The 48,584-nt window shown below is 61.4% G+C and carries 40 protein-coding genes and 1 pseudogene (1 of these 41 running past the window's edge); 26 read left to right on the top strand and 15 right to left on the bottom strand.

What is annotated here, in order from left to right; all coding sequences use genetic code 11:
• Window positions 1-241 precede the first annotated feature (241 nt).
• Window positions 242-628, bottom strand: coding sequence for a TIGR03067 domain-containing protein (locus ACP7CJ_RS06660; RefSeq protein WP_276193198.1), 387 nt, complete (start codon window positions 626-628; stop codon window positions 242-244).
• Window positions 629-1,009: 381 nt separating this feature from the next.
• Between ACP7CJ_RS06660 and ACP7CJ_RS06655 the strand changes: the two genes are divergently transcribed.
• Entirely contained in the window at window positions 1,010-2,353 is a 1,344-nt protein-coding gene (locus ACP7CJ_RS06655; RefSeq protein WP_426099894.1) for an LPS O-antigen chain length determinant protein WzzB, read from the top strand.
• A gap of 260 nt (window positions 2,354-2,613) precedes the next feature.
• Window positions 2,614-3,513, top strand: a complete 900-nt coding sequence (gene lpxO, locus ACP7CJ_RS06650; protein ID WP_276193196.1) for a lipid A hydroxylase LpxO — start codon at window positions 2,614-2,616, stop codon at window positions 3,511-3,513.
• 18 nt (window positions 3,514-3,531) lie between these two features.
• On the opposite strand, the gene ACP7CJ_RS06645 is transcribed toward lpxO, so the two are convergent.
• Window positions 3,532-3,705, bottom strand: a complete 174-nt coding sequence (locus ACP7CJ_RS06645) for a hypothetical protein (RefSeq protein WP_426099893.1) — start codon at window positions 3,703-3,705, stop codon at window positions 3,532-3,534.
• 25 nt (window positions 3,706-3,730) lie between these two features.
• Window positions 3,731-4,216, bottom strand: a pseudogene (locus ACP7CJ_RS06640) (DNA polymerase ligase N-terminal domain-containing protein); the annotation flags it as partial.
• A 252-nt stretch (window positions 4,217-4,468) separates the two neighbouring features.
• Between ACP7CJ_RS06640 and ACP7CJ_RS06635 the strand changes: the two are divergent.
• Together ACP7CJ_RS06635 and ACP7CJ_RS06630 are read left to right on the top strand one after the other, a co-directional pair.
• Window positions 4,469-4,786 carry a hypothetical protein gene (locus tag ACP7CJ_RS06635; protein WP_426099892.1) on the top strand — a complete coding sequence of 106 codons (318 nt, stop codon included), beginning with the start codon at window positions 4,469-4,471 and terminating at the stop codon, window positions 4,784-4,786.
• Window positions 4,787-4,808: 22 nt separating this feature from the next.
• The gene (locus tag ACP7CJ_RS06630; RefSeq protein ID WP_426099891.1) at window positions 4,809-5,966 is read left to right on the top strand and encodes a PQQ-dependent sugar dehydrogenase; all 1,158 of its coding nucleotides are present in this window, start codon (window positions 4,809-4,811) and stop codon (window positions 5,964-5,966) included.
• Between the two features lie 36 nt (window positions 5,967-6,002).
• Here ACP7CJ_RS06630 and ACP7CJ_RS06625 read toward each other — a convergent pair whose 3' ends face one another.
• Complete coding sequence (locus ACP7CJ_RS06625) at window positions 6,003-6,482, bottom strand: DUF1348 family protein (RefSeq protein WP_426099890.1); 480 nt, start codon at window positions 6,480-6,482, stop codon at window positions 6,003-6,005.
• A 53-nt stretch (window positions 6,483-6,535) separates the two neighbouring features.
• On the bottom strand, window positions 6,536-7,099 hold the full coding sequence (locus ACP7CJ_RS06620; RefSeq protein WP_426099889.1) for a TetR/AcrR family transcriptional regulator: 564 nt from the start codon (window positions 7,097-7,099) through the stop codon (window positions 6,536-6,538).
• Between the two features lie 124 nt (window positions 7,100-7,223).
• Here ACP7CJ_RS06620 and pssA point away from each other — a divergent pair, with 124 nt between their 5' ends.
• Window positions 7,224-8,567 (top strand): CDP-diacylglycerol--serine O-phosphatidyltransferase, encoded by a 1,344-nt coding sequence (gene pssA / locus ACP7CJ_RS06615; protein WP_426099888.1) that lies wholly within the window; start codon window positions 7,224-7,226, stop codon window positions 8,565-8,567.
• 246 nt (window positions 8,568-8,813) lie between these two features.
• On the top strand, window positions 8,814-12,164 hold the full coding sequence (locus ACP7CJ_RS06610) for a hypothetical protein (RefSeq protein WP_426099887.1): 3,351 nt from the start codon (window positions 8,814-8,816) through the stop codon (window positions 12,162-12,164).
• Here ACP7CJ_RS06610 and efeO (ACP7CJ_RS06605) read toward each other — a convergent pair.
• Genes efeO (ACP7CJ_RS06605) through efeU form a run of 4 tightly spaced genes read right to left on the bottom strand, consistent with a single transcriptional unit; the run spans window position 12,161 to window position 16,372 of the window.
• Entirely contained in the window at window positions 12,161-12,979 is an 819-nt protein-coding gene (gene efeO / locus ACP7CJ_RS06605) for an iron uptake system protein EfeO (RefSeq protein WP_426099886.1), read from the bottom strand. The genes ACP7CJ_RS06610 and efeO (ACP7CJ_RS06605) overlap by 4 nt on opposite strands.
• A 15-nt stretch (window positions 12,980-12,994) precedes the next feature.
• Window positions 12,995-14,299 (bottom strand): iron uptake transporter deferrochelatase/peroxidase subunit, encoded by a 1,305-nt coding sequence (gene efeB / locus ACP7CJ_RS06600; RefSeq protein WP_426099885.1) that lies wholly within the window; start codon window positions 14,297-14,299, stop codon window positions 12,995-12,997.
• 14 nt (window positions 14,300-14,313) lie between these two features.
• Window positions 14,314-15,516: an iron uptake system protein EfeO gene (gene efeO / locus ACP7CJ_RS06595; RefSeq protein ID WP_426099884.1), complete on the bottom strand. Its 1,203-nt coding sequence runs from the start codon at window positions 15,514-15,516 to the stop codon at window positions 14,314-14,316.
• A gap of 10 nt (window positions 15,517-15,526) precedes the next feature.
• Complete coding sequence (gene efeU / locus ACP7CJ_RS06590) at window positions 15,527-16,372, bottom strand: iron uptake transporter permease EfeU (protein ID WP_426099883.1); 846 nt, start codon at window positions 16,370-16,372, stop codon at window positions 15,527-15,529.
• A 167-nt stretch (window positions 16,373-16,539) separates the two neighbouring features.
• Between efeU and ACP7CJ_RS06585 the strand changes: the two genes are divergently transcribed.
• From ACP7CJ_RS06585 to ACP7CJ_RS06575, 3 genes are all read left to right on the top strand, one after another.
• Entirely contained in the window at window positions 16,540-17,583 is a 1,044-nt protein-coding gene (locus tag ACP7CJ_RS06585; protein ID WP_426099882.1) for an AraC family transcriptional regulator, read from the top strand.
• 533 nt (window positions 17,584-18,116) lie between these two features.
• Window positions 18,117-19,859, top strand: coding sequence for an ABC transporter permease (locus ACP7CJ_RS06580; protein WP_426099881.1), 1,743 nt, complete (start codon window positions 18,117-18,119; stop codon window positions 19,857-19,859).
• 15 nt (window positions 19,860-19,874) lie between these two features.
• Window positions 19,875-21,197: an AAA-associated domain-containing protein gene (locus ACP7CJ_RS06575; RefSeq protein ID WP_426099880.1), complete on the top strand. Its 1,323-nt coding sequence runs from the start codon at window positions 19,875-19,877 to the stop codon at window positions 21,195-21,197.
• Between the two features lie 24 nt (window positions 21,198-21,221).
• On the opposite strand, the gene ACP7CJ_RS06570 is transcribed toward ACP7CJ_RS06575, so the two are convergent.
• Window positions 21,222-21,509 (bottom strand): hypothetical protein, encoded by a 288-nt coding sequence (locus ACP7CJ_RS06570; RefSeq protein WP_426099879.1) that lies wholly within the window; start codon window positions 21,507-21,509, stop codon window positions 21,222-21,224.
• A 283-nt stretch (window positions 21,510-21,792) separates the two neighbouring features.
• Here ACP7CJ_RS06570 and ACP7CJ_RS06565 point away from each other — a divergent pair, with 283 nt between their 5' ends.
• The 3 genes from ACP7CJ_RS06565 (at window position 21,793) to ACP7CJ_RS06555 (ending at window position 23,679) form a co-directional block, all read left to right on the top strand.
• On the top strand, window positions 21,793-22,740 hold the full coding sequence (locus ACP7CJ_RS06565) for a hypothetical protein (RefSeq protein ID WP_426099878.1): 948 nt from the start codon (window positions 21,793-21,795) through the stop codon (window positions 22,738-22,740).
• Window positions 22,730-23,119 carry a hypothetical protein gene (locus tag ACP7CJ_RS06560; protein WP_426099877.1) on the top strand — a complete coding sequence of 130 codons (390 nt, stop codon included), beginning with the start codon at window positions 22,730-22,732 and terminating at the stop codon, window positions 23,117-23,119. Before ACP7CJ_RS06565 ends, ACP7CJ_RS06560 begins: the two co-directional genes overlap by 11 nt.
• A gap of 170 nt (window positions 23,120-23,289) precedes the next feature.
• Entirely contained in the window at window positions 23,290-23,679 is a 390-nt protein-coding gene (locus ACP7CJ_RS06555) for a hypothetical protein (protein ID WP_426099876.1), read from the top strand.
• Window positions 23,680-23,765: 86 nt separating this feature from the next.
• Here the strand turns inward: ACP7CJ_RS06555 and ACP7CJ_RS06550 are convergent, their stop codons facing one another.
• The 3 genes from ACP7CJ_RS06550 to mexE are packed head-to-tail and all read right to left on the bottom strand — an operon-like array spanning window position 23,766 to window position 29,614.
• Window positions 23,766-25,181, bottom strand: coding sequence for an efflux transporter outer membrane subunit (locus tag ACP7CJ_RS06550; protein WP_426099875.1), 1,416 nt, complete (start codon window positions 25,179-25,181; stop codon window positions 23,766-23,768).
• Window positions 25,178-28,357, bottom strand: a complete 3,180-nt coding sequence (locus ACP7CJ_RS06545; RefSeq protein WP_426099874.1) for an efflux RND transporter permease subunit — start codon at window positions 28,355-28,357, stop codon at window positions 25,178-25,180. The genes ACP7CJ_RS06550 and ACP7CJ_RS06545 overlap by 4 nt, the downstream gene beginning before the upstream one ends.
• A 15-nt stretch (window positions 28,358-28,372) precedes the next feature.
• The gene (mexE, locus tag ACP7CJ_RS06540) at window positions 28,373-29,614 is read right to left on the bottom strand and encodes a multidrug efflux RND transporter periplasmic adaptor subunit MexE (RefSeq protein WP_276193172.1); all 1,242 of its coding nucleotides are present in this window, start codon (window positions 29,612-29,614) and stop codon (window positions 28,373-28,375) included.
• A gap of 362 nt (window positions 29,615-29,976) precedes the next feature.
• Between mexE and ACP7CJ_RS06535 the strand changes: the two genes are divergently transcribed.
• The 3 genes from ACP7CJ_RS06535 to ACP7CJ_RS06525 are packed head-to-tail and all read left to right on the top strand — an operon-like array spanning window position 29,977 to window position 32,539.
• Complete coding sequence (locus tag ACP7CJ_RS06535; RefSeq protein WP_247408599.1) at window positions 29,977-30,411, top strand: nuclear transport factor 2 family protein; 435 nt, start codon at window positions 29,977-29,979, stop codon at window positions 30,409-30,411.
• Window positions 30,408-31,877, top strand: coding sequence for an FAD/NAD(P)-binding protein (locus tag ACP7CJ_RS06530; protein ID WP_426099873.1), 1,470 nt, complete (start codon window positions 30,408-30,410; stop codon window positions 31,875-31,877). Before ACP7CJ_RS06535 ends, ACP7CJ_RS06530 begins: the two co-directional genes overlap by 4 nt.
• Window positions 31,874-32,539 (top strand): glutathione S-transferase family protein, encoded by a 666-nt coding sequence (locus ACP7CJ_RS06525; RefSeq protein WP_426099872.1) that lies wholly within the window; start codon window positions 31,874-31,876, stop codon window positions 32,537-32,539. The genes ACP7CJ_RS06530 and ACP7CJ_RS06525 overlap by 4 nt, the downstream gene beginning before the upstream one ends.
• On the opposite strand, the gene ACP7CJ_RS06520 is transcribed toward ACP7CJ_RS06525, so the two are convergent.
• Entirely contained in the window at window positions 32,514-33,275 is a 762-nt protein-coding gene (locus ACP7CJ_RS06520) for an ArsR/SmtB family transcription factor (RefSeq protein WP_426099871.1), read from the bottom strand. The two genes, ACP7CJ_RS06525 and ACP7CJ_RS06520, sit on opposite strands and share 26 nt — an antisense overlap.
• 139 nt (window positions 33,276-33,414) lie before the next feature.
• On the opposite strand from ACP7CJ_RS06520, the gene ACP7CJ_RS06515 reads away from it, so the two are divergent.
• The 10 genes from ACP7CJ_RS06515 (at window position 33,415) to ACP7CJ_RS06470 (ending at window position 46,366) form a co-directional block, all read left to right on the top strand.
• Window positions 33,415-34,788 carry an MFS transporter gene (locus ACP7CJ_RS06515; protein WP_426099870.1) on the top strand — a complete coding sequence of 458 codons (1,374 nt, stop codon included), beginning with the start codon at window positions 33,415-33,417 and terminating at the stop codon, window positions 34,786-34,788.
• A gap of 96 nt (window positions 34,789-34,884) precedes the next feature.
• Window positions 34,885-36,225, top strand: coding sequence for a lysine N(6)-hydroxylase/L-ornithine N(5)-oxygenase family protein (locus tag ACP7CJ_RS06510; RefSeq protein ID WP_426099869.1), 1,341 nt, complete (start codon window positions 34,885-34,887; stop codon window positions 36,223-36,225).
• A gap of 94 nt (window positions 36,226-36,319) precedes the next feature.
• Window positions 36,320-36,595, top strand: coding sequence for a cupin domain-containing protein (locus ACP7CJ_RS06505; protein ID WP_426099868.1), 276 nt, complete (start codon window positions 36,320-36,322; stop codon window positions 36,593-36,595).
• Window positions 36,592-37,716, top strand: coding sequence for an NAD(P)/FAD-dependent oxidoreductase (locus ACP7CJ_RS06500; RefSeq protein ID WP_426099867.1), 1,125 nt, complete (start codon window positions 36,592-36,594; stop codon window positions 37,714-37,716). The genes ACP7CJ_RS06505 and ACP7CJ_RS06500 overlap by 4 nt, the downstream gene beginning before the upstream one ends.
• Window positions 37,717-37,720: 4 nt before the next feature.
• Entirely contained in the window at window positions 37,721-39,343 is a 1,623-nt protein-coding gene (locus tag ACP7CJ_RS06495; RefSeq protein ID WP_426099866.1) for a methionine--tRNA ligase, read from the top strand.
• Window positions 39,336-40,460, top strand: a complete 1,125-nt coding sequence (locus ACP7CJ_RS06490; protein ID WP_426099865.1) for an NAD(P)/FAD-dependent oxidoreductase — start codon at window positions 39,336-39,338, stop codon at window positions 40,458-40,460. Before ACP7CJ_RS06495 ends, ACP7CJ_RS06490 begins: the two co-directional genes overlap by 8 nt.
• Window positions 40,461-40,647: 187 nt before the next feature.
• Complete coding sequence (locus ACP7CJ_RS06485; RefSeq protein ID WP_426099864.1) at window positions 40,648-41,988, top strand: ABC transporter substrate-binding protein; 1,341 nt, start codon at window positions 40,648-40,650, stop codon at window positions 41,986-41,988.
• Window positions 41,989-42,237: 249 nt separating this feature from the next.
• Entirely contained in the window at window positions 42,238-43,179 is a 942-nt protein-coding gene (feaR, locus tag ACP7CJ_RS06480; protein WP_426099863.1) for a transcriptional regulator FeaR, read from the top strand.
• A 130-nt stretch (window positions 43,180-43,309) separates the two neighbouring features.
• A complete protein-coding gene (locus ACP7CJ_RS06475; protein ID WP_426099862.1) occupies window positions 43,310-45,424 on the top strand; it encodes a PQQ-dependent dehydrogenase, methanol/ethanol family in 2,115 nt (704 codons plus the stop codon).
• Window positions 45,425-45,511: 87 nt separating this feature from the next.
• Entirely contained in the window at window positions 45,512-46,366 is an 855-nt protein-coding gene (locus ACP7CJ_RS06470) for a transporter (RefSeq protein ID WP_426099861.1), read from the top strand.
• 44 nt (window positions 46,367-46,410) lie between these two features.
• Here the strand turns inward: ACP7CJ_RS06470 and ACP7CJ_RS06465 are convergent, their stop codons facing one another.
• Window positions 46,411-47,898, bottom strand: coding sequence for an aldehyde dehydrogenase family protein (locus tag ACP7CJ_RS06465; RefSeq protein ID WP_276193156.1), 1,488 nt, complete (start codon window positions 47,896-47,898; stop codon window positions 46,411-46,413).
• Window positions 47,899-48,170: 272 nt separating this feature from the next.
• Between ACP7CJ_RS06465 and ACP7CJ_RS06460 the strand changes: the two genes are divergently transcribed.
• Window positions 48,171-48,584 carry the start of a p-hydroxyphenylacetate 3-hydroxylase oxygenase component gene (locus ACP7CJ_RS06460; protein WP_276193155.1) on the top strand. The gene runs 756 nt beyond the window's last position, so 414 of the gene's 1,170 nt are visible here — the first part of the coding sequence; its start codon is at window positions 48,171-48,173; its stop codon lies off the right edge, out of view.

The following is a 48,584-nucleotide window of genomic DNA, read 5'->3' as shown; positions in this document are numbered from 1 at the left end:
AGGAAAGTATTAATATCTCGCATAAGAACGCCGGTTTGTTAGATGTGTTTGCTCGCACGAACATCATCAACCAAATCGGCGTTCTTGTTTCTGTGTTTCCCGAGATTCCGTGAAGAACCAAAAAAAAGCCCACCGGGGGAGGCGGGCCAAGGGATTCACTGGAGTAGGTAGGCTTCACCCTATAGACCCGAAAGTGAAGGTCTTGTGAAAATCCCATGGCAAGTTCAGATGGGCGCGGGGCTCAGGATCGACGCACGAATGTACGCATTGTCTGCCCGGGGCCGGTGCTGAATACCCACGGTCGCGGCATGCCTTCATCTGCTGCAATGAACACAAATTCGTCTCCTTCCAGGCGGTAGCTGGCCGGCAGTGCCTTGCCCGCGTCGTCACCCATGGCATCGATCCACGTGATGCTTTTGGGGTGGGTGGCGCTGTCCAGGAAGAATCGGCCGGCCAATAGCCGCTCGCCATCAATGGTGAGCACTTCAAAGTGGTCGCCGGTAATGATGGTGACTGCACCGGGCGCGCTGTGGGCGTCGGGAGGGTTGAGCACGCCGCTGTCTTCGAGCGCGATCTGCTCCCATGTGCCCTGCAGGGCGTGGTAGTCCGGGTCGGAAATGGATGTCATACAAATTCCTTTTTGTTGAGGCTTAATAGGTGATAGCGCGACCGAATGGTCAGAAAAAGCCCGGTATGCACAGGTTTATCTGTCGGAATTGTCGTGTTATCAGGCTTTTATCTCGATTTTTTCGTGCGCCAGCAGCTATTTAACAAACTTTTGACTACTCTTGTGACAAGAAAATTCCTACTCGATGAACGCCGGTGGCAATGATCGCTTTTGAAGGGAAACAAACTTTAATTGCGTGGGATTTTTCGTCCGGCTGAGTGGTCAGATAGCGATTGGTAGGCCTGCTCTGTGGGCTTCAGGGCGTTGTCCCTGATCCTTTACTTGATTTTCAGGTTTTTGGCGGTGATGGCCGTTTAGTATCATTTTTAAGGTGCTTTCATTTTGAATCGAACGTCCCCGCATACTGCTTCTAGCTCTTCAGATGAAATCGACCTGCTTGAACTGTTTCACTCGATTTGGCAGCAAAAAAAACGGGTAGTGGGGTGTACGGTTCTGGCAGGCGTGCTTGGAGTCGGCTATGCCTTCCTGGCGCCGCGCACATATGAGGTCAGCAGTGTCTTGCGCCCGGCGGCGATCAACGAACTGGATGCATTGAACCGTTCCGAAGTCTACAAACTGCCACCGGCCGATGCGTTGTCGAAAGTGGGCGCGCAGTTGGACTCTTATGAGGCGAGGCTGGGCTTTTTCAAATCCCATGAGCAATTGTTCACCGCGTTCCAGAAACCTGGGCAAAGCCTGGAGCAGTCTTTTGAAGACTTCAACCGCAACTCGGTCAACTTGATTCTGCCGGACCCGAAGAAGGCCGACTCGTTGAGCAGTTATATCCGACTGGAGTTGCAGTATCCGGCCGATGTGGACGGTGTGGCGATTCTGAACGGCTTTGTCGACTACGCCATTGCGGCGGAGCGCGAACAGGTCGGTGCAGACCTCAAGGTGATCGTCAATAACCGCCTGAATGAACTCAAAGGCAAGATTGACGCCGCGCGCGCCAACTACGATACCGATAAGGAATCGAAGATCGCTAAGTTGTTGGAAGATGACCGCCTCAAGCGCGCCCAGTTGCAAGATGAGCTCAGTGCCCTGCGCCTGCAGATGAAAATGGAGCGTAACAACCGCCTGGCGGAATTGTCGGAAGCCATTGCCATCGCCAAGTCCATGGGGATCAAGACACCGACTACGCCGTCTTCCATGGCTGATGCTTCGCGAGGGGGCTCGAGCCAGGTGATGCGTACCGAAGTCAACAACCAGAAGATCCCGCTCTACTTCCTCGGCACCGAAGCCCTTGACGCCGAGCGCGTTGCGCTACAACAGCGGACCAGTGACGACTTCACCAACCCTCGCGTCGCCGAGATCGGCAAGGAGTTGCAACTGCTGGAGGTCAACCGTGAGGTTGAGGTGCTGCGCAAGCGTGGGAATGAAGACATATTCCTGCAGGATGTTGAACCGCTTCGTGCCGAAGTTGCGCGCTTGCGCAACCTCAACATCGACATGAGCAACCTCAAGCTGGTCACCGTCGACCGCCGCGCCCAAGAGCCGTTGGCGCCGATCAAACCGAAAAAAGCCTTGGTGATCGCCTTGAGCCTGGTCGCGGGGTTAATCCTCGGCTTGCTCGTCGCACTGGTCCGCCATATTGTGCTGGCCCGGCGCGAAACCTTGCCTTGTTCGACCTTGGAAGACGGGCGTTTTTCCCGTCGTGAGCGCAAGGATGACCAGCCGCTGCTGTAACGTTTAACGCGAGAGGGCTTGTCCCATGACAAGCCCGCATGTCCCCCTCCAAATACAATCAGTAGACAGCTTTTCACAATTCTTAGTTAACGTTTTGTTACAAACTGTGGCTAAATATTGGGTGATGGCTATGTGCCGGACGGTTATCCGTCGGTCGTGCCGCCTGTATTTGAATTGTGATTTCATGTGCTGCTATCCAACCTCGGCCGTTGTGGGCACGCAGGAGCAGCCGGTTTTCTTCTGACTTGTGACCAAATCCATTGAAACTTATCATTGTTGTCCTCTACGTTACCTCCATTGCGTATGTCCACCTGCGTGGCCGGGTGCGGCATAAACTGAGCCGCCAGCTTAGCGATCACTCCACGTTCCTGGCGCCCGTCAACTGTTTTCTCTACCTGTTCTCCAAGCTGCGCAGCCGACCGTATCTCTCACCCAGCGACTTCCCAGACCTGAGTCCACTGCAGGAGCATTGGGAAGAAATTCGCGAGGAAGCCCGGAATCTGATGCAGGCGGGCGCGATCAAGCGTTCGGACCGATACGACGACGTGGGTTTCAACTCGTTCTTCAAGTCTGGCTGGAAGCGCTTTTATCTGAAATGGTACGGCGACAGCCACCCCTCGGCGATGAAGCTGTGCCCGCGCACCACCGAGTTGCTGCAGAGCATTGGCTCGGTCAAGGCCGCGATGTTCGCGGAGCTGCCACCGGGCTCCAAGCTGGTGCGCCACCGTGACCCTTACGCCGGCTCCTATCGCTACCACCTGGGCCTGGACACCCCCAACGATCCGGGGTGCTACATCAATGTGGATGGCGAGAATTACTCCTGGCGTGATGGCGAGCCGGTGATGTTCGACGAGACCTATATCCACTACGCGGAAAACGCCACCCAGAAAAACCGCATCATTCTGTTCTGTGACGTCGAGCGGCCGATGAAGTACCGCTGGGCGGCCGCGTTCAATCGCTGGTTCAGCCGCACTGTCGTGGCGGCTGCAGGCTCGCCCAACGACGCAGGCGACAAGACCGGCGGCCTGAACCGAGCGTTTACCCGCTTGTACAAAATCCGCCTGCGCGGCAAGGAACTCAAGAAGCGCAATCGCACGCGCTACTACCTGGAAAAGTGGGCGATCTTCGCGGTGTTTGCGCTGATCTTCATCCTGATCTGAGGCTCGAAGCGGCGCGACTCACTGCGGTGGCGTCGCGCCCAACGTGTCCCACATCTTCTTGCTGAGCGTCTGCCGATTGGCATAACCCGCCCACGGGTTCTCCTTCAAACCCTGCAACCGCTGTTGCAGGTTGGCGACCGTCCACTGCTGGGCGCCACGCAATCCCTTCAACTCATCGCGACTGACCGGCACCGGCACCGACACCGGCAGGCCCGGGCGTGGGCCTGGCGTTCCCCACGCAGGTACCGCTGAGCACGCTCAGGGGCTGGGCTTCGGTGATGTCGTAGTCGCTGGCCGGGCGGGCGTGCCGGTCCTTTTCCTTGATCAGCAGCCACTGTTCCTTGTCGCCGTTGCCTTTGAGGTGGGTGCGTACCAGGGCCCAGTCGCCTGAGAGCTTTTCGCCGACGAGGGTGAATTCCAGTTTGCCGGCGGCGTAGGTGGTGTGTGGGTCGTCGTGGGGTTGCCAAATGCCGCGGTCCCAGACGATCACATCGCCGGCGCCGTATTGGCCGGCCGGAATGCGGCCTTCGAAACTGCCGTAGCTCAAGGGGTGGTCTTCGACCTGCACCGCGAGGCGTTTCTGGCTGGGGTCGAGGCTGGGACCCTTGGGCACGGCCCAGCTCTTGAGTACGCCATCGAGTTCCAGGCGAAAATCGTAGTGCAGATTGCGCGCGTCGTGCTTCTGGACCACGAACGTCAGCGCAGGCTTACGCGCTTCGCTGGATTCCACGTCTTCGATCTTGCCTGCTTTGGCCTTCTTCATAACCAGAACCATGATGTTGTCTTGAGTAAAGGCTGTGTTCCGTTGACTCGCAGGGCTCGGCGAAAGTTTCGGCGGGCGGATACCCAGACAGAACCAGTTACATCTGATGAGAAACTATTTAGTTACCAAAGCCGAACCCAAAGCGTAGCGTGGTATCGAAAGCACGTATTCCTCGTCCTAAGAGGCTTTGTCATGAACACCCGTGTGCGACATCTTGCAGCGTTGGCGCTAGGCCTGGTGCTTTGCGCCAGTGTCCAGGCGCAAAACCTGCCCGGCAGCAATGACGCCAACAATAGCCCGATCCACCGCGCCAATCCCAACAGTATGCAGGGCACCCAGCCCAATGCGCCGGCGGTTCGCGGCATCCAGACCGGGCCGGCCACGCGCACGCCGACCCTGGAAAACGGCGGCATCGGCAATCGCTATCCGCAACGCGAGGCCGCGCCCAGCCGCCCCGCGACCGAAACCAAAGCCCCCACGGTTGACGCCAACGGCAATCGCCGGCCTTGAGTGCCGGTAAGGACCCCGTCTTATGTTTCTACGCAAAACCATGCTCGCCGCGTGTTGCGCAAGCACCTTATTGCCGCTGACGACGGTGTATGCCGCCCAGGCCCAGCAATTTCCCAGTGAACAAGGCAGCATCAGCGCCACGCCGATCGCCATAGGCCTGGATCACCCATGGGCTGTGGCGTTTTTGCCGGACAAACAAGGCTTTCTCGTCACCGAGCGTCCCGGCCACCTGCGGGTCGTCAGCCCGGACGGCAAGTTGTCTGCACCGCTGACCGGTGTGCCACAGGTCTGGGCCAAGGGCCAGGGCGGATTGCTCGATGTGGCGCTGTCGCCGGACTTCAAGCAGGACCGCCTGGTGTACCTGTCGTATGCCGAAGGTGGCGGTGAGGGCGGCACGGCTGGCACCGCGGTTGGCCGCGGGCGGTTGGCGGATGACCTGAGCGGTTTGCACGACTTCAAGGTGATCCTGCGCCAGGAGCCCAAGCTCTCCACCGGCAATCACTTCGGCTCGCGCCTGGCCTTTGACCGTGACGGCTATCTGTTTGTCACCCTGGGTGAAAACAACGACCGGCCCACCGCCCAGGACCTGGACAAGCTGCAAGGCAAGGTGGTGCGGATCTACCCGGACGGCCGCGTGCCGGATGACAACCCCTTTGTCGGCCAACCGGGCGTGCGCCCCGAAATCTGGTCCTACGGCCAGCGCAACCCGCAGGGCCTGGCGCTGAATCCGTGGAGCGGTACGCTCTGGGAAAACGAGCACGGGCCGCGTGGCGGCGATGAAATCAACCTCATCGAGCGCGGCAAGAACTACGGCTGGCCCTTGGCGACCCACGGTATCAATTATTCACTGACGCCGATCCCCGAGGCCAAGGGCAAGGCGGTGGAAGGCACCGTGGCGCCACACCATGTGTGGGAGAAATCCCCGGCAATCAGTGGCATGGCGTTCTACGATGCAGACCGCTTCAAGGCGTGGCAGCACAATCTGTTCATTGGCGCACTGGCCAGCCAGGAGCTGATTCGCCTGCAGTTCGATGGTGACAAGGTGGTCCATGAGGAACGCTTGCTGGGAGGTTTGAACGCGCGGATTCGCGACGTGCGGCAGGGGCCGGATGGCTTTTTGTATGTGTTGACCGATGAGGATGATGGGGTGTTGTATCGAGTGGGCTTGAACCAGGATTGAGCAATAAGCCGCAAGCTTCACGCTTGCGGCTACAGGTTAGAGTCCCAACTCCGACAGCCCCGGATGATCATCCGGGCGCCGCCCCAGCGGCCAGTGGAACTTGCGCTCGCTGGCCTTGATCGGCATGTCGTTAATGCAGGCAAAGCGGTTGGCCATCAAGCCGTGCTCGTCGAACTCCCAGTTTTCATTGCCGTAGGAGCGGAACCAGTTGCCGGAGTCGTCGTGCCATTCGTAGGCATAGCGCACCGCGATGCGGTTATCGCTGAACGCCCACAACTCCTTGATCAACCGGTAATCCAACTCCTTGGCCCATTTGCGGCTGAGGAAGTCTTTGGCTTGTTCACGGCTGTAGGCAAATTCGGCGCGGTTACGCCACTTCGTGTCCAGCGTATAAGCCAGGGACACCCGTTGCGGGTCGCGGGAGTTCCAGCCATCTTCGGCCAGGCGGACTTTTTCGATGGCCGACTCGCGGGAAAACGGCGGCAGGGGCGGGCGTGTTTCTGCTTGGGATGGCATTAGGCAGCTCCTTAAAACAATAAAAGTTGATCGAAAGTGCGAGGCCTGTGGGTTTAAAGTCCCAATACCGTTCGTGCCATGCATTGCGCCGTATCCGCCGTGGTTGCATCGCCCGTCACCAGGGCCACGGTAATCGCGCCATCGATCAGGATCAGCAGTTGCGCGGCCTGCTGTTGCGGATCGGGCGTGCCATGGGCTTGACACAGTTCGAGCAGGTACTCGAAGAGTGTGTGTTTATGCGCCTTCGCCAGCAGGCGTACCGGGTGTTGCGGGTCGCCGGTTTCGCCGCTGGTATTGATGAACGCGCAGCCGCGAAAGTCCGCCGAACCGAACCAGGCCTTGAGTGCGCTGAACAGTGCGAGCAGGCGCTCGCCGCTGTCTTCACTGCGTTCCACCTCGGTGCGCAGCCAGTGCATCCAGCGCGCGTCGCGACGTTGCAAGGCGGCGATGACCAGTTCGTCTTTATTGGCGAAATAGCGGTAGATGCTTTTTCTCGAGACACCGGCGGTTTTCACCAGGAGGTCCATGCCGGTGGCGGCGATGCCATGGCGATAGATCAACTTCTCGGTAACGTCGAGAATGATGTCGCGGGTTTCGTTGTGATTTATATCGTTCATGCCGAGAACAGTAGAACGATCGTTCTTCTTGGTCAATCGGTATTTTCCATGCCGCGCAACGAGACCTGAGCACCCCCATGGTGTAAGCTCTGGACCTCTTCGGATTCGACCCATTGCGAGCCTTATGCCGTCGTTCTTCAAACGTTCCCTGTTGCCCAAACTGCGCGGTTTCCCACTCTCCACCGAGGCGATTGAGGTGCTTTCCGGCGCCGCTGCGTTTCGCCGTTGCCTGCTGGAGAAAATTCCCCAGGCCACCCGGCGTATCTACATCGTCTCGTTGTACTTGCAGCAGGACGAGGCGGGGCAGGAGATCTACGACGCCTTGCACGCGGCCAAGGCGGCACGCCCGGAGCTGGACATCGTGGTGGTGGTCGATTGGCTGCGCGCTCAGCGCGGGTTGATCGGCGCCGGTAAACAGCCGGGCAACAGCGCCTGGTACCAGGCCATGACCCAAAGCCATGCCACTGAGGTGCCGGTGTACGGCGTGCCGGTGCAGACCCGCGAACTGTTCGGCGTATTGCACCTCAAGGGCTTTGTGATCGATGACAGCGTGCTGTACAGCGGCGCCAGCCTGAACAACGTGTATTTGCACAAGTTCGACAAGTACCGCTTCGACCGTTACCACCTGATCCACAGCGCACCGCTGGCGGATTCGATGCAACACCTGGTCGAGCACGGGTTGATCGCGTCCAAGGCGGTACATCGCCTCGACTTGCCCAACCCGCCGACCACCCGCAGCCTGCGCAATGATATCGGCGACCTGCGCAGTCGCCTCAAGCACGCTGCCTACGACACCACGACCGGCCTGTTGCCCAACGGCCACCTGTCGGTCAGCCCCTTGCTCGGTGTCGGTAAGAACAACCCCTTGAGCCGGGTGATCCTCGAACTGATCGCCAGCGCCCAGCACCAACTGACCATTTGCACGCCGTACTTCAACCTGCCGCTGCCGGTGACCCGGGAAATCAACCGCGCCCTGGCGCGCGGGGTGAAGATCGACATCATCGTCGGCGACAAGACGGCCAACGACTTCTACATCCCGCCGAGCGAGCCGTTCAAGGTGATTGCGGCCCTGCCGTACCTTTACGAAATCAGCCTGCGCCGCTTCGCCAAGCGCCATCAGCCGATGATCGACAGCGGCCAGTTGAACCTGCATCTGTGGCATGACGGCGACAACACCTACCACCTCAAAGGCATGTGGGTCGACCAGCGTTATACGTTGCTGACCGGCAACAACCTCAACCCGCGCGCGTTCCGTCTTGATCTGGAAAACGCCTTGTTGATCGATGATCCCAAGAGCGAGTGGCTGGAGCCACGACGGACCGAGCTGGCGCAGATTTTCCAGCACACCACGCGCATCGACGGTTATCAGCAGTTACAGACCCTGGTGGATTACCCGCAAGCGGTCGGCAAATTCCTGCGTCGCGTCAGCCGGGTGCGGATTGAGCGGTTGCTGTATCGCATTCTGTAACACGGGGATCGCGCAACGAACTCTCTTGCTGCCTTCAAAGCCTTGAGAGTTCGCCTACACGCAACTGTGACCCAGGCGGGTATGTTTTCTCTCGACAGTTCTTAAGGACAAGAACTCTTGCCATTCACTGGTAGAGAGGAACTAGAAATGTCACCCGTCTCCCCAATTCTTCATGCCCATCCCTCAAATGTGCCGTCGCTGACTGTCGCGCCAGCGCCGATTAGCGGCCCTGTCCCCGAGACTATTGTGCGCACCCGACGCGCGGCGGCGCCCGATCTACCGGCCATTACGGGCCCACAATGGACCTTGCCGCCGGCGCCGGTAACGTCGGCGGATGCCGATCGTCAGTTACACACCGCGTTGATTTCCTCGGCCTTGCGTCAGTTGCCGGACTCGACCGTCCCGATTCCCCATGGCGCCACGATTTATGCAGGTTTCGATGCCCTGCGCAGTGCCTTCAATACTGCCCAAATGCGGGCCTGGATCACCAGCAAAGGGCTGAGCCTTGATACCGTCGTGGTGAAACCGGACTCGATCAGTGGTTGGGTCGTCGATAACGGCGTAGCGACACAAAAGACCTTCACGTTGAGCGACACGTCCGGCTGGTGGCAGGTCAGCGCCAGGTTGCGCGCTGCGGCAGCCGCCTTGGATGTGACCGGCAACGGGCTCGCGTATGTGCATCCAGAGAGCGAAGGCTTGTCGCGCAACACGGTCTTGCACGGGTACGACGTCACCCCGCCGAACACTGCCGATGAACTGGGGGCGGTGCGCCATTCGCTTTCGACAGCGGACTGGTCAGCCTTGTCGGCGCAGGTAAAAGGGCGTCTGGAACAACGCACCCTGACCGCCAGAAAAGCCATCGACGTCATGGACGAACGTGTGCATCTAGCGGGCAGCTTGAGTGACCTCGTGCGTCACCTATCCGATGAGGACGAGGTGCTGCTGTCCGGCGTGCAAACGCCGATCAGCTACACCTCGTCGCTGGCGATTGACGGCGCCGACAAGGCGGCGGTCAGCGAGGTGCTGGCGTCCCATGGGTTGCCGGTGCCGAAGACGGCGCGGGAGGTGCGCAACATCCTGCGCTGGCTCGACGCTGCGCTGCCGCCGGCGCCGGCCCTGGGCGATTACGCGCCATTGATCACGCGCCAGTGGGCTCCTGGGGTATTGTCCGACGCCGATAAACGTTTCGTGGCTGAGTTGAGCGATGACGACACTCCTGGCAATAAGCCTGCGCTGAACCTGTTGCGTGTCCTGGATATCCGCGGGGTGCTTGCGCTCAACACCGCCGGTACCTTGCGTGCTGACGCCGATCGCTTCCTTGACGAGGTCCTGAGCAGCCCCGTGGTGTTGAACTGGGGCAGGGCCGTGGCGCGTAACCGACATTTCCAGGGCGCGTCCGGCGCCGATCAACTCTCGACGCTCGAAGCCAAGCAGTGGGTGCTGGCGGCCATCATGCTGCAAATCGATCCCGACGCCCCGGGGCGCCCTGGGACGGTTGCTGGTTATGACATCTATCAACCTGCCAACAATGGCCGGACGCTGACCTCGGTGCGCACCGATATCGAAACGCACCTGTGGAAAAAAACCGCGCTGGACCCCAAGGTCGCGCCCCTGTTAGCGCACCTGTTTCTGGCCGCTGCCGCCCCCGAGTTTCTGCTTCGGGATGTTCCATCCACGCTGCGCATGGGCTCCGCGGAATGGGCGGACTTGCGCCTGGGGGTGACCTTTGCCGAGCGTCAAGGCGGCACCGGGAGCTCGCGCGCGATGAGTTACCAGGAGGTCATGGCGCTTGCCCGGTTGGATCCGCGCAATGCGCACGAGGCGGCAGTATTGGATAACCACGGTGTCGATGTATTGCTGGACTGGGGCCTGATGCAGGGGATCTACGCCAAGACGGCAGATGGTCGCTATACAGGGCAGCACTACCAGCAAGCCCGCGAAGCCTTTCAGGCCCAGCGCGAGCAACTGCTGCAAGCCCTGATGACGTTCAAGGCACCGCTGCCGACACGCCGGGATCAGGCGACTGCAAATTTGCAGAAGGTTTTCCCGGCGCTCAGCGGCCCACAGTTGCAAGCGTTGAAGGTCCACATTGCGGACCCGGACGAGCGCCGTAACATGAAGGTGTCGGAACCCAAAACCCGTTCGCTGATCGAGACTTATATGACCGGCGATCTGGTCAGAGACCGCTGGATGTTGCTGGACGCAGACATTCCTGGCGTCGTTGGCGGCGCAAGAACGCCCTTTTCAAACGCACGCCCCAGCCGCGCCGAACAAGCCGCCATCGTAAAAAACGTGCGCGCCTTGAATGCCAAGATCAACCGCTTGCCGAGTCTGCCGGGGCAAGTGGCGAGTGAAGTCGACACCTACCTGGGAAAGCTCAAGCAAGGGTTGGGCACCACCACCAAAAGGATGCTTGCGAACTTGCCCCTGGCTGATCGCCAGGCCCTGGAATATGGCACCGTCGAGCTGTTTGCCCTGCGCGAACACGTCGACGGGGTGCCCACGCTGGATCAGACATCTGCGCAAATCGAAGAGCGCCGAGGGCGCAAAGGCACGCTGATCCGCTGTGACTACAACGGGGTGATCAGCTACTTTGAAGTGTTCCCGGCCAAGATGCTGATCGTTAAGCGTGAGGATTTGCCCGACCAACTGACGCTGGGTGGCACCCTCCAGGAGACGCAGCGAACCTATGGGCGTTGGGCGCCCTCGACGGTTCGGTTGCAAAATGGCGCAGTGGAACCGTTCGATTTCACCGCCTACACCTGCGACGCCTTGCCCCGGTCGGGCGTGTCGTCCCCCGGCATCATTATCGACCGGTTGGGTGACACCTTGCCGGCCGCCCCTGCGTCCGCAGATGGCAGCGTCCAGGCGGCGGTCCCGAACAGCTTTGCGTCGCCGCGCAGCCAAGCGATTGTCGACCGGATCATGCAGGGCAATTTCATTCATCACCGCGACAGTGTGCTCAAGTATGCCCAGGGCCAATTGCCCCTTGAGCAACAGCGGGAAGTGTCGCAACGCAACGACAGCATTTTGCTGAGTATGATTCCGTTTGTCGGGGCCGTCGTGGACCTGGCCAAGGGCAATGTCATCGAGGGCACGCGGGGGTTGTTGATCGATACTGTCGGCGCGTTTCTAGGCGGCGCAGGGGCGTCGGTGCGCGCGTTGGTCAAATCCACAAAGGCGGTTGCGCCCTTTGGCGCCAAGGCTTTTCGCGTGGCGGAAAAGGGGGTGACCGTGGTCAGCGCGTTTTTGAATCCGATCGATGGCGCTGCCGATCTGCTGGTCAATGGTGCAAAAGGCGTGCTCGCCTTGCCCCATGTGTTGAGCCACGCGCCGAATGTCTCGGCGTTCGCGAACATGCTTGTGGCGCAGGAAAAGCTCCGCGCCTTCTTTGGCGTGCGAGCGGCGTTGGATCGTTCCACGGCGACCCCCAATGGCTCGCCGCAGGCCACAGCTCATCAAGGGCACAATCATGGCGTGCCGGTTCGAGCGGTGCAGGCGGGCGAGCATTGGTACGCGGTCAATCCGCAGAACGGCTTGGCGGTCGGTACACCGCTGGACGGGTACCGACGGTTGGGCGAGGCCTCAATGGCTTAATTCAGCCCGAGTTTGCCGCGCAGGGTCGACAGGTCTTCGGCCAGGGTATTGACCGGGCCCACCAGGGCTTTGCGGTCGTTTTCCTTGACCTTGTCATAGGTCTGGAAGCCGCCATCCGGGGTCTTGTACTTGGCCAGGATCTTGTCCACGCTGGCGAAGTTCTTATCGACCTTGGCCAGGAAGGCCTTGTCCTGTTTCTCGATCTGGCCGCGGAACAGATCGACGATTTTCTTCGCACCGTCGATGTTGCCCTGGAAGTCATACAGGTCAGTGTGGCTGTAGCGGTCTTCCTCGCCTGAGATCTTGGTGGCGGCGACTTCTTCGAGCAGGGCTGCGGCACCGCCCACGACTTTTTCTGGCGGGAAGGTCAGGCCGGCGACCCGGGCCTGCAGGTCTTTGACGTCTTTGTTCAGGCCGTCGGCCAGGGCGCCGAGGCCTTGGGTGGTGTTCTCGGCGAACAGGCTGTACTCGATACGGTGAAAACCGGTGAAATCATCGGCCTTCACGCCTTTTTCGTGGTCGTCGACACGCGAATCGATAGAGGCATCGAGGTCGCTGAACAGCTCGGCGATCGGCTCGATGGCCTCATAATGTACGCGGGTCGGCGCATACAGCTTCTTGGCGGTGGCCAGGTCGCCTTTTTTCACGGCGTCGGTGAACGCCTGGGTCTGGGTCGCCAGCTCAGCGATTTGTTCGGTGACGTAGATCTTGTAGTCCGACACCGGGCCTACCAGGTCCAGCGGCGCCGTGGCGGCGAAGGCAGCCAGGGGCGAGAGGGTGATTAACAACGACAGTGCGAGAGTCGACTTCTTCATGGGACGGTTTCCGCTTTAAGTGTTGGCAGGAGGTTGAACGTGCGTTGCAGCAAGTAGCGTGCGCCCGATGAAATCCTTCGGTCCCGTCGCACCCGGCAAGGTGAAGAAATACCCGCCGCCGACTGGCTTGAGGTACTCCTCCAGGGGCTCGCCGTTGAGCCGGGTTTGTACGCTGATAAAACCTTTCTCCAGGTCAGCCTGGTAGCAGATAAACAGCAGCCCCATGTCGAGCTGACCGTTTTTGTTGACGCCGTTGGAGTAGTTGAACGGCCGGCGCAGGATCAGGTTGGCCTGGGTCTGCGGGGTGCGCGGGTTGGCCAGGCGGATATGCGCATCGAGCTTGGTCAGCTTGCCTTGCGGGTCTGTGCTGTAATCGGGCACTTGGGCTTCGTGCTGGCCACCCATGGGCGCGCCGGTGGGCTTGATGCGGCCGATGATGCTTTCCTGTTCCTGCAGCGGCGTGCGGTCCCAACGCTCGACAAAATTGCGAATGATCCGCACCGCCTGGTAGCTGCCATTGGCGGCCCAGGCCGGCTCGTCGCTGCCGGGCTGCACCCAGACAATCTGGTCCATGGTCTTGGCGTCGTTGGAATTCGGGTTGGCCGAACCGTCACGAAAACCCAGGAAGTTGCGCGCACTCTGCGCGGGCTCGCCGGGGCGGGCGGGCGCCTGCGGCGGCACGCTGCCTTCCTGCTTCCAGCGCACCAGCAGCAGGTCGGGCAGGTTTTTCACGATGTCGCGCAGGGCGTGGATATTGGTGTCCGGGGTGTTGGAGCAAAATTGCAGGCTCAGGTCGCCGTGGCACTGCGCCGCTTCCAAGGCATCGTTGGGGAAGCCGAGCATGCGGATCAGGCGCTTGGGCTTGACGGCGCTGAGGCCGAAACGCTCATCGAACAGCGATTCGCCGACCGATACGGTGATGGTCAGGTTATCCGGCGTGACCACCGGGCCGAGGATGCCCGAATCGGTGGGCGGCAGTTTCGGGTCGACCTGCGGCACGCTGCCGCCCGTCATCAGGAAGCTGATCCGTTCGTTGAGGGTGCGGAACAACCGCTCCAAATCCTCGCGATCACTGGCCAGGACATCAAAGGCCACCAGCATGCCGCAGGCCGGACGCGGGGTGACGATGCCGCTCTGGTGCTTGCCGAAAAAATCGTGATGGTCCTGGGTCTTGTCGCTACGCGGTGCGGTGGTCACTTGCTCGGCGGCAGCGGCCATGGCCGGGCAGCTCAAGGTGCTGCCGGCAATCGCGGCGCCGGTGGCGGCCATGCCCAGCAGGACGCGGCGGCGTTGAAGGTCTAACGGTTGTGAATCACTCATGTGTGCGCTCGTCTTTACTGCAGGCCGGAGAGGCCAAGGGCGGGGTCGATTCCATCGAGTGCGGCGGCCAGTGCCTTGGCCTTGTCGGCGATCTGCTTGCGCTGATCGGCGGTAACACGGTCGTAGCGGCTGAACTGGCCGTCGACTTTCAAACCATTGAGCTGCGTCTCGAACGCTGCAAGGGCCGTGTCGATGGTCGGCAACAGGTCGGCGGCGGACTTGCTCAGCAGCGGACGCATCAGGTCCACGACCTTGCGCGCAGCGTCCAGGTTGGCGGCGAAACCGTTCAGGTCGATATGGCTGTAGCGTTCTTCCTCACCACTGGCGGCGCGCACGTCGGCCAGGCTGTTGAGGTTGCGCACCACAATGCTCACCAGTTGCTCCGGTGGCAGCGACTGCGCCAGCAACTGTTGCTTGAGGCTGCTGACGTCGTTCACCAGGCGCTGCGCCAGCGGGGCCAGGCCATCGAGGCTGCGTTGCTGGAACAGGCTGTATTCGAGGCGGTGGAAGCCGCTGAAGGACGGGTCCTGCTCACGCTTTTCGAAATAATCGGCACGGGCATTGATCGCGTTATCCAGTTCCGCCAGGCGTTGCGACGCTGCGGCGAGGCGCTGGTAAGCCTCGCGGGCCGGCACGTACAGCGCCTGAGCCTGGGCCAGATCACCCGCATCGATCGCTTGCTGCAAGGCGGTCACGGCCTTGACCAGTGCGTTGCCCTGGCTGCTCAGGTACACGCGAAATTCCGACAACGGACCGATAAACGCCACCATCGACGGCTTGGCCTGGGCTTGGGCGTCGGATTCCGCCGTGGGCGTCACATGCAGGGTGCCGCGCGGGTTGCTTAACAGGCCGCAGGTGATTGCATAGTCGCCCGGCAACAGCTTGGCATTGATCACCTGGCTCAGGCCCGGCGCGATGTTTTCGCGTTCTTCGAGCACCAGCACGCCGTCGAGGATTTCCCATTCCACCGCGCGGTCGGAGCGGTTGATGATGCGAAAGCTCGCGCGCCCGGCGGGAACGGTCAGCGCGTTGGGTTCGCAGGCGTGGCCATGAATGGTCACAACGATTTCATCGTGATGGGTCTGGCGCTTGGCTGCGGCCATTTGCGAGGCGTAGTAGAACAGGCCACCGGCGGCGATCATCACGACCACCGAGCCGGCCACCGCCCAACGTAAGGCGCGGGGCGGCGAGGCCGGTTGAGGAGTTGGGTTGGACAAGAGACAGTCCTTACTGGTGGGGAACGGAAGAGGGCGCGGCGACCGGCTTGGCGGGCGCTGCGGGCAGGAAGAACATCACCAGGGCCACCACCAGGTAGATCAGGTAGGCACCCAGGGCACTGACGGTCGGCGCGTCCTGATAGCCGAACATCCCGGCCAGCACCGAACCTACCGGGCCGTCCATCGGCAACGTGGCGCTGACATCGAACAGCACGGTTTGCAGGTGGTTCCACACGCCGGCTTCGTGCAGGGCCTGCACTGAATTGGCGAGGATGCCGGCGGCCACCACCAGGATGAACAGGCCGGTCCAGCGGAAAAACGCGCTGAGGTTCAGGCGCATGCTGCCGCTGTAGATCAGGAACCCGACGATGATCGCCAGCACCAGGCCGAGCAGGGCACCCAGCGGGGCGCCGGGGCCTTCACTCTGCTGGAACACCGCCAACAGGAAGAACACGGTTTCCAGGCCTTCGCGGGCCACGGCGAAAAACACCATCAGGATCAGTGCGGCGACCTGATGCCGCGAGCCGGCCAGGGCATGGTCGAGGGATTCGTGCAGTGAATGCTTGATTGACCGCGCGACCTTGCGCATCCAGAACACCATGGAACTGAGAATGCTCACGGCGACCAGGCCGACCACGCCTTCGAACAATTCCTGCTGTTTTTGCGGGAATTCGGCGCTCATCAGTTCCAGGCCGCCGCCGACCAGCAGGGCCAGGGCGGCGGCAAGGAAGACACCGATCCACACGGCGGGCATCCACTGGCCACGGCCGGTTTGTTGCAGGTAACTGGCAATGATGCCAACGATCAGTGCGGCTTCAATGCCTTCGCGCAACATGATGAGAAAGGGGACAAGCATTCGGCACCGAAGGGTCACTAGACAGGAAGCGAATTTGTAACATAATGATACGCATTGCTAAACAAGAAACATTAGCTTTTGCTGAACGGCGGCTGAACGGTGGTGGCAAAGCTCAAGCGCCCTTATGATGCACGCCACCTTTTGTACCGTTGGATTGCCCCACACCCATGTCGGAAAAAGACACCATCTCCATCCATCTGGTGCGCGAAGCGCTGTTGCAGAGCTGCGCGCCGGGGGCGGCGACCATTGAGGCGTTGAGCAAGGTGGGCATTGCTCCCGAGCTGCTGCTGCAGCCCGGCGCACGTGTCTCGGCCACGACCTACGCGCGGCTGTGGCGGTTGCTGGCGCGGCGGTTGGACGATGAGTTTTTTGGCATGGACCCGCGCCCGCTCAAGTCTGGCAGCCTGGCGTTTCTGTGTCGGGTGGCCATGGCCCAACCGACGGTGGCGGCCGGGCTGGAAACCTGCTTGGCGTTCCTGTCATTGATGTTCGAGCATTTGCCTGCCCAACTGGTGCGCCAGCAAAGCCTGGCGGAAATCGTGATGCTCGAAACCGAGCCCGATCCGCGCCGAGCGTTCAGCTATTTCACGTATTGGATGATCGTCCACGGCGTCGCCTGTTGGCTGGCGGGACGGCGTATACCGATCCTGGCCATCGAACTGCGCTGCCCACAGCCGGATTTTTGTGACGATTACCGGGTGATGTTCTCCGACAACCTGCGTTTTGACCGGCCGCGCACCCGCATGATTTTCTCCGCCGATTGCCTCGATCTGCCGATCAAGCGCAGTGCCGAAGAACTCAAGCGTTTCCTTGGCCACGCGCCGGCCAACATCCTGGTCAAATACCGCGACCCCGACAGCCTGGCCACCCGCATCAAGCACGACCTGCGCCAGATGCCGCCCGACACCTGGCCGGAAACCGACGGCCTGGCCGCCAGCCTGTGCATCTCCGCCTCGACCCTGCGCCGCCGCTTGGCGGAAGAGGGGCAAACGTATCAGGGGCTCAAGGACAGCGTGCGTAAGGAGTTGGCCATCGTCTGGCTGGCCGAGCCGCAGATCAGCTTTGCTGAAATCGCGACGCGACTGGGATTCGCCGATGCCAGTTCGTTCTACAAGGCATTTCGCAAATGGGCGGGGTCGAATCCGGGGCATTACCGTAGCCTGATTCTCAATGACGACAACCAAGAAGCGTCCTCATCGAAAAGCGTCTGACAGGGGTTGGAATTCGCAGCGGAGCTTTTTTTCCAAACATCAAGCATGCCCCGCACCTGTCCACGACAGCTCAATAATTCTCAATAAATTACATAATTTTTATGAATTTGTAACATTTTGATACGTATAATTGGCCCGCGAAAAAGCGCTGCATTGGCCTCTGAGTCGATTGCAACTTCAACACGCATGCTAATGGAATGATGGCGTTTTAACGCTGCCAGCCCGAATACGAATTTCCACCCGCCAAGGAGCATCCTGCCATGGATCCTGCCTATTCTCGGTGGGTCACGCATAGAAAAGCCAAACGTAATATAGCCGGTGCACGGTGTTTACTCCGTAATCTGCCTTACTGAGTAAGCGGGGCGCTTCTGCTTCTGCCTTTAGCATTTGTTTGTGTGACCTCACTCCGTCGTTTTGCCCATCCTCAAGAAGGTTGATTTGACTGCCTGCCTGGCAGCCTAGGCGCTGGCGCTCAAAAATGCGTTGGCCTGTGGTCATGAGTTCCCCTCAGAACGCTGTAGGAATCACTGAACATGAATAAGGTATTCCGTCACTACATCCCGGCTACGACGCTGCGGTTACTGCCCAACCGCTGGGATTTGGTTGCACTGCCGATGGTGATCGGCTTCTTGCTGTTTTTCTCGATAGGCGCACGGGAAACCTGGGCGCCTATCTCCTCTTTGCAGAGTGAAGTCATCTCACTCGACCCGGCCAACCTGCCCGAATATGCGATGCGCACCACGCTGCGCATGCTCGCCGCGATGGCGGCGTCCCTGGTGTTCACCCTACTTTATGGAACGCTGGCGGCCAAAAGCCGGCGAGCAGAGAAGCTGCTGGTGCCCGTACTGGACATCCTGCAATCGGTGCCCGTGCTGGGCTATATCTCGTTCACCGTGACGTTCTTCCTGCTGCTGTTTCCAGGGCGAGTGCTCGGCGCTGAATTCGCGGCCATTTTTGCGATCTTCACCAGTCAGGCCTGGAACATGACGTTTAGTTTCTACCAGTCACTGCGCATGTTGCCTCGTGACCTGGAAGAAGTGTCCAGCAACCTGCAACTGTCCGGCTGGCAAAAGTTCTGGAAGCTCGACGTGCCGTTCGCCATTCCGGGGCTGGTCTGGAACATGATGATGAGCATGTCCGGCGGTTGGTTCTTCGTTGTGGCGTCCGAAGCCATCACGGTTGGGGACAAGACCGTGATGCTGCCCGGCGTGGGTTCGTACCTGGCGATCGCCATCCAGCAGCAGGACCTGCATGCCGTGGGCTACGTGATTCTGGCGATGATCGCGGTCATCCTGATTTATGACCAGTTCATGTTCCGGCCATTGGTGGCCTGGGCCGACAAGTTCCGCATGGAAAACACCGCGTCTCAGGCTGGCTCACCGGAGTCATGGGTGCTGAAGTTGATCCAGCGCACCCGGCTGGTCCAGCGCATCTTGCGGCCCATTACCCGGATCGTCGGGCGCATCGGCAACCGTCGCTTCAGTCTGCCGCGCTCAACGCGCACCGTAATGCAATCGAGCCCCGCCACGTCCCGGATCATCGATTGGCTGTGGGGCTCGGCGATCGCCGTGCTGACCCTGTACGCGCTGTACCACATCGCCCTCTATATGAGCAGCGAAGTGACGCTCGATGAAGTCGTCCATGTGCTCAGTTTGGGCTTGATTACCCTGGCACGCGTGGTGGTGCTGATCGTGGTCGCCTCACTGATTTGGGTACCGCTTGGCGTGCTGATCGGTTTGCGGCCGCACCTTGCGGAAAAAATCCAGCCGCTGGCCCAGTTCCTGGCTGCGTTTCCTGCGAACTTGCTGTTTCCGGTGTTTGTGATCGTAATTCTGCGTTACCAGTTGAACCCGGATGTGTGGCTGAGCCCGCTGATCGTACTGGGGACGCAGTGGTACATCCTGTTCAACGTGATTGCCGGCGCCAGCGCGTTCCCGAACGATTTCAGGGAAGTTGCCGCCAACTTCCGCATTCGCGGCTGGCTGTGGTGGCGCAAGGTCATGCTGCCGGGCATCTTCCCGTATTACGTGACCGGGGCGATTACCGCCTCTGGCGGAGCGTGGAACGCCAGTATCGTTTCCGAATTTGTTTCATGGGGACAAGACAAGGTCGTCGCCCACGGTTTGGGTGCGTACATCGCCCAGAACACGGCGGCAGGGGACTTCCCGAAAATCACGCTGGGTGTGGTGGTTATGTCGCTCTTTGTCGTGGCCTTCAATCGCGCGGTATGGCGACCGATGTACGCCATTGCTGAAAACAAACTCCGTCTGAATTAACGGGATTCGATATTCATGAATATCTATACCGAACACACCAATGCATCGCCCGAAATCTACTCGCTCAATAACGTGAGCCGGGCGTTCGGCAAGGGCAAAGAAGAGTTGCAAGTACTCAGCAATGTTGACCTGACGCTGCGCGAAGGCGAAATCGTGGGCATGCTGGGTCGCTCCGGATCGGGCAAATCAACGTTGCTGCGCATCATTGCCGGCCTGATCCAACCTTCAGCGGGCGAGGTCAGGTACAACGGCTCATTGTTGACGGGGCCGGCCGAAGGCGTGGCCATGGTCTTTCAGACCTTTGCACTGTTTCCTTGGCTGACCGTCCTCGAAAACGTAGAAGCGGGCCTTCAGGCGTTACAGGTCGAACGCAAAGAGGCACGCAAGCGCGCGCTGGCCGCGATCGACCTGATCGGCCTCGATGGATTCGAAAACGCCTATCCCCGTGAACTGTCGGGCGGGATGCGGCAACGCGTTGGCTTTGCCCGCGCCTTGGTGGTTAACCCCACATTGTTATTGATGGACGAACCCTTCTCGGCGCTGGATGTATTAACCGCCGAAACCCTGCGAACCGACCTATTGGATCTGTGGAACGACGAGCATCTGCCGATCAAGTCCATCCTGATCGTGACGCACAACATCGAAGAAGCCGTTTTGATGTGCGACCGCATTCTGGTGTTGTCGACCAACCCAGGGCGCGTTGTGGCGGAAATCAAGGTGCCATTCGCCCATCCGCGCAACCGACTGGACCCGACCTTTCGCCAAATGGTCGATGACATCTATGCGTTGATGACCGACCGGCGCAGCGCTGACGCCAGTACCGGCAAAGCCGAGCTGAAGATGGGCAGTCCGCTGCCGGAAGTCTCCACCAACCTCATGGCCGGCCTGATCGAAACCCTCGCTGCCGAACCCTATAACGGGCATGCCGGTCTGCCAGACGTCGCTGAACGGCGCCTACTGGAAGTGGACGACCTGTTCCCGATAGCTGAGATGCTGGAACACCTGGGATTCGCTGAACTCAAGGGCGCCGACATTACCCTGACTGAGGCCGGCAAGTTATTCGCCGAGTATGGCACCCAGGAGCGCAAAACCATCTTTGCCGAGCACCTGATCAAGCACGTGCCGCTGGCCGCACGCATTCGCCAGGTACTGCAGGAACGAAACGGGCACCGCGCGCCACGGGTGCGCTTCGAGCAAGAACTGGAAGACTCACTCACCGAGGCGTTTGTGGAGAAAACATTGGAGAGCGTGATCACTTGGGGTCGATACGCTGAAATTTTCTCATATGACGACCACACCGAGACGTTCAGCCTGGACGATGTTGAAGGCAGCGTGTAGCCCTTCTTTCGCCATTGCAGCGGTTCAGCGCAGGGCGGAGTAAGTCTCTGGTAGACAGATCATGGTTTTCGCCCTGGCAATTTGTGCAGGTGCATCTTTCGGCGGCCAAAGACCTTCAGCGTAATAACGCGCTCTTAGCCGCCCACGCTCTACTCGGCGACGTTCGTCTTCAAGCGCCTGCGCAGTTTCAAACCCGCGCAGGCGTTTGACTTGGAAAAGATCGCCAATCTCGCAGCGCCAGACACCGGGTAATTGACCAGGCTCTTCTTCTGTGAGCGGCGGACAACTGAGTGTCGTGAGTTCATAAAGCATCGAATACCTCGCAATTCAAGCCCAAAAGACCCAGCCCAATATTGAATGAAATACGTTAGTTGGGATGGCTGTTAGGAAGTGTCTGATGGCGATTGGTAAGCGATGAGTAGTCCATTTCCCAAATTGATCAGCGCAGTGCGAATTCATCGGGTAAATCCGCGACAGCGCTTGAGCCATTAATTAGATTACGACGCCATCTTCATTCAATCAGGAATGCACGTATGGCAAGCAATACGCCCACATCAACCGGCTCCCTTCGCCCACTGCTGCTGAGAGGTTTTTAATGTCTCAGCCTTACGCGTTCATCAATGATTGGCAACAAACCTCCGTTGAACTCAAGGCAAGATTGCGCTTGAGCCAGCACGCCGAAGCCAAGTTCGACAGGCTCAATACGCATATCCGAAACGTCGTGGTGCTGCCGGGGCAGTTGGTCATCATCGGTGATGACTCCACGGCGTTGTGCAAGCCGGAAGAGCATCTGCTGATGCAATCCGCCTGGCGTATCCGCCACAGCGTGATGGCCGAAGGGGGAGATGCCTTTGCCTTGCAAAACTACGACTTGCTGCAGAAACTGCTGGGCTACGCGTCGCTCGGTGTCGGTACGGCGGGGGATGCTTGGAATCACCACTTGAAGGCGATCGTCAAAACCCTGGAAGAAATTGACGCCCTGCATAAACAGGCGTTGCGCCGAGGCGGTGGCGCAGCGCGGGATGAGTTTTTGGCGCGTCGCCAAACGCTGTTCAAAAAACTGGAAGCACAGATGCGCGGATTCGCCCGTTATGGCACGGGTTTGCGTAATGAAGGTTCGATCAAGAAGATGTTGGGGATTTCCACCAAGAGTTATCTGCACACCGGGGAGATCAGTCGATATGCCGAGAGGATTGCGCGGATTTCCAGGGTGGCGAAAGTGCTCAAGGCAGGGACGCCGTTGGGGATTGCTTTGAGCGCTGCGTCCACTGGGCTGGAGATCAAGGAAGCATGTTCCACGGGGAGGGAAGAGCAGTGCAGGAAGGCGAAATATGTGGAAGTGAGCAAGCTAGGAGGAGGGGTTCTGGGGGGGATGGCAGGTGGGTCTATGGCGACAGCTTTATGCTTCACCGTACTACTCCCTACAACTGGGCCGGCATCATTGAGTTGCCTGTTAATCGCAGGTGGGACCTTGGGCGCGGTTGGGGGCAGTCTTGGAAGCGAGTTGGGTGAGTACGTAGGGGAGAAAATTTATGAATATTGACTACTGGCTCAATCTTCCTCTTAAGTTCTGGTTTAGTGTGAGCGTTCTGTTTGTAGCCCTTAGCATCAATGTAGTCGGCATTTTTCTGATGTATCGACGATTGGATGAAATGGAGGACCGTTTAAATAAATGCAGCCTTGTCACTTCTAACAAACAGTTCTGGGGCGATTCGATACGAGGAAGAATGATTCGGCTGTGTGCCGTCACCTCAGCGGTTGTTATGCCGTGGTGGAACATAAAGCGCGGTACTGTGGATCGGCAGCAAGTTCAGGATTTTCCTCGCGTTCTCAAGCGCTTGCTTCAGGGAAAGATCCTTGGGGAAGTACTTTTTATGACGTCTGCCATATCCAACATATTGTATAAATGGCTAACACGCTGATCAGCGACAAAAAAAGCCCCGTGATCAAACGGACCACGGGGATAACCATTGGCTGGGTGCGACCAACCAAAAGAACTCTTTACATTATTTGGCGCTGACGGGGGGAACCGCAGGCGCTGTAGGGGGCAGTTATGGGAGTTAGCTCGGTGAGTAAGTAGGAGAGAAACCATATGAGTATTGATTATTTTATTTATCGTCCGTTGAAACTCTGGTTTGATTTGGCTTTGTTTTTTTGGGTCTTCATCGCCTTTGTGGTTTTGATATACCTGGCTTATCGAAGACTCGACGAAATGGAAGATCTTCTAAACAAATGCAGTCTTATCACACCCAATCAACGTGTTTGGGGCAATTCGATTCGAGGAAGAATGATTCGACTATCTGCCGTCACCGCAGCGGTTGTTCTACCAAGGTGGAATGTAAAACGAGGTGCAGTGGATTGGCAGCAGGTGCAAGCCTTTCCTCGTAACCTCAAGCGATTGCTTCAGGGAACCCTGCTTGTTGGAGTGCTTTTTCTAATGAGCGCCACCGCTGACATCTTGTATAAGTGGCTACATCAGTAACTGCGACATAAAAAAAAGCCCCGCGACCAAACGGACCACGGGGCTAAAAATTGGCTGGATGCGACCAACCAAAGGAGCTCTTTACATCACTTGGCGGTAGCGACGACGGTGTCCGGCTGCCAGCCGCCCCCCAACGCCTTGTAGATCGCCACAATCCCGCGATACAGGTCCACTTCGGCCTGGGCCTGGGAGTCTTCGGCGGCCAGGCGTTCGCGTTGGGCGTCGAGCAGCACGAGGAAGTCCACGGTGCCTTCGCGGTAGCGGATCGCGGCGAGGTCGGCGGCGGCGCGGCTGGATTCGCTTTGGCGGATCAGCGCAACCAGGCGCTGCTGACGCTTGCCGTAGTCGCTGAAGGCGTTCTCGGATTCTTCCAGCGCCAGCAGCACTTGCTGCTCGTAGTTGGCCAAGGCGCCATCGGCCTCGGCATCGGCGCCGCGCAAGCGCGCACGCACGCTGCCCAGGTCAAACGCGGCCCAGGTGATGCTCGGGCCAAGGGCCCAGGCATTCGCTGCCGATGAGCCGATCTGCGAACCGCGCCCGGCGGTGAAGCCGAGAAAGCCGCTGAGGCTGACCCGGGGGAACAGGTCGGCCTTGGCCACGCCGATGCGCGCGGTGGCGGATGCCAGTTTGCGTTCGGCACTCAGAATGTCCGGGCGCCGTTGCAGCAGTTGCCCCGGATCGCCGATCGGCAAGGCCTTGGCAATCGCCGGCAAGTCTTTCGGGCTCAGGTCCACGCTCAGCTTGTCGGGGCGCTGGCCGAGGAGGGTGGCGATGCGGTTGCGCTCGCGCACTTGTTCGGCTTGCAGTTGCGGCACGCTGGCTTCCACCGCCGCGAGGCGGGCGTCGGCACGTTCCACGTCGAGTTGGTCGCCCACACCGGCATCGCGCAGGCTGACGGTGATGGTGCGTGACTCCTGCTGGTTCTTCAGGTTGTCCAGGGCGATGCGCTCACGCAGTTGCGCGCCGCGCAGTTGACCGTAGGCGTCCACCAGTTCGGCAATCATCGTGACTTGCAACTGGTACAGGTCGGCTTCGGCGGCCTGCTGGTCGGCATCGCTGGCTTCCAGGTTGCGCTGGATGCGGCCGAACAGGTCCAGCTCCCAGGCCATGTCCAGGCCCAGGTCATAACGCTCGCTGTTGACGCGCTGGGTGGTCTGGCCGGGGATTTGCCCCTTCCCCACGTCACTGCTGACGCGGCTGGTGATGGTTGGCATCGCATCATTGCTGGCGTCATCGCGGATCGCCCGAGCCGACCGCAGGCGGGCAAACGCCACGCGCAGGTCGCGGTTACCGCTCAGCGACTGGCTCACCAACTGGTTGAGGGTCGGGTCGTCGAACTGCTGCCACCAGATGCCTTCGAATTTGCCATGGTCGTACCGTTTGGCATCGGCGGCGGCCGTAATATTGGCCGCCTCCGGGGTCTGGGTTGTGTAGTCCGGGCCTACGGCACAGGCGCTCAGCGCCAGGACCAGCAAGCTCGGCAGAAAGACTTTCACACTCATTGCTGTGTCTCCAGCTTCAAGGCCTTGGCCGCTTTGCGCGCTTCGCTGCGCTCGACATGGCGACGGATCAGTACGTAGAACACTGGGGTCAGCAACAGACCGAAGAAGGTCACCCCGATCATCCCGGAGAACACCGCCACGCCCATGGCATGGCGCATCTCGGCACCGGCACCGCTGGACAGCACCAGGGGCACCACACCCATGATGAACGCGAACGAAGTCATCAGGATCGGCCGCAGCCGCAGACGGCAGGCTTCCAGCACCGCGGCGAGCGGGTCGAGGCCTTCCTGCTGTTTATCCTTGGCGAACTCGACGATCAGAATCGCGTTCTTACAGGCCAGGCCCACCAGCACGATCAGGCCGATCTGGGTGAAGATGTTGTTGTCGCCGCCCGAGATGATCACCCCGGTGATGGCCGACAGCAGCGTCATCGGTACGATCAGGATCACCGCCAACGGCAGGCTCCAGCTTTCGTATTGGGCAGCCAGTACCAGGAACGCCAGCAACACGCAGAGCGGGAATACGAACAGCGCGGTATTGCCCGAGAGGATTTGCTGATAGGTCAGGTCGGTCCACTCGTAGGTCATGCCGTTGGGCAGTTCATCTTTCAGCAGTTTTTCAATTGCAATCTGGGCCTGGCCGGAGCTGTAGCCCGGCGCGGCGTTGCCGTTGATTTCTGCGGTGATGAAACCGTTGTAGTGCATCACGCGGTCCGGGCCCGAGGTGTCGCTGACCTTGATGAAGGTCGCCAGCGGGATCATCTCGCCTTTGTTGTTGCGCACTTTCAACTGGCCGATCTGGTCTTCATCCAGACGGAACTGTTGTTCCGCCTGCACGTTGACCTGGTAGGTGCGGCCGAAGCGGTTGAAGTCGTTGGCATACAACGAACCCAGGTAGATCTGCAGGGTGTCGAAGATGTCGCTGATCGCCACGCCGTGGGTCTTGGCCTTTTCGCGGTCGATGGCGGCATCGACCTGGGGCACGTTGACCGTGTAGCTGGTGAACAGGCCGAACAGTTCCGGCGTGGTGCGGCTCTTGGTGATGATGTTCTGCACTTCTTTGTACAGTTCTTCGTAACCCAGGTTGCCACGGTCTTCGATCTGCAGGCGGAACCCGCCGATGGTGCCCAGGCCCTGTACCGGCGGCGGTGGGAAGATCGCCATGTAGGCTTCCTGGATGTCGCTGTACTTGCCGTTCAGCGCACCGGCAATCGCACCGGCGGACATGCTCGGGTCTTTACGCTCGTCGAACGGTTTGAGGGTCACGAACACGATGCCGCTGTTCGGGCTGTTGGTGAACCCATTGATCGACAGGCCCGGGAAGGCCACGGCGCTTTCCACGCCCGGCTGTTTCAGGGCGATGTCGGACATGCGCTTGATCACGTCTTCGGTGCGATCCAGGCTCGCGGCGTCCGGCAATTGGGCGAAAGCCACCAGGTATTGCTTGTCCTGGGCCGGTACGAAACCGGTCGGTGTGTGGGCAAAACCGAACCACGTCAGCACCATCAGGCCGGCGTACAGGAACAGCGCGATGCCGCTGCCGCGAATCACCCGGCGCACGGTGCCGACGTAGCCATGGCTGGCTTTCTCGAAGAAGCGGTTGAACGGCCGGAACAACCAGCCCCCCAACAGCTTGTCGAGCACCTTGGAGAAGCGATCCTTCGGCGCGTCATGGCTGCGCAGCAACACGGCGGCCAGGGCAGGCGACAAGGTCAGCGAGTTGAAGGCCGAAATCACCGTCGAAATCGCAATGGTCAAGGCGAACTGCTTGTAGAACTGCCCGGTCAAGCCGCTGATAAAGGCCGCCGGAATGAACACCGCACACAGCACCAATGCCGTGGCGATGATCGGCCCGGTCACTTCGCTCATGGCCTTTTCAGTCGCCTGGAACGGCGCCAGGCCCAGCTCGATGTTGCGCTCGACGTTCTCCACCACCACGATGGCGTCGTCCACCACGATGCCGATGGCGAGTACCAGGCCGAACAATGACAGCGCGTTGAGCGAGAAGCCGAACAGGTGCATCACCGCAAACGTACCGATCAGCGAGACCGGCACCGCCACCAACGGAATGATCGAGGCGCGCCAGGTCTGCAGGAACAGGATCACCACCAGCACCACGAGGATCAGCGCTTCGAACAGGGTATGCACCACCGCTTCGATGGAGCCGCGCACGAAGATGGTCGGGTCGTAGACGATGCTGAAGTCCATGCCTTCGGGGAAGCTCTTCTTCAGCTCCGCCATCTTCTCGCGCACTTCGTTGGAGATCTGGATCGCGTTGGAACCCGGGCGCTGGAAGATCGGGATCGCCACGGCCGGCTGGTTGTTGAGCAACGAACGCAGGGCGTATTGGCTGGAACCCAGCTCAACCCGCGCAATGTCTTTGAGGCGCGTGATTTCACCGTTATCGCCGGAGCGAATGATGATGTTCTCGAACTCTTCTTCAGTGACCAGGCGACCCTGGGTGTTCACCGACAACTGGAAGCTGGTGGCATTCGGTGCTGGCGGCGCACCCAGTGCACCGGCGGCCACTTGACGGTTTTGCTCGCGAATCGCGGTCACCACATCGGTGGCGGTCAGGTTACGCGACGCGGTCTTGTTCGGGTCCAGCCAGACGCGCAGGGAGTAGTCGCCCATGCCGAACAGCTGCACATCACCCACACCGCCCAGGCGCGCCAACTCATCCTTGATGTTGAGCAAGGCGTAGTTGGACAGGTAGAGCATGTCGTAGCGCTGATCCGGGGAGGTCAAGTGCACCACCATGGTCAGGTCGGGGGAGGCCTTGTCCACGGTGATACCGATGCGGGTCACTTCCTCAGGCAGTTTTGGCTGCGTGCGTGTCACACGGTTTTGCACCTGCACCTGCGCGTTGTCCAGGTCGGTGCCCAGGGCGAAGGTGATGGTCAGGGTCAGTTTGCCGTCGGCGGTCGACTGCGAGGACATGTACAGCATGTTCTCGACGCCGGTGATGGCCTGTTCCAGCGGCGCCGCCACGGTTTCACCGATGACTTTGGGGTTGGCACCAGGGAAGTTGGCGCGCACCACCACGGTCGGCGGCACCACTTCCGGGTATTCGCTGATCGGCAGTTGGAACAGCGAGATCGCGCCAGCAATCAGGATCAACAGCGAGAGCACTGCTGCGAAGATCGGCCGCGAAATGAAGAACTTGGAAAAATTCATCTTGAGTCGTATCCCTTAACCGCGTGGAGTCGCGACGGCTGCGAGCTTGGGCGCGGTTTTTGAAGGCGCCACTTGCTCCAGGTTGCTGGCTTCAAGCGCTTGTCGTTGTTGGGCCAAGGCGGCGAGGGTTTCCTTGCTGGCCATCGGGATGGTTTCCGGGGCGACCGGCGCGCCCGGGCGCACGCGCTGCAGGCCCTTGACGATAATGGTGTCGTCCTTGTTCAGGCCGCTGCGCACGATGCGCAAACCTTCGATCTTCGGCCCCAGTTCCACCGAGCGGTAGGCCGGCTTGTCGCCTTCCATCACCAGCACGAACTTCTTACCCAGGTCGGTGCCGACCGCTTCATCGTTGATCAGTACGGCGGAGTAGGTGCCGCTGCCGACCAGTTTCAGGCGGGCGTACAAGCCAGGGGTGTATTCGCCTTTGCTGTTATCGAATACCGCACGGCCACGGATGGTGCCGGTGGCCGGGTTGACCTGGTTGTCGACGAAGTTCATCTGGCCCAGGTGCGGGTTGCCGGTTTCATTCGACAGGCCCAGGTACACCGGGGTGGTCGCACCACGGCGACCCTGGCGGGCGAGCTCGGTGTACTTGAGGTATACGCGCTCATCGGCATCGAAGTAGGCGTAGACCTTGTCGGTGGAGACCAGGCTGGTCAGCGCGGTGACGTCGGCGGTGACCAGGTTGCCGGCGGTGATCTCGGCACGGCTGGCACGGCCGCTGATCGGCGCGGTGACACGGGTGAAGCTCAGGTTCAGCTTGGCCAGGTCCAACTGCGCCTGGATGCCGGCAACGCCGGCGCGGGCTTCCAGGGCGGCGGTGGTGCGCGAGTCGGCCAGTTCGGCGGAGATCGCATTGCTCTGGCGCAGGCGTTCGCCGCGTTGTGCTTCGTTATCGCTGCGGCTGGCGGCGGCTTTGGTCTGTTGAAGCTGGGCTTCGAGGCGGCGCACCTCGGCCTGGAACGGGCGTGGGTCGATCTGGAACAGCAAGTCGCCTTTCTTCACGAGGGCGCCTTCGGTGAAGGCCACCTGATCGATCTGGCCGGACACCCGTGGACGGATCTGCACGGTTTCCGGTGCTTCCAGGCGACCGGTGAATTCGTCCCACTCGTTGACCGGTTGTTCAAGCACCTTGGCCACGCTGATTTTTGCAGGAGGCATGGCGGCCGCTTGGTCCGGGGTTTTGCCGCACGCGCTCATCACCGCCACGGCTAGAATCGCCAGGGGCAAGCGCAAGTGTTTGAGTGTCTGTTCCATGAGGTGCATCCGCCAATGTATTTGAGATGGGCGGATCATGCGCGGCGAGGTGCTAGGTCACGAATCGAATGAAGCAAAGATAACTATCATTCGGAATGATATAAGCGCGGGATGAGCCCTCTAGACTGCGGGTTTCATTAGGCAGCTATCAATATCCTTGATGACAACGGTGTGTTGCGCAGGCTGCCAGGAACGTCGCGATGCCTACGCGGTGTTGTCAGTCGCCAACCGCCCAGGTCGTAATCCTCAAGCACCTCGCACGGCATGCCTGACACTTCGGGCCAGGTCGAAGCATGGCCGGGTGGCAATTCCTTACACTTGCGGCTTCTATTAGCCGTTGTGCTGCCACGCGAGGAAACGCCATGACTTCGTCCATCGATCCCGGTCTGCTGGCTATTTATGAAGCCTGGCACGCCACCGTTTGTGCCGGCGACCTGGCGGCTACGGCGGCGTTGTATGCCGAGCAGGCGGTGTTCGAAACGCCGCTGGTGCTGGCGATCTACCCCGACCACGGCAGCGGGGTGCTGGTGGGCCGAGGGGTGATCCAGCGGTTTATGGAAGACAGCAAGCGCCGCTTTCCCAATGACCTGGCTGAGTGGTATCGCAGCGACAAGGCCTTCATCAATGGCCGCAATCTGACGTGGGAATACCCGCGCAAGACGCCGACGGGGGAGCAGGTCGACCTGATGGAAATGATGGAGATTGAAAACGGCTTGATCACTTGCCACCGCGTGTATTGGGGCTGGTATGGCGTGCGCTTGCTGGCGCCGGTACTGGCGAAGGCGCAAGCGCTGTGAACCCGCGTGCGACGGTTGCGATCATTGGCGGGTCGGTGACCGGCGTCGCGGCGTTTATCCAATTGGTGCGCAGCGGAAACGCCCGGCGTATCGACATCATCGATCCCGAGGGGCTGGCTCAGTCGATTGCCTTCAACGCCGGTGAGGCCACGCTGTTGTGCAATACCTCGGTGCAGACCCTGTCGGTGCTGGACGATGAGCCGCACGACTTTCAGCGCTACCTCCAGGCGCAGGGCATCGACGCCGGCGAAGACGCGTTTGTGCCACGGGCCTGGGTGTCGGGTTACCTCAAGCAACGCTACGCCGAGTACCGCGATGTGGCGCAGGCCCGGGGCATCGAGCATCGGGTCGTGCGTGCAACGGTGCGACGTATCCAGCCGGTCGCGCGCAGCGACTATCGCCTGGTGCTGGATGATGGGAGCGACCTGCGCGCCTGTGCGGTGCTGGTCTGCACCGGCAGTGCCGCGCCGTTCGTACCGCCGCTGGTCAGCCCGCATGCCGGTGCGCCGGGGATTTTCTCGACGCCATACCCGACCAAGGCCTGGTTGGACAGCCTGGGGAAACCGTCACGGGTCTTGGTGCTGGGCAGTCGTCTGTCGGCGGTCGACAGCGTGTTGCTGCTCTGCGGCGCGGGGCATCAGGTGCTGATGGCGTCGCCTTCCGGGCGTTTGCCCGGCGTGCGCACGGCCACCCCCAGGCGTTGTGCGGTGGCCCTGGATGAAACGCGATTCGCCCGCCTGGACCTGGAAAACCCCAAGCTGTACTGGCACTTGCTGCGCATCGTTGCGCGGTCGGCCAAGGCGATCAGTGGCCGCTCGCTGCGCGAACAAGTCGATCGCAGCGTGGAGCCCACCCAGCGCCTGCGCGGCGAAGTCGCCTTGGCCCGACGGGGCGCGACGGACTGGCAGAACCTGTTGGTGCAGTGCATGGACATGGCTGACGTAAAACTGCGCGCGGCACCGCCGGCGGTGCGCATGGCGGCGCTGCAGAACTGTTGGGAGGCGGTCGGGCGTTACCTGTTCGCGGTGCCCTTGCAGACCGCAACCACGTTGCTGCGCCTGATCGACGAAGGGCGCCTGCAACTGGCCGCGCACGTGCCGACAACCCTTGAGTGGCAAGGCCAATGGCAGGTTCACGACGCCCACGGGCACATCGAGTCGGTGGATGCGGTGGTGTGCGCCACCGGTTTTCATAAACAGTTTTTCCATGCCACCCGTGACGGCCTTGAGCTGCAGGTCTCACCGACAACGCCCTGTATGCCGCCCTATGTGTCGCCGCAGTTGCAGGTCAGCCTGCCCGGCGCCGAGGCACCGGAAAACATCTGGCTGCTGGGCGTGGCCTCGTACCTGGCGGCGCCGATGGTCAATTCGGTGTACCAATCGGTGCGCCAGGCCCGCGAGGTGGTGATGCTGCTCGCCGAGCACCCTTCATTCATCGACAAACACGCAACCGAGGCAGTGGCATGAAAGTGTATGGCGACAGAGGTTCGAGCAATACCCGGCGAGTACTGACCACCGCCGCTTACCTGGGGCTTGAGGTCGAATTCGTGTTCCTCGACCTGTTCAATGGCGAGAACCGCACGCCGGCGTACCTGGCGCTCAACCCCAACGGCACGATCCCGACCTTTGTCGACGGCGACGTGGTGCTGTTCGAAGCCTCGGCGATCATGATTTACCTGGCCGAACAGGCCGGTTCGTCATTACTGCCCGCAGGCAATGCCAAGTACGAAACGCTCAAGTGGATGTTCTGGGCCGCCGAGCACTTTCGCCGTGGGCCGACGGTGCTGATCGAGCAGCGGTTCATGGACCGCCTCAAAGGCCGCGCCGAAAACCCGACCCTGGTGGCCGACGCGCTGCAGGCGATCCACCGCTATACGGCCGTGCTCGACGGGCACTTGCGCACCCGGCGCTTTGTGGTGGGCGACGCGTTGAGCCTGGCGGACATCGACCTGGCGGCCCCGCTGAGTCATATCCCGCGCACCCAAGCACCGTTCCTGGAATATCCCCATGTGGCGGCCTGGTACGCGCGGATCAATGCGCTTGCCGCCTGGCAGCAGAGCGGGGCGGCCCAGGAGCGCCGGATCGCCGAAATCGAGCGGCTGTTCAGCCCGCAACGGGTGCCGGCATAAGGGTTTTTCTGGCTGGGGTCACGGCATGCAGCGGCGCTTCGAGATGACGCAGATGCTCAATTCCCAAATGCAGCTTGAATGCACGCCAGCCCGGGCTGGTCACATACACCGCACGTGAGCCGACGGTTCGACGCAGCCAACCCTGCTGGCAGAAAGTCTCCAGCAGGTGGGTGCCGAGCGGCCCGGCGATGTGGTGTTGGCGTTCGGTCCAATCCAGGCAACGGCGGGCCTGGACGTGGTCGTGCAAGCATGGCTCGCCGGCCTGCGGGTTGAGTGACTGCAGCCACTCGATGCCGCACCGGGTGAGCACGTATTCGCGCTCGTTACGCTCAAGGATAAAACCCTGTTGCAGCATGCCTTGGGTCACCGCTACGCCGACCTGGCCGGCCAGGTGGTCGTAGCAACACCGGGCAAAACGCAACTCATGAGCCGAACGGTTGGGCAGGCTGCGCCACGAACTGGTTTGCGGCGCGACCGCCGCCAGGCTTTCCAGCACATGGGACACATCGGGACCGGCCAATTGATAGAAGCGGTTGCGGCCCTTGGTCTCGACGGTGAGCAAGCCGCCGTCGAGCAGTTTCGCCAGGTGCGAGCTGGCGGTCTGCGGGGTCACGCCAGCGGCACCGGCCAAGGCACCGGCGGACATTGAACTGCCATCTGCCAGGGTGATCAGGATCACTGCGCGCACGGGCTCGGCGATCAAGTAGGCGATGGATGAGATTTTTGGCTGGGTCATTCCGTCGAACTCCGTGCTGTGCCAAGTCATGTCGATTTTCAGGATGACATAAACATAAACACTTCGACACAGCTCGAAGCGTTTATCCCGGAAAGCTGCATATAGTCTCGCCGCCCCCTTTCAACGGACGCACGCGGTCATGACCCCCAACACCCGCTACCAACGCCAAGTACTGCTTGCGACGAGTCTGAGCTATGTGGTCGTGATCCTCGACACCTCGATTGTCAATGTGGCGGTGGAATCGATTTCCCGCACCTTTGGCTCGGGCATCTCCGGGCTGCAGTGGGTGATCAACGCATACACCCTGACCTTCGCCAGCCTGCTGCTGACGGGCGGCTTGTTGGGCGATCGTTTCGGTGCGAAGAAAATCTACGCGGTCGGCCTCGGCCTGTTCGCCCTGGCCTCGGCCTTGTGCGGCCTGGCCACCGATCTGCCGGAATTGGTCGGTGCGCGGGTCTTGCAGGGGCTGGGCGCCGCGTTGCTGGTGCCGTGCTCGTTGATGTTGATCAATAGCGCTTACCCGCAGACCCACCAACGCGCCGGCGCGATTGGGGTATGGGCCGGCTGCGGTGGCATCGCCATGGCGGCCGGGCCGCTGGTCGGTGGAGTGCTGATCGAGCTGTTCGGCTGGCGCAGCATCTTCATGATCAACGTGCCGATCGCCCTGGTCGGCGTGTGGCTGACCTCGCGCATCCCGTCTTCCGCACCGTTGGCGCCTGACCGCCACTTGGACATCACCGGGCAATTCGCCGCGATTATTGCGCTGGCGACCTCGGTGGCGGTGCTGATCGAAGGGGCGAAGCTGGGGTGGAACTCCGAATGGGTGTACGCCGGCGTGTTCGTGGCCTGTATTGCCTGGTGCGTGTTCTTCGTGACCGAGAGCCGCCACAAGGACCCGATGCTGCCGCTGCAGTATTTGCGCAACCCGGTGTTCTCGGGGGCGACGCTGCTGTCGCTGGTGTCGGCCCTGGTGTTCTATGGCCTGTTTTTCCTGCTGAGTGTGTATTTCCAGACCGAGCGTGGCTGGTCGCCGCTGGACACCGGGCTGGCCTTCCTGCCGTTGACCGCCATGGTCACCCTGGGCAGCTTCACCTGCGGCCGGCTGACCCGCGCGTATGGCGCCCGCGCCGTGCTGTGTGCGGGGTTTGGCCTGTACACCCTGGGGTTTATCGGCCTGTTCGCCCTGGCCACTGACGCGCCGTACTGGCGTATCGCGCTGTGCTACCCGGCCGTGGGGTTCGGCGCCGGGATTATTACCCCGGCCGCTACCTCCGTGCTGATGAGCGTGGTCGAGCGTGCCAAGGCCGGGGTGGCGGCCGGCACACTCAATGCCAGCCGGCAAAGCGGTTCCGCCTTCGGTGTGGCGATCTTCGGCGCCTTGCTCACGTCGATTCAGCCCTTGGGCGAGGCCATCGACGTTGCCGTCAGCGTCGCTATCGGTTTGTCGCTGCTGGCCATGCTGATGGCTGCCCTGGTGTTGAAAGCGCCTGCGGCGCACCCCGTCCAAGGCTGATGGACCTGCACCCGTAAACACGATTGCCAGCACGTGTTCGTGACATTCGCGAGGCGTTGCTGTACCTGGAAAACATCATCAATAAGGACAACGATCATGAATGCGCGCTCTGCACTTGCAGTTGTCGATATGGCGGGAATCGGCATCGGTCCGGCTAACCTTAGCCTGGCGGCGCTGGCTCAGCCCAAAGCAAGCATTACCGCCGCGTTCTTCGAGCGCAGCAGCGAATTTCAATGGCATGCGGGGATGATGGTGCCCGAGGCCAAGCTGCAGGTGCATTACCTCAAGGACCTGGTCAGCCTGGTGGACCCGTCCAACCCGCTGTCATTCCTCGCTTACCTGGCGCAGAAAAAACAGCTGCTGAGTTTTATCAACGCGCAATTCGAGCAGGTGCTGCGCCGCGAGTTCAACCAGTACTACCGTTGGGCGTGCAGCCAACTGCCGAATCTGCATTTCAACAGCGAAGTGCGTTCGGTGACGTTTGATAACGGCCTGTTCCTGCTCAAGGGTGACACCTGGGTGCAGCCCGCGCGCCACCTGGTGCTGGGCACCGGGCAGCAACCGTGGATCCCGACGTGTGCGCAAGCGCATCTGGGCGATACGCTGTTTCATTCCGCGCAGTACATGACCCGCAAGCGCAGCCTCAAAGACCAGCGCGTGGTGGTGATCGGTGGTGGCCAGACCGGGGCGGAAATCATCCAGCACCTGCTGTCCGACACCGCCGCCTTGCCCGCCAGCGTGACCTGGGTCTCGCGGCGCTGGAATTTCTCGCCGTTGGATGAGTCGCCGTTTACCAACGAGCTCTACACCCCGCAGTACAGCGAGCACTTTTTCGCCCAGCCCGAGGCCGTGCGCCGACCGTTGCTGGCCGAGCAGAAACTGGCGAGCGACGGCATTTCCCAAGGGTTGTTGCAGTCGATTTACCGCCGCCTGTACGAGCTCAAACATGTCTTGCAGCACCCCTGCAACGTTCGTTTGCTACCGGGGCGTGAGCTGACCGCGATTCACCAGCGCCCCCATCACTGGAGCCTGTCGATGACGCATGGGCACAGCCAGGTGCAGGAGGAACTGAGTGCCGACACGGCGGTGCTGTGTACGGGGTATGCCTACCAGATGCCGGCCTGCCTGGAGGCGCTCGAATCACGGATTACCCGGCGCAACGGTGAGTACGTCTTCAACGATGACTATTCCGTCGCGTGGGACGGCCCGCAGGGCTCTGCCATCTACGTGCAAAACGCTGCCCGCAGCCAGAAAGGCATCGCCGACCCGAACCTGGGCCTGATCCCTTGGCGCTGCGCGAACATCATCAACAGCGTCAGCGGGCAAGCCCTGTACGACCTGGATCAGCCCGAGGCGTTCGTCCAATGGGGCGCCAACGCTGTATTCGACGAGGTCGGCGATGCGCGTTTCGATCGCCTGACCGCCCTTGCCAACTAGACCCAGGAGCCCGGTCATGGACCCCATCACACTTGCCCCCAACGGCAATGCCCCGGTGATTCGATAAACCGAGGAGCGCGTAGCGCAGCCAGGCGTGCGCCTGTACCTGCATCATTTTGCCGGCAAGTTGGCCAACGCGCCGATCCAGTCATCGCGTTTCACCCTCGACCCAGACAGCGTGACCGACAAAGACAAGCACGCCGTGAACGAAATCTGGTTTATCAGCGGCGGGGAGTTGGACGTCTTTTACGACGGCACCTGGCACGCGGTCAGAAATGGCGAAAGCGTGTATTTCGCGCCCTGGCGGCCGCATTTTGCGCGCAACAACGGCACCACCCAGGTCCAGGTGTTTTCGGTGTGGTGGGCATGAGCATGGAGCAGCACTTCGACCTGGTGATTGTCGGAGGCGGCATCATCGGTGCCTGGGCCTTGCATCATGCGACGCAACGCTATCCGCACTGGCAGATTCTGCTGATCGACCGCTACCGCATCGGCGACGGAGCCACCGCGCATTCGGCGGGCGTGCTGCTGGCCACCGGCCGCTCGGCCCGCGAACGGCGCCTGGCCGGGGAGAGCGCCGCGCTGTATCGGGCGTTGCGTGATCGCCTGGGCATCCGCACCACCCAAGCGCCGGTGTACTGGCTGGCCGAGCACAGCTTTAGCACGCACATCGAGCAGGCCCTGGTCGATGCGCCGGTTCAGCCTGCCGAGCTGTCGGTGCATGATCTGGCCTCACGCCTGGGCGCCTCACTCACGGTGGGCGCGAGCGAAAGCCTGCTGCGTGGCGGCACCGCCGAAAGCTACGAGCCGCCGTTGGTGGCGCGGTTGCTGATCAGCCACAGCCTGGCCAGTGCCCATGTGCGCTGCATCGAAGGCGTGGGCGTGCAGCAGATCGATGCGCTGGGCAGCGGCACGCGCATCACCCTGGCCGACGGCGCCACGCTGCGTGCCCGGCGCACCCTGGTGGCCACGGGGCCGTGGGTCAGCGAGGCGCCGTTCGGCGCGCTTGCCGCGCGCCATGGGCTGCGCGTGAAGAAGGTGGTGGCCTTGCATATCGACGGTGTGCCGCCGGCCAACGCCGCAGCGCTGTTCCTGCCGCAAGCCGACGCGTACCTGATGCCGTTGGCGGCACGTAACCAGTGGCTGTTCAGCTTTCGGTGCGATGAATGGGACGTAGCGCCGCGCAAGCATGCACTGGAAATCAACCGCCACGATATGCAAGTGGCCACGCGCACGCTGGCGCACTACCTGCCCGAGTTGGTGCCACGCTGTCGTGGCGGCCGGGTGTTCTGCGACAGCTACAGCCCCGACGGTGAGTCGCAGGTGAGCGTCGACGCCTCGCAGAATCTGGTGTTTGCCGGCGCTGGCAGCGGCGCCGGTTTCCGCCTGGCGCCGGGCATTGCCCGCGAAGCCCTTGAATTGATTGTCGCCCATTGGCCCGATGCGCCCGCTACCGCCAAACCCACCCTTTCTACTGTTTCGATGGATTGAAAAGATGACCGCTATCGCCGCGCAAACCTTCTTCCTGATGCCCATCCCGCCGACCCCGAACGGCCGGCTGCACCTGGGGCATATCGCCGGACCGTACTTGCGCATGGACATGCTGGGGCGCTACCTGCGCAGCCAGGGCCATCGTGTCGACGTGGTCTCGGCAGTCGACGGCTTTGACTCCTATGTGGTGTGGAAGGCGCTGCAAGAGCAGCGTGCGCCCGAAGCCGTGGTGCGTGACTACCATGCGCAAATCGCCCATGACCTGCGCGCGCTGGATGTCGAGGTCGATGACTTCCTCGACCTGGTGCAAGGCCCCTATGCGCAACAGCATGCGCGCAATGCCCAGCGCACGGTGGAGCGGCTGGTGGCGCTCGGGGTGACGCAAAGCGTGGTCGAACGCGTGCTGTATTGCCCGGACACCCGGCGCTACATGGCGGGTGCCTGGCTGCTGGGGCAATGCCCGTATTGCCGAGCGGGGGCAGGCGGCTACTTTTGCGAAGCCTGCGGCGCACTGTTTCGCCCGGAGGCCATGCTCAACCCGCAACCGCGCATGGGCGACAGCCCCTTGCACTGGGTTGAGGTCGAAAGCCTGTTTCTGAGCGTCGCCCACCCCGAGCAGTTGCTGCAACGCATGGCCGCCTGCGGTGCACCGGCGTCGATCATCGAGGTGATTGCGCGCTTCCTCGAACGCGAAAACGGCCAGGTACGGCTGACCGCACCGGGCGAATGGGGCGTCGCCTGGAGCCCGGACCGCTTTGGCAACCCGCGTGTGTTGTTCGAGTCCGGCTGGGAATATGCGCTGACCTGCGCTGATCGGTCCCAAGAGAACGCCCCCGAGCACGGCCATGCGATGTTGCGCAGCAGCGAGGTGACGACGCTGGTCAGTTTTGGCATCGACAACGCGGTGCTGCTGTTGGCCGGCAGTGTCGCGGTGATGGATGCCTTGCAGGATCACCGGTCGTTTGATTACGTGCTGACCAACTACTTCTACAACCTGCAAGGCGCGAAGTTTTCCACCAGCCGACTGCATGTGGTGTGGGCCGCCGATATCGTCGAAAAGACCCCGGCGACCAGCGACGCCGTGCGTTACTTCCTGAGCCGCGAAAGCCCCGAGCAGGGCGAAACCAATTTCGCCGTGGAGGAGTTTGTCGAGGTGGTCAACGTGGACCTGGCCGGGGCGCTCGACAGTCGTATCGACCTGGCGCTGGGTGCCCTCGATCACGCTCGGGTGCAGTCCATCGACCCTGCGTTGTTGCCGGGCCTGGAGGTGGCTGTCGCCCGGTTGGGACAGGCCTTCCGGTTGAACGCGGTGTCGGTGCGCGAGGCGTGGGCGGTGCTGCATCAGTGGATGCAACGCCCCGACCTGGACGTCACGCAGCCCGGCCACGCCTACCTGTGGCTCAAGGGCCTGGCGTACCTGGCCGCGCCGATCATGCCGCGCCTGGCCGAGTACCTGTGGCAGCGCCTGGGCCATGACGGGTTGCCGCTGATCCAGGCGCTCTATGCGGCCTCGCAGCCTCGGCTGCAGGCCTGGCTGCGCCCGCGCTTTGCGCCGCTGTCGCCGGCTGCATTGGCGCCGTGCTTGCCGGCCAGCGTGGTACTTGCCGGGACCGCCAGCGATGCATGAGTACGCCGACGTTATCGTGATCGGCGCCGGGACCACCGGCACCAGCGCGGCCTGGCACCTGGCGCGGGCCGGTGCGTCGGTCAGGTTGCTGGATAAAGGCGCGATTGCCAGCGGGTCGTCGGGCGCATCGCCGGGGATCGTGCGCGCTTATTATGCCGACCCCGCGCTCAGTCACCTGGCGGCGCAAGGTGTGCGGGCCTATCGCGATTGGCCGCAGCACTATCCCGGCGCATGCGGCTACCAGCGCACGGGGTTCCTGACCGGGATTGCCGAGCACGCGCAAGCGGCCGCCCAGGCCAACGTTGCCCACCTGCAGGCCGCAGGCGCTGCGCTTGAATGGCTTTGCACTGAGCAGATGCGCGAGCGGGTGCCGGACCTGTACACCGACGGCCTGGCGGGTGCGGTCTACGAAGCGGACGCCGGTTACTGCGATCCGCGTCTGACCGCACGCAGCTTTGCCGCCGGTGCGAGCGCGATGGGCGCGGTGATCGAAGAGGGCCGGGCGGTGCGGCGGATTGTGCGCCAGGCCGGACGCGTCATCGGCGTGCAGACTGACAGCGGGTTTATCGCCAGCAGCCATGTGATCAACGCCGCCGGGCCGTGGGCCGCCGCGTTGGCCGCCGAATGCCGCGCGCCGCTGCCGATCCACGCCACACGGCACTGCGTGGGCATTGTCGAGGTTTGCGGTGCGGATCAGCCGATGCCGGGCTACTGCGACCGCGACGCCGGCTTCTACCTGCGCCCGGATCGCCCCGGCCGCTACGTGATCGGCGCATTGAGCGGCGCCGAAGGGGCGCCCATCGACCCGGATGCCTTCGACCGCACCTTCAGCGACACGCAGGTGTTGGCCTACCGTGACCGCGCCGCGCAACGCTTGACGCGTCTGCTGGGTGCGCAGCCCATCGGGCGCCGTGTGTCGTTCTTTGACGACACGCCGGATGGTAATCCGCTGCTCGGCCCGGACCCGCGCGTGCCGGGGCTGATGGTCGCGGCAGGGTTGAGCGGGCATGGCTTCAAATTTGCGCCGTTGTTTGGGCAGGCGAGCGCGCAGTGGGTGTTGACGGGGGAGATGCCGGCGGCGATGGCGCCGTTTGCGCCGCAGCGGTTTATCGACTGACGGGAAGCGCTCCGGCTGTTGGTGGGGCAACAGCCGTTCAATAAACTGTGCGATTTCGCAGGCCCATGGCCAGCGTAAGCTGTTGAATTAAAAGCTTTATGGGTTTGGCATGAATTGTGTTGTCAGTCAATTGGCACTGACCCGACAACGGGAGGAATAACCCCCACTTTTCAAAAGAAACCAGACCATGCACAACACCTTGCAACGCACGTTTATCGCCGGCGTGCTGGCAATAGGCACCTTGGGCGGGCTGCTGCCCACCGTGGCCCAGGCGGCCAATGATCAACAGTTCATCCCGCTGGCGACCTACCGGGTCGGCGCCTATGCCTCCAGCGGCATCCCGTGGTGGGCGGGGGAGATCGACTACTTCCGCTATATCAACGAGGTCGAAGGCGGCGTGAACGGCGTCAAACTGGTCTGGCAGGAGTGTGAGACCGAGTGGAAGACCGACCGCATCATCGAATGCTACGAACGCTACAAGACCGGCCTGGACGGCGCGCCGACCGGCTTCTTTTTCACCCACAGCACGCCGGCGTCCTATGCGCTGATGGACCGTGCCGCTGTCGACCATATCCCGCTGATCGACGGTGCCGGCGGGCGTACCGAGTCGACCGATGGCCGCGTGTTCCCTTATGCCTTCCCGCTGTTGCTCAACTACTACGGCCAGGCGTCGGTGGGGATCAACTACATCGCCCAGCGCGAAGGCGGCCTGGACAAACTCAAGGGTAAGAAGATCGTCACGGTCTACCACGACTCCGCCTACGGACGTGAAACCCAGGCGGCGATGCAATTGCTCGCGCAAAAGTACGGCTTCGAGAATATCCAGATCCCGGTGGCGGACCCCGGCAACGAGCAGTCGACCCAATGGCGGCAGGTGCGCCAGATCAACCCGGACTGGGTGTTCCTGCGCACCTGGGGTGTGTCCACCCCGGTCGGCATCAAGACCGCCGTGCGTTTTGGCATCCCGGTGGACCGCCTGATCGGCGATGTGTGGGCCGGCTCCGAAGCCGACGTGATCCCTGCGGGCACCGCCGCCAAAGGCTACCAGGCGCTGGCGCCATTCCCCGGTGGCGACAACTTTGAGATCCACCGCAAACTCAAGCAGTTCATCCTGGACCCGGGCAAGAGCAACCTCAAAGACCCGAGTTACTTTGGCAAGGTCTACTACAACATTGGCCTGATCAACGCGGCCATTGCCGTCGAAGCCTTACGCACCGGCCAGGCCAAGTTCGGCAACCGTGGGTTGAACGGTGAGGAAACGCGCTGGGCGTTCGAGCATTTGGACATCGACGTCGCTCGCATCAAAGCCTTGGGCCTCGAAGGCTTGCTGGCGCCATTGAAGCTGTCCTGCGCCGACCACGAAGGCGGCGGTTCGGCCCGAGTGCAGCAGTGGGACGGGCAAAAGTGGCTGCTGGTGACCGACTGGGTCCAGGCCGACCGCGCCACCTTGCGCCCGTTGATCGAGGCCAAGTCCGCCGCGTATGCCCAGGAGAAAGGCATCGCGGCGCGTGACTGCGCGGCCGAGTAGCGCCTGGTCAGGCGACGGTGGCCGCGCAAGCCGGTTGAAATCACAGTCACGGTATTGAGCGGGGTGTCGTCCGTCGCCGTCTCGGCAAACGCGGGCATGTCAGCAATCATCCATTAGGCCTGGCACTGGCCCTTGGTATGCGTGCAGCTTCGTAAGCGCTTTGAGAAAAACTGGGGGGCGAGTCGCTTGCGCCTGAGCAAGATAGATAATATGTTAACGGTATAACTAAAAATAATCGGTGGAGGGGGTATGCCTGCCTTATTTCACGCTGGCGCTGAGTTCGCCAACTGGAACCGTGACTTGCGTGCGGTGTGCGGTAACTTCAGCACGATGATGTCCGATCAGCACCGCCTGTTTATCGGCAGCGTCCACGGCCAGGATGTCTGTGGTCTCGAAGTGGCGCATATCCGCACCAACGCAGGGTTGATCAGCCGCCACCGCACTCACGGCGATGGCGACGACGATCGACACTGCTTTCTGATCCTCCAGAGCAGCGGCCATCAGCGCATTCGCCAAAAACACCGGGTGCTCGAACTGGGGCCTGAAGACATCGCCCTGGTGGACTCGGCGCAGGCCTTCGAGATCGAACCTCAAGGCTTGGTGCAAAACATCTCGATTCATTTGTCACGCCAGGCAGTCAGCCTGCAACTGAGCCAGCAAGCGCTGTTTGGCAAGCTGGCGCGCAACAGCGTGGCCACTCATATGATTCGCACCTTGGTGCGTTCGCTGGCTGACGTGGAATTGAGTGAGGGTTATGGCGGCCAAAGGGATGGCCCGGCCTTGGAGCAAGCACTGATCGGTTTGACCGCCGCCGGCCTGGACGAGCGGGCCGAGGGCCAACCCGGTTTCGCCTGCGTGGGCCATGATGATATCTACGGACTGGCCACCCGGCTGGTCGAAGCCTCGCTGCAAGAGACTGAACTGGGCCCTGAATATTTGGCCCGACGCTTGAATGTCTCGGTGCGCCAGCTCTACCGGCTGTTTGAGCAGCGTCACGAGAGTATTGCGCGCTACATCCAGCAACGTCGCTTGGAGCGGGTAGCTCAGGACCTACGCGCCCAAGACCTGCGGCATGAGTCGATTACGCAAATCGCCTTCAAATGGGGGTTTGTCGACGCCGCGCATTTCAGCCGGGCCTTCAAGCGCCATTTCCAGTACGCCCCTCGGGACTTTCGCCAACACGCCTCCTAAGTGCCGGCCTGGCAGGGAATGCCAAGCGGTTTGGCAGACTCAGTCAAGTCGCAGGGCGTGGCAGGCCCTCTAATAAGGTGGCCTGGGCTGGGGTTGATACCGAGCCGCTTATTGCTGGAGAAAAATAAAAATGAGAACACGGAGCTTGCTGATAGGCAGCCCTTTACTGATGGCTGCGTTGTGCTCGGTGGTGTTGGCCGGCCCGGCTCAGGTTGATGGCCGGCGCATCATCGCCGCTGACCAGGAGCCGGGCAACTGGATGAGCCACGGCCGCACCTACGACGAGCAGCGCTACAGCCCGCTGGACAGCGTCAATGCGAGCAACGTCGGCCAGTTGGGCATGGCCTGGACGACGAAACTGGATATCGACAGCGGCACCGAAGCCACGCCGCTGGTGGTCGATGGGGTGATGTACACCACGGGGGCCTTCAGTATTGTCTATGCGATCAATGCCGCTACCGGCGAGTTGCTCTGGAAATACGACCCGAAGGTGCCGCCCGAAAACCTCAGCCAAGGTTGCTGCGGGCCGGTCAACCGTGGCGTGGCGGTCTGGCAGGGCAAGGTCTACGTGGGCAGTTTTGACGGACGCTTGATTGCCCTCGATGCGGCCAGCGGTCAGCCGGTGTGGAGCGTCGACACGATCATCGATCGTACCAAGAGCTATTCGATCACCGGCGCCCCGCGCGTCGTCAAAGGCAAGGTGCTGATCGGCAACGGTGGCGCTGAATTCGGCGTGCGCGGTTACGTGACGGCTTACGATGCCGAGACCGGCAAACAGGTGTGGCGTTTCTATACCGTGCCAGGCGACCCGAAACTGCCGCCGGAAAATGCGGCGATGGCCAAGGCGATGAAAACCTGGGACGGCGACGGCTGGGTCAAATGGGGTGGCGGCGGCACGGTCTGGGACTCCATGGCCTACGACCCGCAACTGGATCTCCTGTATGTGGGCACGGGCAACGGCTCGCCCTGGAACTATCAGTTCCGCACCAATGGCAAGGGCGACAACCTCTACGTGGCGTCGATCCTGGCGCTGCGGCCGGACACCGGCGAATACGTCTGGCATTACCAGATCACGCCGCAAGACCAGTGGGATTTCACCGCGACCCAACACATGATCCTCGCCGACATCAAGCTGGACGGCAAAGTGCGCAAGGTGATCATGCAGGCGCCGAAGAATGGCTTCTTCTACGTGCTCGACCGCACCAACGGCCAGTTGCTCTCGGCGAAGAATTTTGTGCCGGTGAACTGGGCCAGCGGCATCGACATGAAAACCGGCCGCCCGATCCTGACCGGCGCGGCCGACTATTCCAAGGAGCCTAAAGTGGTGCAGCCGAGTTTTCTCGGCGCGCACAACTGGCACCCCATGTCGTTCAGCCCGAAGACCGGCTACGTCTATATTCCGGCCCAGTACACCTTGGCCGAGCTGAAGGCAGCCAAGGCGCCGATGTTCCTGTCGAACAAGTCAGTGGTGAACTTCGGGCTGGATGTACCGGACTTACCTGAAGACCCGAAAATCCTCAATAAAATTCGTGACGCCTGGAGTGGTGAGCTGATCGCCTGGGACCCGGTCCAACAGAAAGCGGCCTGGAAGCAGCCCTACATCAGCGCCGGCAACGGCGGCACGCTGGCCACGGCGGGCAATCTGGTGTTCCAGGGCACTGCCGACGGGCGCGTGGTCGCCTATCGCGCCGACACCGGCGAGCAGCTCTGGGAGCATCGGGCCAACTCCGGGGTCATGGCCGGGCCTGTCACTTACACCGTCAAGGGCGAGCAATACGTGGCGTTCTCAGTCGGTTGGGGCGGGATCATTCCGCTGCTGACCGGGCCGTTGACCAACAAGGGCAAGGTGCGCGCCGAGTCGCGGGTGATTGCCTTCAAGCTCGGCGCCCACGGCGAACTGCCGCCGCCCAAGGTCGCGCCGGTACTACCGACCACCCACCAGACACTCACGGCAACGCCTGAGCAACTGGTGCAGGCGCGCGGTCTGTTCAATGGCCTGTGCGCAGGTTGTCACGGCCTCAACGCCATCAGCGGCGGCGTGGTGCCGGACCTGCGCTACCTGAGTGACGACAAACACGCGGCGTTCCCGGCCTTTGTCAGCGGAGCGCTGATCACCAAGGGCATGCCGAATTTCTCCGACATTCTCCAGCGCGACGACATGGAATTGATCCGTCAATACCTGGTCAAGCGCAACCAGGATCTGCAGGCCGACCTCAAGGCCGCCGGGCACGTCGATACCCACTGATCGCCTACGGTTTCACCCATGCCTGACGACGCCCCACGGCGTCGTCATGGCGAAGCTCTGCCTCCAATAAAAATAACGGGACACGCCATGAAAACACTTAGCACTCTGACTCTCAGCGCACTCTTCGCCGGCCTGGCCCCTTTGGCCCAGGCCGATGTAAAACCTGATCCGGGCGACTACACCGCGCTGCCCAAAGGCACCGATGTGGTGGTGTTGTACCAGCAGAACCCACGCGGGGATAAGGTGTATTCGGGCGGCAAGAAAGTCGCCGACAACCTCGACCTCGACATGACCGTCGGGGTGTTGCGTCTGATCCACTTCACCGAGTTCTTCAACACCGGGCTGACCTGGGACCCGCAAATCGTCATCCCCTTCGGCTACCAGAAGACCGGCGCCACCGACAGCAAGAACTCGGGGCTGGGTGATATCACCTTTGGTGGGACGGTGTGGACCATCGCCGACCTGGCCAAAAACGAACACCTGGGCTGGTCGGTATTCGTCACCGCGCCCACCGGCGGCGAGAAGAACCAAGGCTTCGCCTTGAGCAGCAATCGCTGGGCGCTGGACTTTCAGGTCGGTTACATCAAGGGCCTTACCGATAAAATCACCTGGGACGTGATCGCCGAAACCGAGTTCTACGACGAGCAGCGCTCCACCGCCGCCAAAAAAGACCCGTTGCTGCAACTGCACAACCACCTGCGCTACAACTTCACCCCCGACACTTACGCCGCGATCTCTTATCGTCATAACTGGGGCGCGCGCGAAACACTCGACCATGAAACCCTGGCCACCAGCCGCAGCAATGGCACGCTCGGTTTTACCGTCGCGACCATGCTGGGCAAGCAGGTGCAGGTGATGGGGCAGTTGATGCATGACACATCGGTGCGTGAGGGCGTGAAGATTGATAACTCGCTGCAGTTTCGCCTGGCGTACTTCTACTGAATCAACGGCTGTCCGGCATGGACACGGTCCATGCCGGCGCTGGATCAATAGCGAATCATCACCGATTTGAGTTCGGTGTAATCCTCGATAAACGCTGAGCCGAATTCCCGGCCGATGCCCGATGATTTAACCCCGCCAAACGGCACAGCCGGGTCGAGCAGCGTGTGCATGTTCACCCACACCGTGCCGGCGTGGATGGCGGGCACCATGCGCAGGGCTTTGCCCAGGTCGTTGGTCCAGAGGCTGGCGCTGAGGCCATACGGTGTGTTGTTCATCAGTTCCAGCAGCTCGTCTTCGCTGTCATAGGGCAAGAACGTGGCGATCGGGCCGAAGGTTTCCTCGTTGAGCACGCTGTCGTTGATGCTGTTGGCGAGGATCACGGTGGGCTCGACATAACACCCAGGGCGATCCATGCACCGGCCACCGTGGATAATCGTGTTGTTTTCGGCACGCGCCTTGGCAAAAAAACCGTCGAGCTTCAATTGGTGCTGGCGGTGGGTGACCGGGCCGAATTCGGTGCGCTCATCCAGCGGCGAACCGATGTTCAGTTTGCCCAGACGCTCGGCCAGGCGGCTCATGATCGGCTCGATCTGCGAGCGATGGGCGAAAAAACGTTCAGCGGCGGCGCAGATCTGCCCGGAGTGCAGGAAGCCCGCTTCGATGATGCCGTTGACCGCCTTGTCGAGGTCCACATCACGCAGGAACCCCGCCGAGTTTTTCCCGCCCAGTTCCAGGGTTGCGCGGGTCAGCCCGGCACCCGTGGCCGCGCGGCCTACGGCGATGCCGGTCGGCACCGAGCCGGTGAACGAGACCTTATCGGTGCCGGGATGCTCGATCAGCGCCTGACCCACCGGGCCGCCGCCGGTCAACACGTTCAGGACGCCGGCGGGCAGGCCTGCGTCGACCGCCAGCTCGGCGACACGCAGGATCGTCAGCGGGGTGAACTCACTGGGCTTGATAATGATGCTGCAGCCGGTGACCAGCGCCGAGGCGAGTTTCCAGATGGCGATCATGGTCGAGAAATTCCACGGCACGATGCCCACCACCACGCCCACCGGTTCGCGCAGGGTGAATGCGGTGTAGCGTTCGCCGGCAAAGGAGGGCAGGGACGGCGTGATGGTCTGGCCGCAGATCTTGGTCGCCCAGCCGGCGTAGTAGCGTAGAAAGTGCGCGGCCTGGTCCACTTCGAAGGCGCGGGAAATCTGGATGATCTTGCCCGATTGGCACGTCTCGATCTGAGCCAGTTCCTCGCGGTGTTGTTCCAGTAGGTCGGCGAGTTTGAGCAGCACGTTGCCGCGCACTGCCGGGGCGACCTGGGACCAGTGCTGGAAGCCACGGCGGGCGGACTCCACCGCCGCATCGACGTCGGCCGCGTTTGCATCGGCGACGTGGGCAATCACGTGGTCGGTGGCGGGGTTGATCACTTCGAGGGTCTGGCTGGACTGACTCTGCACGTAGCCGCCGTGGATAAACAGGGCATGGCTTCGACGCAAAAACGCTTCGACTTGGGGCAACAGGGGGATGTCGGTCATGGGGTTTTCCTAGTGGTGAACAAGAGAAAACCCTGAGGTTAAGCAAGGGCTGTCACGGCGGCTTGACTGTGACTGCCCGGCGCCATGTCTGTGTCTGCCAACGCCGCGTCTATTGCGGCTGACGGGCAGGATCAATACCCATGGAAAGTACAATTTTGCATCTGGAAGGTACATTTTCGCAGCGTGCCGCTCACCCCATACTGGGCCTGCAGCCGGTGCCGCTCCTCGATATTGGACAGCAGCCGGACATCCAATAATAAGCAGGGCCGTCCATGAAAAAGCCAAACCCGCTCCTCGAAGACCTCAAGTCCATTCTGCCGACCATTGCCGCCAATGCGTTCCAGGCGGAGCAAGACCGCAAGGTCCCCGACGAAAACATTGCGCTGCTCAAAAGCATCGGCCTGCACCGTGCTTTTCAGCCCAGGAAGTTCGGCGGCATGGAAATCTCCCTCCCGCAATTTGCCGATTGCATCGCCGTACTTGCCGGCGCCTGCGCGAGCACGGCCTGGGCGATGAGCCTGCTGTGCACCCACAGTCATCAATTGGCGATGTTTTGCGCCCAGTTGCAGCAGGAAGTCTGGGGCGATAATCCCGACGCCACCGCCAGCAGCAGTATCGCGCCGTTCGGCCGCACCGAAGAGGTCGACGGTGGCGTGTTGTTCAGTGGCGAGATGGGCTGGAGCAGC

It is taken from the genome of Pseudomonas sp. PSPC3-2 (genome assembly GCF_049897085.1).
Taxonomy (GTDB): domain Bacteria; phylum Pseudomonadota; class Gammaproteobacteria; order Pseudomonadales; family Pseudomonadaceae; genus Aquipseudomonas; species Aquipseudomonas paraveronii.
This window is presented reverse-complemented; position numbering and strand designations above follow the sequence as displayed.

Bases quoted from the DNA above. Each gene is read 5' to 3' on its own strand.
- ACP7CJ_RS06660 (WP_276193198.1), bottom strand. From the start codon at position 628: ATGACATCCATTTCCGACCCGGACTACCACGCCCTGCAGGGCACATGG.
- ACP7CJ_RS06635 (WP_426099892.1), top strand. From the start codon at position 4,469: ATGAACACCCGTGTGCGACATCTTGCAGCGTTGGCGCTAGGCCTGGTG.
- ACP7CJ_RS06630 (WP_426099891.1), top strand. From the start codon at position 4,809: ATGTTTCTACGCAAAACCATGCTCGCCGCGTGTTGCGCAAGCACCTTA.
- ACP7CJ_RS06625 (WP_426099890.1), bottom strand. From the start codon at position 6,482: ATGCCATCCCAAGCAGAAACACGCCCGCCCCTGCCGCCGTTTTCCCGC.
- ACP7CJ_RS06620 (WP_426099889.1), bottom strand. From the start codon at position 7,099: ATGAACGATATAAATCACAACGAAACCCGCGACATCATTCTCGACGTT.
- pssA (WP_426099888.1), top strand. From the start codon at position 7,224: ATGCCGTCGTTCTTCAAACGTTCCCTGTTGCCCAAACTGCGCGGTTTC.
- efeO (WP_426099886.1), bottom strand. From the start codon at position 12,979: ATGAAGAAGTCGACTCTCGCACTGTCGTTGTTAATCACCCTCTCGCCC.
- efeB (WP_426099885.1), bottom strand. From the start codon at position 14,299: ATGAGTGATTCACAACCGTTAGACCTTCAACGCCGCCGCGTCCTGCTG.
- efeU (WP_426099883.1), bottom strand. From the start codon at position 16,372: ATGCTTGTCCCCTTTCTCATCATGTTGCGCGAAGGCATTGAAGCCGCA.
- ACP7CJ_RS06585 (WP_426099882.1), top strand. From the start codon at position 16,540: ATGTCGGAAAAAGACACCATCTCCATCCATCTGGTGCGCGAAGCGCTG.
- ACP7CJ_RS06580 (WP_426099881.1), top strand. From the start codon at position 18,117: ATGAATAAGGTATTCCGTCACTACATCCCGGCTACGACGCTGCGGTTA.
- ACP7CJ_RS06575 (WP_426099880.1), top strand. From the start codon at position 19,875: ATGAATATCTATACCGAACACACCAATGCATCGCCCGAAATCTACTCG.
- ACP7CJ_RS06570 (WP_426099879.1), bottom strand. From the start codon at position 21,509: ATGCTTTATGAACTCACGACACTCAGTTGTCCGCCGCTCACAGAAGAA.
- ACP7CJ_RS06565 (WP_426099878.1), top strand. From the start codon at position 21,793: ATGTCTCAGCCTTACGCGTTCATCAATGATTGGCAACAAACCTCCGTT.
- ACP7CJ_RS06560 (WP_426099877.1), top strand. From the start codon at position 22,730: ATGAATATTGACTACTGGCTCAATCTTCCTCTTAAGTTCTGGTTTAGT.
- ACP7CJ_RS06555 (WP_426099876.1), top strand. From the start codon at position 23,290: ATGAGTATTGATTATTTTATTTATCGTCCGTTGAAACTCTGGTTTGAT.
- ACP7CJ_RS06550 (WP_426099875.1), bottom strand. From the start codon at position 25,181: ATGAGTGTGAAAGTCTTTCTGCCGAGCTTGCTGGTCCTGGCGCTGAGC.
- ACP7CJ_RS06545 (WP_426099874.1), bottom strand. From the start codon at position 28,357: ATGAATTTTTCCAAGTTCTTCATTTCGCGGCCGATCTTCGCAGCAGTG.
- mexE (WP_276193172.1), bottom strand. From the start codon at position 29,614: ATGGAACAGACACTCAAACACTTGCGCTTGCCCCTGGCGATTCTAGCC.
- ACP7CJ_RS06535 (WP_247408599.1), top strand. From the start codon at position 29,977: ATGACTTCGTCCATCGATCCCGGTCTGCTGGCTATTTATGAAGCCTGG.
- ACP7CJ_RS06525 (WP_426099872.1), top strand. From the start codon at position 31,874: ATGAAAGTGTATGGCGACAGAGGTTCGAGCAATACCCGGCGAGTACTG.
- ACP7CJ_RS06520 (WP_426099871.1), bottom strand. From the start codon at position 33,275: ATGACCCAGCCAAAAATCTCATCCATCGCCTACTTGATCGCCGAGCCC.
- ACP7CJ_RS06515 (WP_426099870.1), top strand. From the start codon at position 33,415: ATGACCCCCAACACCCGCTACCAACGCCAAGTACTGCTTGCGACGAGT.
- ACP7CJ_RS06510 (WP_426099869.1), top strand. From the start codon at position 34,885: ATGAATGCGCGCTCTGCACTTGCAGTTGTCGATATGGCGGGAATCGGC.
- ACP7CJ_RS06500 (WP_426099867.1), top strand. From the start codon at position 36,592: ATGAGCATGGAGCAGCACTTCGACCTGGTGATTGTCGGAGGCGGCATC.
- ACP7CJ_RS06495 (WP_426099866.1), top strand. From the start codon at position 37,721: ATGACCGCTATCGCCGCGCAAACCTTCTTCCTGATGCCCATCCCGCCG.
- ACP7CJ_RS06490 (WP_426099865.1), top strand. From the start codon at position 39,336: ATGCATGAGTACGCCGACGTTATCGTGATCGGCGCCGGGACCACCGGC.
- ACP7CJ_RS06485 (WP_426099864.1), top strand. From the start codon at position 40,648: ATGCACAACACCTTGCAACGCACGTTTATCGCCGGCGTGCTGGCAATA.
- feaR (WP_426099863.1), top strand. From the start codon at position 42,238: ATGCCTGCCTTATTTCACGCTGGCGCTGAGTTCGCCAACTGGAACCGT.
- ACP7CJ_RS06475 (WP_426099862.1), top strand. From the start codon at position 43,310: ATGAGAACACGGAGCTTGCTGATAGGCAGCCCTTTACTGATGGCTGCG.
- ACP7CJ_RS06470 (WP_426099861.1), top strand. From the start codon at position 45,512: ATGAAAACACTTAGCACTCTGACTCTCAGCGCACTCTTCGCCGGCCTG.
- ACP7CJ_RS06465 (WP_276193156.1), bottom strand. From the start codon at position 47,898: ATGACCGACATCCCCCTGTTGCCCCAAGTCGAAGCGTTTTTGCGTCGA.